Source organism: Psychrobacter sp. H7-1 (assembly GCF_904846585.1).
Classification (GTDB): domain Bacteria; phylum Pseudomonadota; class Gammaproteobacteria; order Pseudomonadales; family Moraxellaceae; genus Psychrobacter; species Psychrobacter raelei.
In genome coordinates this window covers 1-57,671 of record NZ_CAJHBH010000010.1, presented here as the reverse complement: position 1 = coordinate 57,671, position 57,671 = coordinate 1, and the positions used below count along the sequence as shown (strand labels likewise).

The 57,671-nt window shown below is 45.7% G+C and carries 45 protein-coding genes (1 of these 45 running past the window's edge); 28 read left to right on the top strand and 17 right to left on the bottom strand.

Translation table 11 applies throughout. The features are described 5' to 3' along the window. The 4 genes from hemL to JMX92_RS05125 all read right to left on the bottom strand — a co-directional run. Window positions 1-48: the start of a glutamate-1-semialdehyde 2,1-aminomutase gene (gene hemL / locus JMX92_RS05140; RefSeq protein ID WP_110817268.1), read on the bottom strand. The gene continues 1,257 nt to the left of window position 1, outside the view; only the first 48 of its 1,305 coding nucleotides appear in the window; the start codon lies at window positions 46-48; the stop codon falls past the left edge of the window. 214 nt (window positions 49-262) lie between these two features. Then, window positions 263-418: a cytochrome bd-I oxidase subunit CydX gene (cydX, locus tag JMX92_RS05135; protein WP_011959618.1), complete on the bottom strand. Its 156-nt coding sequence runs from the start codon at window positions 416-418 to the stop codon at window positions 263-265. A gap of 26 nt (window positions 419-444) precedes the next feature. Next, a complete protein-coding gene (gene cydB / locus JMX92_RS05130) occupies window positions 445-1,584 on the bottom strand; it encodes a cytochrome d ubiquinol oxidase subunit II (protein ID WP_011959617.1) in 1,140 nt (379 codons plus the stop codon). Then, complete coding sequence (locus JMX92_RS05125) at window positions 1,574-3,172, bottom strand: cytochrome ubiquinol oxidase subunit I (protein ID WP_201544327.1); 1,599 nt, start codon at window positions 3,170-3,172, stop codon at window positions 1,574-1,576. The genes cydB and JMX92_RS05125 overlap by 11 nt, the downstream gene beginning before the upstream one ends. 657 nt (window positions 3,173-3,829) lie before the next feature. On the opposite strand from JMX92_RS05125, the gene cydD reads away from it, so the two are divergent. Together cydD and JMX92_RS05115 are read left to right on the top strand one after the other, a co-directional pair. Next, window positions 3,830-5,668: a thiol reductant ABC exporter subunit CydD gene (gene cydD, locus JMX92_RS05120; protein ID WP_201544326.1), complete on the top strand. Its 1,839-nt coding sequence runs from the start codon at window positions 3,830-3,832 to the stop codon at window positions 5,666-5,668. Beyond that, window positions 5,661-7,484 carry an amino acid ABC transporter ATP-binding/permease protein gene (locus tag JMX92_RS05115; protein ID WP_201544322.1) on the top strand — a complete coding sequence of 608 codons (1,824 nt, stop codon included), beginning with the start codon at window positions 5,661-5,663 and terminating at the stop codon, window positions 7,482-7,484. The genes cydD and JMX92_RS05115 overlap by 8 nt, the downstream gene beginning before the upstream one ends. A 145-nt stretch (window positions 7,485-7,629) precedes the next feature. Here the strand turns inward: JMX92_RS05115 and ppk2 are convergent, their stop codons facing one another. After that, window positions 7,630-8,739, bottom strand: coding sequence for a polyphosphate kinase 2 (ppk2, locus tag JMX92_RS05110; RefSeq protein WP_011959613.1), 1,110 nt, complete (start codon window positions 8,737-8,739; stop codon window positions 7,630-7,632). 324 nt (window positions 8,740-9,063) lie between these two features. Between ppk2 and JMX92_RS05105 the strand changes: the two genes are divergently transcribed. Beyond that, window positions 9,064-9,948 (top strand): DegV family protein, encoded by an 885-nt coding sequence (locus JMX92_RS05105; RefSeq protein ID WP_201544314.1) that lies wholly within the window; start codon window positions 9,064-9,066, stop codon window positions 9,946-9,948. A 150-nt stretch (window positions 9,949-10,098) separates the two neighbouring features. Here JMX92_RS05105 and JMX92_RS05100 read toward each other — a convergent pair whose 3' ends face one another. Then, complete coding sequence (locus JMX92_RS05100) at window positions 10,099-10,449, bottom strand: zinc ribbon domain-containing protein YjdM (RefSeq protein ID WP_011959611.1); 351 nt, start codon at window positions 10,447-10,449, stop codon at window positions 10,099-10,101. A gap of 245 nt (window positions 10,450-10,694) precedes the next feature. Here JMX92_RS05100 and JMX92_RS05095 point away from each other — a divergent pair, with 245 nt between their 5' ends. Then, window positions 10,695-11,438: a YgfZ/GcvT domain-containing protein gene (locus JMX92_RS05095; RefSeq protein ID WP_155586660.1), complete on the top strand. Its 744-nt coding sequence runs from the start codon at window positions 10,695-10,697 to the stop codon at window positions 11,436-11,438. 152 nt (window positions 11,439-11,590) lie between these two features. Here JMX92_RS05095 and JMX92_RS05090 read toward each other — a convergent pair whose 3' ends face one another. Continuing rightward, window positions 11,591-12,148 (bottom strand): Spy/CpxP family protein refolding chaperone, encoded by a 558-nt coding sequence (locus JMX92_RS05090; protein WP_110816038.1) that lies wholly within the window; start codon window positions 12,146-12,148, stop codon window positions 11,591-11,593. A gap of 346 nt (window positions 12,149-12,494) precedes the next feature. Here JMX92_RS05090 and JMX92_RS05085 point away from each other — a divergent pair, with 346 nt between their 5' ends. From JMX92_RS05085 to JMX92_RS05075, 3 genes are all read left to right on the top strand, one after another. Continuing rightward, entirely contained in the window at window positions 12,495-13,166 is a 672-nt protein-coding gene (locus tag JMX92_RS05085; protein WP_011959608.1) for a response regulator transcription factor, read from the top strand. Window positions 13,167-13,279: 113 nt separating this feature from the next. Beyond that, window positions 13,280-14,944, top strand: coding sequence for a sensor histidine kinase (locus JMX92_RS05080; RefSeq protein WP_201544313.1), 1,665 nt, complete (start codon window positions 13,280-13,282; stop codon window positions 14,942-14,944). A gap of 1,357 nt (window positions 14,945-16,301) precedes the next feature. Continuing rightward, the gene (locus JMX92_RS05075) at window positions 16,302-16,505 is read left to right on the top strand and encodes a CsbD family protein (protein ID WP_201544312.1); all 204 of its coding nucleotides are present in this window, start codon (window positions 16,302-16,304) and stop codon (window positions 16,503-16,505) included. 869 nt (window positions 16,506-17,374) lie between these two features. Here JMX92_RS05075 and JMX92_RS05070 read toward each other — a convergent pair. Further along, window positions 17,375-19,582, bottom strand: coding sequence for a carboxy terminal-processing peptidase (locus JMX92_RS05070; protein WP_201544308.1), 2,208 nt, complete (start codon window positions 19,580-19,582; stop codon window positions 17,375-17,377). 230 nt (window positions 19,583-19,812) lie between these two features. Between JMX92_RS05070 and nagZ the strand changes: the two genes are divergently transcribed. Beyond that, window positions 19,813-20,883 carry a beta-N-acetylhexosaminidase gene (gene nagZ / locus JMX92_RS05065; RefSeq protein WP_201544306.1) on the top strand — a complete coding sequence of 357 codons (1,071 nt, stop codon included), beginning with the start codon at window positions 19,813-19,815 and terminating at the stop codon, window positions 20,881-20,883. A 163-nt stretch (window positions 20,884-21,046) separates the two neighbouring features. Here nagZ and JMX92_RS05060 read toward each other — a convergent pair whose 3' ends face one another. After that, window positions 21,047-22,660, bottom strand: a complete 1,614-nt coding sequence (locus tag JMX92_RS05060) for an OmpA family protein (RefSeq protein ID WP_201544304.1) — start codon at window positions 22,658-22,660, stop codon at window positions 21,047-21,049. Between the two features lie 445 nt (window positions 22,661-23,105). Between JMX92_RS05060 and JMX92_RS05055 the strand changes: the two genes are divergently transcribed. After that, a complete protein-coding gene (locus JMX92_RS05055) occupies window positions 23,106-23,726 on the top strand; it encodes a rhomboid family intramembrane serine protease (RefSeq protein ID WP_011959601.1) in 621 nt (206 codons plus the stop codon). A gap of 173 nt (window positions 23,727-23,899) precedes the next feature. Here the strand turns inward: JMX92_RS05055 and hemA are convergent, their stop codons facing one another. Then, window positions 23,900-25,255 (bottom strand): glutamyl-tRNA reductase, encoded by a 1,356-nt coding sequence (gene hemA / locus JMX92_RS05050; protein ID WP_155586666.1) that lies wholly within the window; start codon window positions 25,253-25,255, stop codon window positions 23,900-23,902. 356 nt (window positions 25,256-25,611) lie between these two features. Between hemA and JMX92_RS05045 the strand changes: the two genes are divergently transcribed. Beyond that, window positions 25,612-26,451, top strand: a complete 840-nt coding sequence (locus tag JMX92_RS05045) for a DUF72 domain-containing protein (protein ID WP_201544302.1) — start codon at window positions 25,612-25,614, stop codon at window positions 26,449-26,451. A 98-nt stretch (window positions 26,452-26,549) separates the two neighbouring features. On the opposite strand, the gene JMX92_RS05040 is transcribed toward JMX92_RS05045, so the two are convergent. Next, window positions 26,550-27,179, bottom strand: a complete 630-nt coding sequence (locus tag JMX92_RS05040; protein WP_011959598.1) for a superoxide dismutase — start codon at window positions 27,177-27,179, stop codon at window positions 26,550-26,552. Window positions 27,180-27,755: 576 nt separating this feature from the next. On the opposite strand from JMX92_RS05040, the gene rdgB reads away from it, so the two are divergent. The 13 genes from rdgB to mmsB all read left to right on the top strand — a co-directional run bounded on the left by rdgB (window position 27,756) and on the right by mmsB (window position 45,622). After that, window positions 27,756-28,409 (top strand): RdgB/HAM1 family non-canonical purine NTP pyrophosphatase, encoded by a 654-nt coding sequence (gene rdgB, locus JMX92_RS05035; RefSeq protein WP_201544300.1) that lies wholly within the window; start codon window positions 27,756-27,758, stop codon window positions 28,407-28,409. A 399-nt stretch (window positions 28,410-28,808) separates the two neighbouring features. Then, window positions 28,809-30,146, top strand: coding sequence for a trigger factor (tig, locus tag JMX92_RS05030; RefSeq protein WP_201544293.1), 1,338 nt, complete (start codon window positions 28,809-28,811; stop codon window positions 30,144-30,146). A 462-nt stretch (window positions 30,147-30,608) separates the two neighbouring features. Beyond that, window positions 30,609-31,331, top strand: a complete 723-nt coding sequence (gene clpP, locus JMX92_RS05025) for an ATP-dependent Clp endopeptidase proteolytic subunit ClpP (protein WP_413786858.1) — start codon at window positions 30,609-30,611, stop codon at window positions 31,329-31,331. A 204-nt stretch (window positions 31,332-31,535) separates the two neighbouring features. After that, window positions 31,536-32,813 (top strand): ATP-dependent protease ATP-binding subunit ClpX, encoded by a 1,278-nt coding sequence (clpX, locus tag JMX92_RS05020; RefSeq protein WP_011959594.1) that lies wholly within the window; start codon window positions 31,536-31,538, stop codon window positions 32,811-32,813. Between the two features lie 331 nt (window positions 32,814-33,144). After that, on the top strand, window positions 33,145-34,074 hold the full coding sequence (locus JMX92_RS05015) for an SDR family NAD(P)-dependent oxidoreductase (protein WP_011959593.1): 930 nt from the start codon (window positions 33,145-33,147) through the stop codon (window positions 34,072-34,074). A 198-nt stretch (window positions 34,075-34,272) separates the two neighbouring features. Continuing rightward, on the top strand, window positions 34,273-35,481 hold the full coding sequence (locus JMX92_RS05010) for an MFS transporter (protein ID WP_227675270.1): 1,209 nt from the start codon (window positions 34,273-34,275) through the stop codon (window positions 35,479-35,481). A gap of 225 nt (window positions 35,482-35,706) precedes the next feature. Then, window positions 35,707-37,719, top strand: coding sequence for a propionate--CoA ligase (locus tag JMX92_RS05005; protein WP_201544291.1), 2,013 nt, complete (start codon window positions 35,707-35,709; stop codon window positions 37,717-37,719). A gap of 127 nt (window positions 37,720-37,846) precedes the next feature. After that, a complete protein-coding gene (locus JMX92_RS05000) occupies window positions 37,847-39,235 on the top strand; it encodes a GntP family permease (protein ID WP_201544283.1) in 1,389 nt (462 codons plus the stop codon). A gap of 150 nt (window positions 39,236-39,385) precedes the next feature. Continuing rightward, complete coding sequence (locus JMX92_RS04995) at window positions 39,386-40,873, top strand: CoA-acylating methylmalonate-semialdehyde dehydrogenase (protein ID WP_201544281.1); 1,488 nt, start codon at window positions 39,386-39,388, stop codon at window positions 40,871-40,873. A 220-nt stretch (window positions 40,874-41,093) separates the two neighbouring features. After that, the gene (locus JMX92_RS04990; protein ID WP_201544279.1) at window positions 41,094-42,260 is read left to right on the top strand and encodes an acyl-CoA dehydrogenase family protein; all 1,167 of its coding nucleotides are present in this window, start codon (window positions 41,094-41,096) and stop codon (window positions 42,258-42,260) included. A gap of 191 nt (window positions 42,261-42,451) precedes the next feature. Beyond that, window positions 42,452-43,234, top strand: a complete 783-nt coding sequence (locus tag JMX92_RS04985) for an enoyl-CoA hydratase (protein ID WP_110816022.1) — start codon at window positions 42,452-42,454, stop codon at window positions 43,232-43,234. Between the two features lie 49 nt (window positions 43,235-43,283). Further along, window positions 43,284-44,567, top strand: coding sequence for an enoyl-CoA hydratase/isomerase family protein (locus JMX92_RS04980; protein WP_201544276.1), 1,284 nt, complete (start codon window positions 43,284-43,286; stop codon window positions 44,565-44,567). 113 nt (window positions 44,568-44,680) lie between these two features. Beyond that, on the top strand, window positions 44,681-45,622 hold the full coding sequence (mmsB, locus tag JMX92_RS04975; RefSeq protein ID WP_155586672.1) for a 3-hydroxyisobutyrate dehydrogenase: 942 nt from the start codon (window positions 44,681-44,683) through the stop codon (window positions 45,620-45,622). Between the two features lie 93 nt (window positions 45,623-45,715). Here mmsB and JMX92_RS04970 read toward each other — a convergent pair whose 3' ends face one another. The 3 genes from JMX92_RS04970 to argS all read right to left on the bottom strand — a co-directional run bounded on the left by JMX92_RS04970 (window position 45,716) and on the right by argS (window position 49,366). Beyond that, complete coding sequence (locus JMX92_RS04970) at window positions 45,716-46,474, bottom strand: IclR family transcriptional regulator (RefSeq protein ID WP_011959585.1); 759 nt, start codon at window positions 46,472-46,474, stop codon at window positions 45,716-45,718. Window positions 46,475-46,561: 87 nt separating this feature from the next. Continuing rightward, the gene (locus JMX92_RS04965) at window positions 46,562-47,389 is read right to left on the bottom strand and encodes an SPOR domain-containing protein (protein ID WP_155586673.1); all 828 of its coding nucleotides are present in this window, start codon (window positions 47,387-47,389) and stop codon (window positions 46,562-46,564) included. A 147-nt stretch (window positions 47,390-47,536) separates the two neighbouring features. After that, entirely contained in the window at window positions 47,537-49,366 is a 1,830-nt protein-coding gene (gene argS, locus JMX92_RS04960; RefSeq protein ID WP_201544274.1) for an arginine--tRNA ligase, read from the bottom strand. 284 nt (window positions 49,367-49,650) lie between these two features. Between argS and JMX92_RS04955 the strand changes: the two genes are divergently transcribed. Then, window positions 49,651-49,881 (top strand): DUF2788 domain-containing protein, encoded by a 231-nt coding sequence (locus JMX92_RS04955; protein WP_011959582.1) that lies wholly within the window; start codon window positions 49,651-49,653, stop codon window positions 49,879-49,881. 34 nt (window positions 49,882-49,915) lie between these two features. Here the strand turns inward: JMX92_RS04955 and JMX92_RS04950 are convergent, their stop codons facing one another. The 3 genes from JMX92_RS04950 to cmoA all read right to left on the bottom strand — a co-directional run bounded on the left by JMX92_RS04950 (window position 49,916) and on the right by cmoA (window position 53,190). Further along, a complete protein-coding gene (locus JMX92_RS04950; protein WP_201544272.1) occupies window positions 49,916-51,088 on the bottom strand; it encodes a DUF1176 domain-containing protein in 1,173 nt (390 codons plus the stop codon). A gap of 127 nt (window positions 51,089-51,215) precedes the next feature. Further along, window positions 51,216-52,277 carry a tRNA 5-methoxyuridine(34)/uridine 5-oxyacetic acid(34) synthase CmoB gene (gene cmoB / locus JMX92_RS04945; protein ID WP_201544270.1) on the bottom strand — a complete coding sequence of 354 codons (1,062 nt, stop codon included), beginning with the start codon at window positions 52,275-52,277 and terminating at the stop codon, window positions 51,216-51,218. Between the two features lie 88 nt (window positions 52,278-52,365). Then, complete coding sequence (cmoA, locus tag JMX92_RS04940) at window positions 52,366-53,190, bottom strand: carboxy-S-adenosyl-L-methionine synthase CmoA (RefSeq protein ID WP_201544268.1); 825 nt, start codon at window positions 53,188-53,190, stop codon at window positions 52,366-52,368. 138 nt (window positions 53,191-53,328) lie between these two features. Between cmoA and msrA the strand changes: the two genes are divergently transcribed. The 4 genes from msrA to JMX92_RS04920 all read left to right on the top strand — a co-directional run bounded on the left by msrA (window position 53,329) and on the right by JMX92_RS04920 (window position 57,471). Further along, window positions 53,329-53,856 (top strand): peptide-methionine (S)-S-oxide reductase MsrA, encoded by a 528-nt coding sequence (gene msrA, locus JMX92_RS04935; RefSeq protein ID WP_011959578.1) that lies wholly within the window; start codon window positions 53,329-53,331, stop codon window positions 53,854-53,856. Window positions 53,857-54,032: 176 nt separating this feature from the next. Further along, window positions 54,033-54,725, top strand: coding sequence for a thiopurine S-methyltransferase (locus tag JMX92_RS04930; protein ID WP_201544260.1), 693 nt, complete (start codon window positions 54,033-54,035; stop codon window positions 54,723-54,725). A 47-nt stretch (window positions 54,726-54,772) separates the two neighbouring features. Beyond that, window positions 54,773-55,738: a D-hexose-6-phosphate mutarotase gene (locus tag JMX92_RS04925; protein ID WP_201544258.1), complete on the top strand. Its 966-nt coding sequence runs from the start codon at window positions 54,773-54,775 to the stop codon at window positions 55,736-55,738. 308 nt (window positions 55,739-56,046) lie between these two features. Next, complete coding sequence (locus JMX92_RS04920) at window positions 56,047-57,471, top strand: lytic murein transglycosylase (RefSeq protein ID WP_155586679.1); 1,425 nt, start codon at window positions 56,047-56,049, stop codon at window positions 57,469-57,471. The last annotated feature ends 200 nt before the right edge of the window (window positions 57,472-57,671 follow it).

The window sequence follows — 57,671 nt, the reverse complement described above, 5'->3', positions numbered from 1 at the left end:
AATGTGTTTTTTGGCTTGCAAAAAAAGTTGTTCGTTCTTTGTACTCATTTTTATATTCATAGTCTCACTCATCACAGTCACTCTTAATTTTATGGATAAAAAAACCTTATTATCTTTTTTGATTTTAAAGGTTACGGGTTCTAAAAACAGGGGTGAAAAAAAGGGCATCAATACTTATGTCGACTATCTTAACAAAAAAAAGTGAGCTCTGATGAGCCCACTTTGTATCTTTGTCGATTTAACCTTTATTTGAGCTTAGCGCCTATTTAAGCGTTTTGTTCAAATTTGGGTTTTCACTCGGTTTAGGCTTGGGTTTATAAGAGTCAAGGCGGCCTTGCTCATGCTCAAGCCAAACGGCATTGACAATCGCCAATAACACAGCGAATCCAAGCCCTAATATCCATGCAAAATACCACATAATTTTCTCCTAGATAAGTAGATAGCTTAGTACGAAGTGTGATCGTTTTCGCGAATATAGGCCACAGTTACTTTACCGCGCATCACGCTATACGCCCAGCTGGTATAGAACACCACTATGGGCAGTAGCAGCACCACGACATACAACATCACCATTAACGTTAAGTGACTTGAGACACTGTCCCAGATGGTTAAGCTGGCATTGGGGGCAGTCGATGATGGCATGATAAACGGAAATAGTGAGACGCCTGCGGTCATGATAACCCCAACAATGGCCAAGCTTGAGGTAACAAAAGCGGTCAATGTCTTACGCGCTTTTAAGAGCACAGCGGTCAATAGTGGCATAATGATACCCAGTGCTGGGAAAGCCCAAGCCATTGGGTATTTTGCATAGTTTGCCATCCATGCACCCGGCTGTACCACCACCTCTTTGGTCAAAGGATTGGCCAAAGCAGCTGGATCAATCTGAGAGGTAATCGCGTAGCCATCAATAGATTGGATCCACACGCCTGCACCCACGAACAACACCACCATGACTATCGCTGAAATCATCGCGTATTTGACCGTGCGATCTTGGATAACGCCTTCGGTACGGTGTGCCAAATATGCGCCGCCTTGCATGATTAATAGGGTCACACTGACCAGACCACACAATAAAGCAAAGGGGTTTAATAGCTGGAAGAAGCTACCTGTGTAGGTAGAGCGCATCATTTGATCGAAGCTAAAAGGCACGCCTAAGAATAAGTTACCAAAGGCCACACCAAAGACCACTGCTGGCACAAACGAGCCGACAAACAGACCCCAGTCCCAAGCATTACGCCATCTTTGATCCTTGACCAAGTTGCGGTATTTAAAGCCCACAGGACGGAAGAACAGCGCCCAAAGTACCGCCATCATCGCCCAATAAAACCCACTAAAGGCTAAAGCATAAACCATAGGCCAAGCGGCAAACAGCGCACCACCGGCGGTAATAAACCACACTTGGTTGCCTTCCCAGTGAGCACCGATACTGTTAATTACCACACGGCGCTCGTCATCGTTTTTACCAACGAAAGGCAGTAAGGAGCCTACGCCCATGTCGTGACCATCCATAATGGCAAAGCCGATAAGCAATACGCCAACCAATAGCCACCAGATTAATTTTAAAGTTGCATAATCAAATAACATCGTTGACCTCCTTATTGCTATGCACTGGGGTCACATTACGTGGGGTTTCCCCATCATAACGGCCGGTGCCTAAACTGGCTGGGCCTAATTTGACATACTTCACCATCAGATAGACTTCGATAATTAGCAAGATGGTATAAAAACCAACAAAGCCTGCCAATGAGCCATAAACGTTGGCCACACTGAAGTTAGTTACTGATAAATAGGTCGGAAGTACCCCATAAATAGTCCAAGGCTGACGGCCATACTCGGCCACGAACCAACCAAGCTCAATGGCAATCCAAGGTGCAGGCAACATAATTACCGCCCACCTTAATAGCCAAGTTTTTTCTGCAAAGTTGCCTTTAATGGTATGCCACATACTCACTGCAAATAACGCCAGCATCAAGAAGCCTAGCCCCACCATACCACGGAATGACCAGAACATAGGCTTCACCGCTGGAATGGTGTCATCCACCGCTTTTTGGATCATATCAGGGGTAGCTTGAGTGACATCTTCGGTGTATTTTTTAAGCAATAAGCCAAAGCCTAGGTCTTCTTTTACCGCTTCAAACTGGGTCTTTAAGGCGGCATCTTGTGGATTTTCACGTAGCTGCTCAAGTAAGTCCACTGCCTGCATCCCATTCATAATGCGGCCTCGGTTGACCTCTTTAATCTCATGAATACCTGGGATTTCTTTATCTAAAGATCGCGTACCGATAATGCCCATGGCATAAGGAATTTGGATTTGCCAATCGTTTTTTTGCTCTTTTTCATTAATACCTGCAATCAGGTTAAAGGACGCAGGGGCAGGCTCGGTGTGCCACATGGCTTCAATGGTCGCCATCTTAGTTTGCTGAGCGGCGCCAATAGAGTAGCCTGATTCATCACCCAACACGATAACACTTAAGATTGAAGCCATACCAAAGGCTGAGGCTACCTGAAAGCTACGCTTGGCAAAAGGCACGTCACGTTTGCGTAGTAGGTATAAAGCTGAGATGGATAAAACGAACATAGAGGCGGTGACATAACCGGCTGATACCGTATGTACGAATTTGTTTTGGGCATCAGGGTTAAATAAGATGGTTGCGAAGCTGTCCATCTCCATACGCATGGTTTCGTAGCTAAATGATGCGCCTACAGGGCTTTGCATCCAGCCGTTGGCAATCAAGATCCACAGCGCAGACAAGTTGGTACCAAGTGCCATTAGCATAGTGACAATCAAATGCTGAGCGCGCGAGAGTCTATCCCAACCGAAGAAAAATAGGCCCACCATGGTAGATTCTAAGAAGAAGGCCATAAGACCCTCAATGGCCAGTGGCGCACCGAAGATGTCCCCAACGTAATGAGAATAATAGGCCCAGTTGGTCCCGAACTGGAACTCCATGGTAATCCCTGTGGTCACCCCTAAAGCGAAGTTAATACCAAAGAGCTTTCCCCAGTATTTAGTCATGTCCTTCCAGATTGGATTACCGGTTGTGACATAGACGGACTCCATAATCACCAGAATCCAAACCATACCCAAGGTTAACGGAACAAATAAAAAGTGGTAAAGCGCTGTTACCGCAAATTGCAAGCGGGATATATCAACGAGATGTTCAGTAATCATACCAAACCTCCTAAAAAGAAGGACTAATTCACACCATCATTTGAGCTGCACAACATAGGGCCCACTGTCCACTCACATCCTTGCTCATCCGCCCTAATTACTCATCCTACTATGCACTAAAAACCAACTGAGTGATCAATCCTGCGTTACCCATAATTTTTAACATCTTTCAGAATCGTTAGATGTCAGGAAAATACTAAAACATTACCCACTCACCTTACTAAACTCAAATGGTAAACAGGCAAACCTTTTACTACACTATACGCCTATACAGCTTGGGTACTGATAAAATATATTTATCAATACTATTTAAGAAACTTAACTTGATTGTTGGCCAGACAATGAGCTGAACGGCTCATTCTTTGAAAACCATATTTTAATTATGGAATTAATCTGGGGATATAATACATAATTATATAATGTTTCGCTAGGGCTGGTTTGGCCTTTTATGTATCTGCGAATTCGGCTAATAATTATTAAATTTTCTACACTCTTATATTATCAATAACTTAGATACATTAGCACACAGTGGCTACATTTGCTTTTGATTGCAGTAAGCTTACAATAATTGGTAAATGTTATACCTAATTTACGCCCTTCTCTTTTATGTTTTGTATTTAGTAACTTTCTGTTTTCTTACCTAAGATTGATGACACTATGGCAACACTTTCTACTGCCGAAAAAGACTTTTTAAAAAAGCTGGTAAATACAGTGCGTCGCCCGTTAACGATGGCGTGGCTGCTGACGGTTATTAGCAGCTTATTATTTGTGTGGCAAGCGTGGTTATTGGCCAGTTTATTTAGCCATTGGTTGAGCAACTATTTTAATCAAGTGCCGTTATCAAGCGGGGTGTCGGGCAGCTGGTTTGTGGGGCTGATCATCTGCTTTGCCCTGCGCCCACTGCTCAATACTGGCCGTGAGCTGCTCAGCACTCAGGCAAGCTTACAAGTGCGCAGTGATTTACGCAGCTCGCTACTTATCACTATGGCCAAACTTGGACCCAATCTGCGCCACTTCGGCAGTGATGGCAGCCTCTCTAGCCAAATCATTGATCAAACCGATGCCTTAGATGGATTTATCAGCCGCTTTAGTGTCCAAAAACAAGTCACGGTCAGCACCCCACTTATCTTGCTTGTCGCTGTGGCTTGGCAAAGCAAATTTGCCGCAGCCTTATTATTGATGACCGCGCCTTTAGTGCCTATATTTATGATTTTAATTGGCCATTTAACTGCCCGCAAAAGCGCCGCTCAGTTTGGCGCCCTGTCGCAATTAAGCGGCCGGTTTTTGGACTGGATCCGCGGTATGCCCACCCTTAAGCGGCTACAAGCGACACCTATCGCTGAGCATGATTTGGCTGTAAGCAGCGAAGACTATCGCCGCCGCACCATGGATGTGTTAAAGATTGCCTTTTTAAATGGGGCGGTGCTTGAGCTTTTGGCAGCGCTCAGCATTGCCTTGGTCGCGGTCTATTTAGGCTTTGGGCTAATGGGCATTTTGCCGTGGGATAAAGGTGATGTGCCAGTACCTTACTTCGGTGCCTTATTCATCTTGCTGCTGGCACCTGAGTTTTATGTACCGCTGCGTCAATTGGGCGCAGACTATCACGCCAAAGCTGAAGCAGAAGGCGCTGTCCAAAGCTTGCTGCCTATTATTAACGCGGCCGAATCTGCCAATGCTGTCGTTATCCCTCAACAGCCAAACACACACCCTACTTCTACCACGACATTACCGCAAAGCTTTGGCCTACAGTTAAGTAAGGTTAGTATTCAGACAGCGGTGGTGGATATCCAAGCGCCACAGGAGGATTCAGCGCCCTTAGCTGATAATGACTGTACGGCTGCTGTATATCGCAGCCGTCTGGCGCCGTTAACGGTAGAGATAGAGCCGGGAGCGCGCGTGGCCTTAGTGGGTGAAAGCGGCAGCGGTAAGTCAAGCCTGTTACAGGCTTTGATGGGCTTTGTCAGCTACCAAGGTAATATCACCCTTTATAATGCTGCTGAGAATTTTAGTCAAAACTTACAGCACATCCCGCCGGAGCAGTTACGCCAGAAGCTTGGGTATTTGGCTCAGCAAGTGGCGCTGATGCCGCTAAGCATTGCTCAGAATCTACGTCTTGCCAATCCTGATGCCAGCGATGCTCAGTTGATTGAAGTACTCAAACAAGTTGAGCTGTGGTCATTAATTGAACGACTACCACAAGGCATGGACACCTTGTTAGGCGAGCGAGGACAGGGATTATCTGGGGGACAACAGCAGCGGCTGGGCATCGCTCAGTTGTTATTAAGAAACGACAGCTTGTGGCTGCTTGATGAGCCTACCGAACATCTAGATCCTGATACGGCGCAGCGTATTCATCAGCTTTTGCAGCAGGTGAGCCTCGGTAAAACGGTGATTTGGGTCACCCACGCCAAAGAACAGCTGCCTTGGCTGGATAAGGTGATTGCCATCAGCGCTCCGGTTACAGCAAGTGTGGCACAAGGAGCAGACCATGAGTAAACATCCGATGCGCTCACACAGCGAGCTTGATAGCGCAGCCCGCCACACCCCTGCTTTTCGTCTTCGAGATATGTTCAAGCCCTCGTTTGACTTATGGCTCATCTCTTGGGGCTTAGGGCTGATCACTGCATTATCTATGATAGCGCTGCTGATGATCTCTGGGTGGTTTATTACGGGTGCGGCGCTGGCCGGAATGATTGCAGTCGGCTCGCACAGCTTTAATTATATGCTACCGGCCGGCATTATCCGAATGCTGGCCATGGCACGTACCGCTGGGCGCTATGGCGAGCTGATGGTGTCACACCATGCGGTGTTTGATTTATTAAAAACGCTGCGCCTTCGCTTTTTTAACCGCTTAGCTGCACTACCGCTTACTCAGCAGCGCAGTGCCCTACAAGCCTCACAATATATGCACCGATTGGTCAGCGACATCGATAAGTTGGACGAATTTATCTTACGCGTTATCTCGCCTTGGCTGATTGGCGGCTTAAGCGTATTGCTATTGGGAGTTTTTATAGGCTGGGCACTTCCGATTGCGTCAAGCTTTAAGCTCATTATTTATGTGCTGCTGGCTTTAAGCCTAGTGATTGCCTTACTGGCCAGTTATAACGGCATCGCTCAGGCCAAGCAGTTATCTCAAGTCTCTGAAGCACGTCGCCAGCAGCTGCTATCGCCGCTGGCCATTATCACCCAGCTGCTACTTTGGCAGCAGTGGCAGACGCAAACTCAAGGCTATGTGGCACAAGACAATCAGCTTCAAAAACTACAATGGCAAGCCCAAAAGCGCCGCTCTGTTTATATGCTACTGATTCAGTGGCTGTTTTATTTGGCAGTGCTGACCGTATTGTTCGCCATCTATAGCGTCACTCAAGGCGGCTCTGAGACAACCTTGCTGCCTAAGCTGCAATCGGTGATTGAAGTGCCATTGGTATTGGCAGTGACCTTGGGGCTGCTCGGTATTCAAGAGATTGTCGTGCCGCTGGGTCAGCATTATTTGGCTTTAGGCAATAGTATCGCTGCCAAAGACCGGCTAAATGATTTGTTATCAAGCTCAAGGCCGATCCCTACCCCCAATCAAGCTGGCCAAGCTGGCGCTAACACTGACACTGACACTGGCACTGACGCTGACACGGTATCTACCTCTGCACCCAAGCCGCTGCACCGCTTACCGCAAGCACCGTTACAAGCTGAGCTGATTTATGTCTCAGCAAAGATTGAAGGGGCGTTAGTCGGGGCAAAAGAGGTGAGTGTGACGGTCAACTCAGGTACGCCGTTGATTATCAAAGGCCCTTCTGGCTGTGGTAAATCGACCCTGCTGCAGGCCTTAGCTGGTGAGCTGCCGCTGCAGTCAGGTGAGATTCAGTTAAATGGTAAAAACTGGTTTGAGTATGACTGGCAAGACCAACTAGGCTACTTAGGACAGCAGCTTGATATCTTTGATCAAAGCTTGGCGGCCAACCTGCGCCTAGGCAAACCTGAAGCCAGTGATGAAGAGCTAATCGCCGCCTTAGATAAGGTGGGGCTACTGGGCTGGCTACAAGCGCAGCCACAAGGGCTGGACACTGCTTTGGGCGAATATGGTGCCGCCATCTCAGGCGGGCAAGCACGCCGCATTGCTTTAGCGCGTCTGCTGTTAAAGTCGCGCCGCGTACTATTATTAGATGAGCCTTTTGCAGGTCTTGATGCGCCTACCAGAGCACAGCTGTGGCAAAACGTGCGTGAGCATCAACAGCAAAACCTACTTATTGTGGTCAGCCATCATCAGTGGGATATGGGGCTCTGTGACAGCATCAGCCTACCTGAGACCCAACTTTAAGCCAGCTGCTGGGCTTGGCCAATTGCTATGTTGACTCAGATACGGGGCGAATTTAATCTTTTATCGTATCTATCGTATTTATCATATTTATCTTATGGCCTTCATCCCACCACCTGTAAGGTGGTGGGACTTCTACCAATTTGTGTTAAATCTCTAGGTCCGATTTTTCTCCCAATTCATATAATGCACCTGCACGACCGACAATAAGCGGATCAACATTCCCCACCTGACTCTTGTCTCTGCCATCGTAGGGAAGTCTATTTAACACATAGCGCATGGCATTAAGACGGGCACGTTTTTTACAATCTGACTTGATGACAATCCAAGGGGATTCTGCGGTGTCAGTATTATAGAACATGGCTTCTTTAGCCAAAGTGTATTCATCCCATTTATCTAGGGAAGCCAAATCAATGGGAGATAACTTCCACTGCTTTAAGGGATGCGCTTCACGCTGAGCAAAGCGGCGACGCTGCTCATCACGGCTCACTGAGAACCAAAACTTGATTAAATGAATGCCCGAGTCAATTAAGTGTTTCTCAAACTCAGGAGTTTGGCGCATAAAAGTAGCGTACTCTTCTTCCGTACAAAAGCCCATTACCCGCTCAACGCCAGCGCGGTTGTACCATGAGCGGTCGAAGAACACCATCTCTCCAGCTGAGGGCAAATGCTGCACATAGCGCTGGAAGTACCACTGCCCCATCTCACGCTCGGTGGGTTTTTCTAGCGCCACAACTCGTGAGCTACGAGGGTTTAAATGCTCCATAAAGCGCTTGATAGAGCCGCCTTTACCGGCCGCATCACGCCCCTCAAAGATAATGACCACTTTTTTGTCATTTTCACGCACCCATTTTTGTAGCTTTAAGAGCTCAACTTGCAGGTGATACTTTTGTTTTTCGTAGTTTTTACGCGATAAGCGGTTTTTATAAGGATAGCCGCCTTCACGCCAGTTATCAGATAACTCATCGTCTCTTTTGGTGCCTGTTTTGACAGCATTGGCCAACGCATGATTGGCAAATAGATTTTTTAGCTTTTCTAGGTCATCTGGAGAAGCATCATGAATGAGCGATTGAATGCGATCTGATATCGCCTCGATATTGCCCTCTGCTAGTTGTTTTAGCAGTACCTGATCAATGACTTCTTTGGTCTTTATACGTGAGCTGTCTTTTTTCTTTTGGGTTTCATACTTTTCAATCTTTTTGGGATTGGTCACATAAGCGTCGCTAATTTTCTCAGACTTATTACTTTTTTTTGACATAGTCGCCCCTTGCTGTTAGCTTTAAAAAAAACATTACATAGTTTTATTTAATTATTATAGCAAGTATTTATAGTAGCTATTATCAAATCCTACTACTCATTACATGTTTTATGCTTACCTCAACTAAACCCTTAAAAATTTTATGGTTTAAACTATTAAGCTAAATTTTAACCGCTAACATAGCGTCGTTAAGCAGCTAGAAGCCAATGAAATGCTGATAATGAGTATGGCTGCTTGGTGTTGCCTCTATGCGAACTGAATTTAACCCTCTATAATCCAAAGCAATGAGCGCTTTATCTCGATTATGGAAATACTAGGTGCCCTATGAGTCGCATTGTTTTAAGCACATCCTCCTCTGGGCTTGATGATATGGATATCAAACATAACATTGAGCTTATTCGGTTACGCATACACGTCAATAATGTTGAATTTATTGATGGAAAAAATATCAGTAGCGAGCGCTTGCAGCATCTTATGAATGAGGTGAGCCATTCCCCAGTACACACCTCTCCAGCGCCTGCGCATGAAGTGGCTATGATGCTAAGCGGCTTACAGAATAAAGGCGTAAAGGAGGTGTTTATCACCACCTTATCATCACAGGTTAGTGACAGCTATCAGATTATCAGTGAGGTCGCCCAAAGCTTTAAAGACAGCATGGACATCTACGTCTATGACACTAAGGATTTGAATGCGTGTGAAGCGCTACTTGCCTTAGAAGCAGATTATTTGATGCAGCAAAACTATGCTATGCAAGACATCGCCTCACGCTTAGATGCCCTACGCCGCAGCCATCATATGCTATTTGCTGCCGATGATTTATCCTACTTAATAAAAAACAAAAAGGTGTCTACCACAGCAGGATTTTTTGCCAATTTATTTAGCATCAAGCCGGTGTTGCAAGTCTCTGATGCAGGTGATGTGGTGCCGATTAGCAAAATCCGCAAAATAGACAAAGCCTTTGAATATATGGTCAACCAGTTTGAAAACGTGATACCGCGCGCCGATTCTTTCGCTTATGTCATAAGCGCCGGACGACCCGATTTAGATAGCCGTTTTATTGCGATGCTCAAGCAAAAAACAGGCGTGACAGACATTGCGGTATTGCCAGTATCCGCCATATCCTTAGCCAATCATGGCCCTAGCGGCTTAGGCCTGTGTGTCTTTGAAGGCGATGTGCCCTCTGCTGCCAAGTTGTTTGCTAAATTTTAAGCTTGTAACGCTAGACAATCAGATACGACAACTAAAAAACCTCGCCAAGATCAACTAAACCGTCCAAGATTTGGGGGTCAGTTCATCGTAACGAGGTTTTTTGAGGGTATAAGTATCGGTGCCTGTCATGACACGATAAGGCAGTTAAGACTAGGCTTTTTTCACCACAGATGACTTAAGCTTCATTTGACCAAAGCCCTCTACTTTGCAGTCGATGTCATGATCATCAGGCGCGTCATGGATGAGACGAATACTTTTTACTTTGGTTCCCACTTTAAGCGGTGTCGATGACCCTTTTACCTTTAAGTCCTTGATAACAGTTACAGCGTCGCCATCTTGTAGCTCATTACCTACGGCATCACGGATAACGTTTTCAGTCTCTGCACTGGTACCGTCTGCTTCGGCAGCTGTCCATTCATGGGCACACATAGGACACACCAATAAAGCGCCATCTTCATACGTTAAATCAGAATCACAATTAGGGCAATTAGGTAAGCTCATTTTATCCTCATTTGAATCATTGAATTAATTTCGCTTAGTATTGTAGCGCAAACCACAAAATTTTGCTCAAACAGCTGTTGAAATATCTCAGCGTTGCCAAAATTAATCTCTCAATACCCTAAACTGTCATTACCCATTAAACCGCTTATAATAAAAGATGCCAGTACACAGCTGAATAAACCTCAAACAAAATATCTATTAAATCCAGTTCACTAAATAAGACATCTACTAAAAAGGATAGAGTTATGAGTAACTTAAGCTTTAAGCAAATCACGCTACAAGGTGATGATGCTGCAAAATTTCTTCAAGGCCAGATCACGGTAAACGTTAATAGGCTCACTGCAAGCTATCAGCCGGCGGCCATCGCCAATCTCAAAGGCCGCATTGAATTTGGACTTTGGATAAAAAAACAAGATGACAAACAATTTGATATCGTCATCAGCAGTGATTGCTTAGCACCGCTTCAGGCGCACCTAAAAAAATTTGGTGCCTTCTCTAAATTTACTATATCAGAGCCCATCGACATCTATCCCTATGTGGTGGATGAAGCAGGACAAGCACAGCCCACCTTTAGCGAAAACGCTGATGAGCAGAACATGACCGATTGGATGTCTGCCAGTATCGCTACTGGTAACTACTGGATTACTGAGGCAACTCAGACGTTATTTCAGCCGCAAGAGCTACGCTTGCATCAGCGTGGCGGCGTAGACTATGACAAAGGCTGTTATTTGGGCCAAGAGGTCATCGCCCGTATTTACTTTAAAGCGGCGCCAAAAGCCTTCTTGCACCGAGTAAAAGGCACAGGAGCTGCCCCCAAAGCAGGCGAGAGCTTGGACAAAATTCAAGTGGTTAATGCCATTGATTTGGCCGATGGTTCAGGCTATGAGGCCTTAGTAGTGGCGCGTCCAGAACAGCTTGAGCAGGCGCAGCAGTTACACGTATTGGACTTACCACCAGCGCTACAAGCCAGCGTGGCACGTGACGCTTAAGCTAAGCGCTGCTTAGACCACTGTCCAAGCTATCAGATCTAAGCTGACTCAGGTTAGATACCAAAAAAAGCGATCCGAGGATCGCTTTTTGTTAGCTAGATTGTATCAAAATTAACCCAATGAGCTCAGTTAATCCCATTGTCTAACCTTAATTATTGAGCGGTTTGGCCTTTGTGCTCGCCTTTGGCTTTGTTTTTGAACTTAGCTTGACGCTCTTCACGCATCTGTTTTAGCGTCGCTTTTTGTTCAGGGGTTAAGATTTGTGCCATTGCGTGCTGAGCTTGAATGCGCTCAACGAACTGCTGCTTAGCGATGGCCGCCTGCCGATCGGCTAGCGTGTTTAAGGCAGTGGCATTGATAGTAGGACTGTTAATCAAAGCTTCGGTTTGAGCACGGGTCTGCTGCATCTGTGCTTGACGCTGTGCACGCTCACCTTGACGTTTTTCCATTTGTGCTTTTCTTAAAGCCTGCATCTGTGCTTTTTGCTGCTCAGTTAGGTTTAGCTTCTCAAAACCTGCACCTTTTTTGCCCATACGGCCCATTTCGTGGCCACCTTTATGGCCTTTATACTGACCATGGCCACCTTGTTTATGCTGCATTTGAGTGGCTGGATTGGCTTGTGACTCTGAAACAGCGCTGGCTTGCGTGCAGCCTACCATTGCCAAACTACCTGATAGGGCCAATACTGAACCTAGTACGAATTTTTTCATATAAATCTCCATAATTTACTATTTGTTGGTGGGCCAAGCTTAATATCGAGCACTTGGCTCATCGTTAGCTACACATTAAATAACTGGCGTAATAAGTGATTAAATAGGCCGGTTACACAGGTCGCTCAGAGCAGGCCTGCTGTCTATGTGTGCCATAATAAGTCAATCCAACGTAACGTAGGTTGATGAAACTTTAAGAAAGGTAACAATTGCAACAATACTTCTCATCGCACTTGCTTGTGCTAAGAGCCATGTTTAGTATTCTAGGCACAGGCTGATTTTGCGGTTTTGCTCAGACAAGCCTCTTTTTGTAGACGCTTATTGACTCACTTTTTAGGAATTTTGTATGACACATATTTTATTAGGCGATGACGATAAAGAGCTGACCGATTTGTTACAGGAGTACTTGACCAATCACGGTATCCGCTGTGACTGCGCTTATGACGGGGAGCAGGTGCTCAATAAGATAAAATCTCAGCCTTATGATTTAATCGTGTTAGACATCATGATGCCCAAGATTGATGGGTTAAATGTGCTGCGTCAATTACCGACCCTGACCCAGACGCCCGTTATTATGCTCACGGCTAAAGGTGATGAAATTGACCGTATCATTGGCCTTGAGCTGGGTGCAGATGATTATATTGCCAAGCCTTGTAATCCACGTGAGTTGTTGGCTCGCATCAATGCTGTTATCAAACGCACCACTATGCAGCAAAGCGATATTGTACCGCTGGAGCATGAGCGCCTGCAGTTGGATCAAGTGCACCGTATCTGCACGGTAGATGGCGAGACGCTGCAAGTAACCGGAACTGAGTTTGACCTGTTGGTGGCCTTATTACAGCAGCAAGGCAATGTGGCAAGTAAGGAGTGGCTGTCGCAAACTGTGCTACAGCGCGAGCTACAGCCTTTAGATAGAAGTCTAGATGTGCATGTCTCACGGCTTAGAAAAAAACTACAACCTTATCATGAAGACCCAATAAAAGCGGTGCGCGGTAAAGGCTACCAACTGGTTTTATAATCTTATGCTACCGGTTACGGCTTTATGTTGGCGTCCATTCACCCTACATCTAAAGTCACTGCTTTTATTTTTTGATGTTTTTAGCTCTCTAGTCTCTTAATCCGTAGGTTTTCATGAGTAACTCTACTACCAAACCGCCTTTGCATCATAAGCTTAACCAGCCCCTAACCTTATTTTGGCGGCTTTTTTTGAGCATGCTCACCATCTTGCTGCTGACCTCAGCCCTGTCTGTGGGTATTGAACGCTGGATGAATGCCAAAGAGCTCAATAACCGGATGCAATTACAGATAGCGCGCTTACTTGTTGCTCGTCAAAATACTATGGCGGCGTTAAGCGAGGATGATTTAGACACAGTACGCCAACTGTATCGTGACGAGCGCTGGCTCATGGCGCAAATGCGTATTATCGATCAACAAGGACAAATTTTATTTCCAAAGTTTGGCCGCTTTCGCTCTGAGCATGAGCCTTTAGGCTCTCCTTCCCCGCCAGATAGGGACTCTCATAGCAGACCACCTCCAGAATTACCACCCCCCTTATCTGAGCCATCTTGGCAGCAGGTCAGCGCAGACGTGCTAAATTACCCAGAGCTTCAAGACACTACCGTGACCTCTGCCAGTGGTCAAACTTACACCGTGCAGCTGCAGCCTCGATTGTCGCTGCGTGATTTGGCTTCACTGCGTAAGGACCATACTTTAATCCGAGTGGTGCTTATTTTGGTGTTTAGTATTTTAGTGTGTTATTGGCTCAGTCAGGCACTCACCCGCCGTATTCATAGATTACAAAAGGCGGTGCACTTAATGAGTGAAGGCCGATTTAAGGCTGGTGAGGAGCTGACCGACTTGGGCAATGATGAGCTTGGCGCGCTGGCTAAGGATGTCTCTAAGCTATCGACTCGCCTAGCTGACAGTGAGCTTGCGCGTAAGCAGATGCTCAGTGACATATCTCATGAGCTGCGCTCGCCGCTGGCTCGATTAGAGGTGGCCACAGAACTCACGCGCGACTTTGCGCCTGAGGCCAGTCATTATTTGGATCGAATCGAAAAAGAGTCAGCACGGATGAATGAGCTTATCGAGCACATCATTCGTATCCAGTCACTACAGATGCGTCAGTATGCTTTGGATATTGAAGCCTATCAGCCGGTGAACTTGTATGCACTGCTCGATGAAATAAGAGAAGATGTTTGCTTTGAGTTTCAAGATAAAGGGGTCACCTGGCAGTGGCAAACTTCACCCACTATCTTAGGCCTCAGTACGTCCTCACACCCTAAGCCCTCGGCTGTCAGCTCAAATTATCGATCAGACTCAAGTCATGAATCACGATCAGCTGCAATCAGCCGTCAAGCTACAGCTTATACCCTACTAGGTGATCAAGAGCAGCTACACAGCGCATTTGAGAACATTATCCGTAATGCCTATACTCACACAGCGCCAAATTCAGTTGTGACCGTGGTGCTGCAGTCAATCATCGATGAAAAGACAAAAAACCCAGCCATAAAACTGCAAGTGATGGATGCTGGTGATGGGGTTGCAGACACCGATTTACAACGCATTTTTCAGCCGTTTGTGCGCCTTAGTGCGTCACGAGAGCGCTTAAGTCAAACGCCCACAGCGTCTGTCAATTCGCCGCAAAAATACAGTGGATATGGATTGGGTCTGGCAATAGCTCATGCCATTGTCATCGCGCATCAAGGCAGACTGGTCGCTTACAATCGCCAAGATGGACACTCCGGTCTGGTGATTGAGGCCATTTTACCCATTCACAGCACGCTTGAATCGTAGCCCTTGAATCGTAGGCTAAAGCTACAAATAAAAGCAGTAGACACAACAAAGCCGCATAACTTTCGCTATGCGGCTTTTGCTGTTAGTCCTCCTGACAGTCTATATTAGCTACCCCATCCTAGAATAGTTAATCATAGCGAGCATCCTGCTCTGGTAATGCGCCCTATCCCTGCAAGCCTGCGCAGTATAGGTCATGTTGTGTCCTTACCCCTTCATGACGCTGCACCAACCTAGATGCTTTGTTCATGACTGTTATCTTAAATGGCTAAAACCAATTAACCCTTGAAGAAAATTATTTATCCTTAGTACGGAAGATTTCATTGCAAACAATGTCACCACTCTATCCTTGAGTCACCATCCTTGATGCCGTACAGCTATAGTCTCAAATTAACCTTAGTAGCATAAGACGCAAAAAGCGCTTTGTGGTGTAAGCTTATGCTTACAAAATTAACAACCTTATCCTGTTATCTCCCCCTCTTGTGTGCTTTATTGTTGCTAAGCGCGCCTCATACCCAGAGTTAATAAGAGGTAAGCGCCAATAAGATATGTAAGCTATCTGGACTTTTCTACGGCTCATCTTTATGCTTTGTTTTTTTGGGCGCAAACAATAGCTGGGGTTATCTATTATATTTATCCATCAAAATAACAAAGCCGCAAAAACAACAAAGCCGCACAACTTTCGTTATGCGGCTTTCGCTGGTTGTCATCCTGACAGTCTGTTATTGACTACCCCATCCTAGAATAGTTAATAATAGCGAGCTTCCTGCTCTATTTACGTCATTTACTCTTAACTTAATATCACATCCTGTGATTATCTCGTCTCAAGTTGGGTTTCCCTACTTAACTTATAAAGCTTGAAATAAATTTCTCGTCTTTACTTGTTAACCTTCATCCTTAATACGGTAGCGGTTAAGCACTCAATCCTTTGAGTCATCATCCTTGATGCCGTGAAGCTATAGTCTCAAATTACGTAGGTAAGTGTAAGTCGCCAAAGCGTCATGTGTTGTAAGCATATGCTTACATCGGTATTTAAAGGTCTGCGTCAACATAATTGTCAGCTAAAGTCACAATAGAAACCAAAACCTCATAAGAAGCCACTGATGATAGACACAGTTGATACACAGCATAGCTCACTAAAGCGCATAATGATTGAGCAGGTTAAGACAAGACTTACCTTAACCTAGTGACTTTTAGGACTTTTGAATAGTGGCTTTTAAATAATAGTGGCTTTTGAATAATAGTGGCTTTTGAATAATAGTGGCTTTTGAATATAGCCAAAATATGAAGTAAAAGTCATCGCATATTTTTTACCCATAATAACTCATTAATAACTTATTAATAAAAACAAGGAACGATCATGAATAAAGATACCTTTAAAGGCGAATGGAAGCAGCTAAAAGGCAATATCAAACAACAGTGGGCCGAACTGACTGACGATGATTTGACCCATGCTGAAGGCAGCTTTGACAAATTAGTAGGTAGAATCCAGGAGCGTTATAGTGACACTAAAGAAAAAGTTGAGCAGCAAGTACATGACTGGCGTACTAAGCACGACGTCTAAGTCATGGTTATTGACTCATTAATTTTACCAGTTAGCATTTTATTAATTAATCATTTCATCAATTAATAATCATCAATTAATAAAGGGGGCTATCTGCCTCCCAGCAAGCTGTATGATCGCCATGAATGAGAAAAAATGATCTATTTTAGGTCGTTTTTTCTGTTGAAAGTGGACTGCTTACGGCACTCAATGAGCTTTAAGCTGAGCATACATATAGGTCAAAAACAACAAAGCCGCATAACTTTCGCTATGCGGCTTTTCTTGTTGTCATCCTGACAGTCTATTGTTACCTGCTCCATCCTAGATTAGGTCACGCCAGTGAGCATCCTGCTCTGATCATTCCTTTCCTTTTTATCCTTAATTCTTACATCCTATGAGAATAAAGTAAAAAGTATGTATCCTTACCAAACCCATGACACAGTATCAATCTAGACACTCTGTTCATAGATGCTAATTAGAAAATTTAACCGAAGTCAAATTTTGTTCTTAGCGATTTATCCATAATACGGTAGCGGTTAAGCACTCAATCCTTTGAGTCATCATCCTTGATGCCGTGAAGCTATAATCTCAAATAAGCGCTGTGCGCGTAAGTCGCCAAAGCGTCATGTGATGTAAGCATATGCTTACAAAGCCTTATTTTTTGAGTAAGACACGATTAAAAAAAATTGGTTAGCCCTTTTATTTAGGGCGTTAAGCACCCTAACTTGTGGTTAGCGGCACAAAAACTTGATGACTCATTTTTTAAAAATATAAGTCGAATAAATTAAATCTTCCTTAATACAGTGCTAAAAATACAGTGCCAAACCGAAAAAAGGCCCTAGTATTTTTAAATACTAGGGCCTTGAGACGTCATTATTCTTGATTAGTGACTACTTGGCGCTGCGTAGCTCATCGAACTTTTGCAGCTTACGGGCATCAAGCATCAGCTTGGCCGCTTCAATCACGTATGCCTCTTCTTCTGGTAGCTTAGGACGCTCATCATTTTTTAGACGACTGCGCTCTTCGAACATGGCTTCGACAGCAGCTTGATACTCAGTCCAGCTGGCATAAGGCTTTTGACCGGTGGCCTTACGACGTGCGTTTTCTGCATCTAAAGTTTTTTGCTCAATCTGTTTTTGATGCGCGCGGCGCTCAGTGATATTTAGCTTAACCGCATTTTTGTCATCTTCCATATTGCGTAATTTATTTAGCGTATCTAGATAAACAAACTGCGGATTGGTGGTTTGACGAATCTTCGACTGCTGATTTAAGGTCGCTAACGTCTTACTGCTAAATTTGCCTTCAGGCTTATAAGGCGAGGTCTTGATGGTATCCCAAGCCATGGCATTTTTTTGGTCGCGCTCACTAAATTCAGCACCTTCATAGATATTGACTAAAGACACATCAGGCACTACCCCTTTATTCTGGGTACTACCGCCTGTAATGCGATAAAACTTACGCTGAGTCAACGTGGCTGAGCCTAAGGCCAGACTATCTAACTGAATCTGAGCTGAGCCCTTACCGGTGGTGGTACTACCCACTACTAAGCCGCGGCCATAGTCTTGAATGGCAGCGGCGAAAATCTCAGAGGCAGAGGCTGATGCCATATTGGTAATGACCACCATATCGCCTGAATACAGCTGCTTACCACCATCTTCGTCTTGATAGACTTGCACGTTACCCTGGTTGTCACGAATCTGAACCAGCGGCCCTTCTTTAATAAATAATCCCAGCATTTTAGCCACTTCATCTAAGGAGCCGCCAGGGTTATTGCGTAGATCGACCACCAGGCCGTCAATGTTTTCTTTATTAAGCTTCTCAAGCTCTTTTTGAGTGTCGATACTCACGCTGCGGTAGTTTTGACCACTGCGGCGGGCTTGATAGTTTAGATAGAAGCTTGGTATTTCAAGCACACCGATGCGTTTTTCTTCCGTGCTGCCTTCAGGTTTTACCGTAATCACCCGATGAGTCACGCCCGCATCTTCTTGCTCAATCACATCACGGGTGATGACAATGGTACGTGCTGAGGCGTCAGGACTATTGGGCTGCTTAACTTTGATGGTCACATCTGTGCCACGTTTGCCGCGGATTAAGGCCACCACTTCACGAGTTGACCAACCCACCACATCTTGCATATTCTCGCCATCTTTGGCCACAGCCATGATCAAATCATTGGGCTGCACTTTGCCTGATTTGGCAGCGGGTCCACCATCAACCAGGGTCACAATCTGGGTATAATCTGGGTTTTTACGATAAGGGCGAATAGACACGCCAATACCTTCTAATTGAAAGTTGGACTGCACTTGCATCTCGACCGATTGCACAGGGGCATAATAGTTGCTGTGCGGATCATAAGTTAAGGTGGCTGTATTTAGCACCGACTCCATGATCTCATCGCTCTTAATGCGCTGTAGCTGCTCTTGCTGACGATGCAAACGATTTAACAAAATCTCTTGTGGGCTTCTGTCCTCTCCTAAGATTAAGTCGTTACCTTTGGTCAGCTCAGGGTTTTTGGTATACAGCTCATCACGAGCCTTGTCTTCTTCTTGACCCAAAGTTAGATTGATAATCTGCAAAGTTAATTGACGGCCCCAATAGCCTTGTTGCTCTGAAGCACTCTTAAAGCGGGGTTCTTTTTCACGGTCAAGCACCACAGAATCATTGCGATTAAGATTGACAGGCTTACTTAAGAACTTATCGGCGAAGTTATAGTACTCATTTGATCGCTGGGTATAACGATTAAAAATTGCCTGTACTGCGCTGAGATCGCCCTGCTTTAATCTATCGGCAAAAGTTGCACCGTATTTGGTGGTTAATTCATTAATATCTGATTGCAAAAATAGAGTATGATTGGGATCCAAACGGTCAAAATACATATCCAACACTTTACGGCCCATCGCCTCATCAAAGCGCTTATTGGAATAATGCGCTCTGTCTAATAAAGCGGCTACTTGGCGTGTGGTAAGCTTTTGCTCAGGTGTGGCAACAAAGGCGCTTTTATCCGCAGCCACAGCAGAGCTATAGCTGTGTGATAACACCACACCGGCCATACCAATGGCGGCGGCACTTAACACCAGCTGGGTTGGTTGAAATCTCATCAATTACTCTCTCTTATTCTTGTTACATTATGGATATAATGCCTTGATATTAGCATAACAAACTGCCCTTGAGTGTCTAAAACTGTATAAGCATTCTTACCTAATTTTATTACTGACGGTTTTGAAGCTCAAATGACGCCGGCAGTTGTTGGATATTGCTGTAATAATATGCCTAGGGTAATAATAACCAATTCATTTTTTATTTGAAATAAATTCTAAGGGGAGGCTTTATGTATGGGCCATTAATGATAGATGTGGCAGGCACCGAACTGACTGCCGAAGATCGCGACGTCCTAAGCTGTGAGCAGGTGGGGGGTGTTATTTTATTTGCCCGTAATGTCGAGACCCCCGAGCAAGTACGGCGGTTGTGTGATGAGATTCATCAACAGCAGCCCGATATCATCATCGGTGTCGATCAAGAAGGCGGACGGGTGGCAAGACTGCGTCAAGGCTTTACCCCGCTACCAGCAATGGGGAAACTGGGTGATTTATTTGATTCAGACCCTTGTGGGGCGCTTAGCTTGGCTTACGACTGCGGCTATCTTATGGCCGCAGAGGTCATGGCGGTGGGCATTGACATAAGCTTTGCGCCCGTGCTTGATATCAATGGGGTCAGTCAAGTTATCGGCGATCGCAGCTTTCATGCGCGCACCGAAGCCATCGTGGCGCTTTCTTCTCAGTTTATGCGAGGTATGAAAGCTGCAGGCATGGCAACCACAGGCAAGCACTTTCCAGGTCATGGTTCTATTGCCCCTGATTCACATGTGGCAGATGTCATTGACCATCGCAGCTTTGAGCAGATTAAAGCGGTAGACCTGCAGCCCTTTATTCAGTGTCAGCCTTGGCTTGATGCCCTTATGCCCGCCCATGTTATCTTCTCTCAAGTAGATGATAAGCCGGCAGGATTCTCCAAAGTATGGCTACAAGACATTGCCCGAGAGCAATTGGGCTTCAATGGGGTGTTATTCTCAGATGACTTATCTATGAAAGCGGCACACGTGGCCGGTGATGTCAGTGCTCGAGTTACCGCAGCTTTAGAAGCTGGCTGCGACATGGCCTTAGTGTGTAATGATAGAGAGGCGGCGCTGCAAGCCATACAGACCGCAGCCCAGTTGCCCAAGCCCAATCAAACCCGGCTTGAAGCGATGCGTAGTCAGCTGCCTACTTGGCAAGGCTCACTAGAGGCCACTTGTGCTCAATTTGATTATTGGGCAGTGGCGAAACAAAATATTACGCAGGCTTTTTTTAACGAACCATTAGTGGCTGCGAAAGCAACCGATCCCACTGATTATAAGCGCTAAAGCCTTTAAAACTGATAACTGTATAACAGACAACCCATAAAAAAGACCGCCTCTAAAGGCGGTCTTTTTGTGTCAGCTGCTTGACCAACCACAGCAAGCAATACTGACGATACATTATTTATGGCTACTTATTTTATAGCGCTTAAAGCTAACCACTTACTGATTACTGAGCAGTGTCAGCTTGTGGCTCAGTTGTGGCCTCAGCAGTAGGTGCTTTGATATCTGCACTGTCTGATGGTGTTACAGTAATCGGTGTATCCATACCCGCTACACTTTCATCATATACCGTAAACTCGATACGACGGTTGCGGAATTTACCGTTTTCTGTTTCGTTAGTGGCCATAGGATCTGTTTCACCCATACCTTTGGTCATTAGCTTAGCAGCATCGGCACCTTTAGATACCAAGTAGGCTTTTACCGCTTCTGCACGGCGCTGAGATAGATCTTTGTTATAAGCATCATCACCATCGCTGTCAGTATGACCTAAGATTAGCAGCTGCATATCAGGTACTTGCTTCATAACTTCTACCGCACGATCTAGTACCGCTTGGTTTTCAGCTGGGATGTCTGTTTTATCTACTGCAAAGTTAATAACTTGTAAGCTTAGTGCACGAGCCACATCTTTTGGATCTGGATTTTCACCTAGGTTATCCATAGCTGTCGTGGCATCTGCGATACTTTGTTTCACTTCAGCATCAAAGTCTACAGGACCGGTTGCAACGACATTAAGCTCCGGAGCAGCGGCTTTAATATCAGCCACTAGCTTGTCTAGCTGAGCTTGATCTGGCGCATCAATACGCACATCATTGCCTTCGATAATCACGTTAGCATTAGGTGTATTTTTGATGAGAGGTAAAATAGCAGCTAAGTGCGGTGCCGCTGGCATGTCAGTGGCAAAGCCATCATCGATGTCTGCGCGGCAGTTATCACCACCTGTGCCAAACACATCTTTTACAGCCGTCATTACTGTGTTGCTTAACTCTTCATTACCTGCATTGATACGACAAGCGAATAACTCATTGCCTTCGCCAGTAGCAAGACTTAACACTGCAGGTGCTAGCGCGGTATTACCGGTAACTGCAGGTTCAGCAGGCTGCTGTACCGTTTGCTCTGGTGTAGCCACAGGTGCAGGATCTTTTTGGCAACCTTTTAATAGTGCCCACGCTAGCGCCGCTAGGATAATTAAACCAATAATAGGCAATAATGCTTTTAAGAAGCCGCCACTTTCTTTTTCTTCACGTACCAAAGGCTCAGTACTGGTGGTATCAGAAATACGATGGCCAGCAGGTGTCGCTGTGGTATTGGTTGTGGTGGCATGAGCGGCATGAGCACCGGCTGCACTAGCGCCTAGGCCTAGTAGACCGGCAGGCAGAACGCTGGTTGCCCAAGTAGGGATATGATTACGATATGACTCTAGGTTATCACGTAAAAACTGAGGAATAGGTACACTACCGGCTAAGCTTTTGATTTCATTAAAAGCCAAAGGCGCTGCTGAAGCTATCAGGCCCTTTACTGAAATGGTATCTACGTTATTATGAGCCGCTAATTCTTCAGCAATGTGATTTTTTTGGCCTTCATCAGTCCATAGACGATCGAACAGACCTAAGTCATCACGATGAATCTCTTGTGAGCCTACACGAGTAAAGCTCTCCTGATCGGCTAGTTTAGCGATGAATAAAGCGTAAAACTGCTTTAATAAGCTTTCGTTTTGTGGGTTATGATTGTCAGCCAGAACAGCTGGGGTAACGGTACGAGCCAAGTGACCAATAATATCCATGAGTAACTTTCCTAAAAAATTAAAAAATATTGGGTAAACAGCAGTTAAAGGGAGCAGATTAATTGTTATTAACTTAACGTCTAATGAACGCCTAAAGCCGAGGTTGTTTATAGTTATTACGACCAATTAAACCCTATTGATGTATTTAACTAAAGCGCTGTTTACCAAACTTGCATACTACAATACGCTATCTTTTTTCAAATTCCGTTATAGTAAAGTAAAGTCTAAGTTAAGGCTTGTTACAGAAACGTGAAATGGTGACAAACTGATAATAAATGAACCTAGAATCTCACACTAAAACTGGTGTAAATAACAACTACCCTCTTAGATAAAAAATATCCTAGCCCAATGATGAGTTGATATAACCCTATAGCACCATCAATTTGGCTTATATCGCTGCATATATCATATATCATAGGACATCTCATTTTAGTAAGGACATCTTTTGAACAGTTTACTTAGTAGCCATACCACCTTGATTATTATCATCACCGTTATTGTCAGCTTATTGGCCTGGCAAAACAAAGAGATGATGAGCAAGCTTATTTTTTATCCACCTGCGGTGAATAAAGGCGAATGGTATCGCTTTATTACCCACGGCTTCGTTCATGCTGACAGTACTCACCTACTGTTTAACATGTTTACCTTATATTTCTTTGGCCGCGCAGTAGAACGCTTTTTTAATCAATTTTTAGGCGGTTTTGGGTTTGTTGCTGTGTATTTAGGCGCCATTATCGTGGCCATGATACCCAGCTATTTGCAGCACAAAAATGATCCACGCTATCGCAGTCTTGGCGCTTCGGGCGGGGTATCGGCCATTTTATTCTCCTTCATATTAATGGCACCTTGGAGCATGCTGTATTTGTTTGCTATTGTGCCCATCCCAGCCATCGTATTTGCCATCGCTTATGTTGGCTATAGCATTTATGCCAACAACAAGGGCAACTCAAACATCAATCATCTGGCTCATTTATGGGGCGGTGCCTTTGGTGTGGTGGCCACCATTTTATTATCGCCCAGTGTTTTGGGTCACTTCTTTAATGCCTTGATGCATCCAAGTTTTTAGCAGTGCCTAATGACACCGTGACTCACAATCAAGTATCTAAGTTAGTGACGTCCAAAAAAAAGTTAGTGACGTCCAAAAAAAAAGGAGCGCTTAGCGCTCCTTTTTTGTGGACAATGGGTGTGTTTATTAATTTAGCGTTTGACTCGGCGACTTAAAAGCGTGATGTGACCAGCTTACTTTTTGCGATAAGCATCTTTCAGACCCAGAATGATCAAATCAATCGCTTCGTTATTGCCGTCACGAGCAGCTCGGCGCATTAAAGAAGATGGCGCATGCACTAACGTCTGAGTAAGACGGCGGGTCAACTCTGTCATGACCTCCTCTGCAGTCGCCTCTGAGGTTCTCAGCTCATGCAATGCTTCATTTAATACAGCTTCGGCCTTTTGTGCAGCAAGGGCACGGTAATCATGGATATCTTGACCTACTTTGCGTACTTGGAAACGGCGCTCAATCTCAACCACCAAGTGACTAACCAAAAGCTCTGCCTCTACCGCCGCCTGACGACGCTTCTCTAGGTTTCCGGCAATCACATGTTGCAAGTCATCAATAGAATACAAGTACACATCATCAAGCTTACCTACGCTTGAATCGATGTCTCTAGGCACTGCTAAATCTACCATGAGCATGGGTTTATAGCGGCGTTTTTTTAATGCGCGGCGAGTCATGGCCTTGTCAATGAGCATGTCCATACTGCCGCTACAGCTGCTCACGATATCGGCTTGATACAACAAAGAGTCCAGCTCTGTGAGCGGGTGCACTTCAATCTGTATACCCAAATGCGCAAGCTCTTGCGCCAGAAGATTGGCACGCTCCGGCGTACGGTTACAGATTAAGATACGTTTAACCCCAAGCCCAGCGATATTCTGTGCCACCAAGCGGTTCATTTCACCTGCGGCAATCAATAAAAAGGTGGTTTCTTCCGGACGATCAAAAATTTGGGTGACAAGCTTAGAGGCCGCGTAGCCCAAGGAGATGGCCTGAGTACCCACATCCGTCTCATTTCGCACTCTTTTTGCCGCAGCGAATATTTGCTCCACGACCCAGTTTAGCTGATTGGTCAAAAAACCTTGTTCTTTGGCCTGGTTGACCGATCGTTTGATCTGACCGAAGATTTGTGGCTCCCCTAAAATCATAGAGTCCAGACCGGCTGCTACGCGCAGCATATGGGTGAGCGCTTGACCATCGACGTAGTCATATAAATAAGGGCGGGTCTCTTCAAGAGGTACTTGCTTAAAGTCTGCCAGCCACGTGATCAGTTGCTCCGTTAAATCAACGGTGCTCACAGGCTCATCAGCCAGCGACAAATCGCTTTGCTTACTCAAGGCAGCATCAGCATTGGCAAGTAATTGGGTGCTGGGCGCTAAAGCATAAATCTCAGTACGGTTACACGTTGAGATGATCAAACTGCCTGCGGTGATTTGTTGCAATTGTGCTTGCGCCACCTGGATGTCGCCGCCCACAAATGCTAACCGTTCACGCAAGGCGACGGGGGCAGTTTTATGGTTCACACCGATGACAACAAGATTCATGTAAAATCTACCCATTAGTTAGAGATTAAGCCGTCAACATTCCGTGCAATTAGCCTTTGCTAACTGCATACCATGAATGGGCATTCACTGTGATACCTGTACGGACAGACACGCACCCATTTATCACCGCTTAATAAATGCGGTAGTATAACAGATGCTCTAAACCGGTAATTATAGCATTGAATGCCTATTCAATCACGGTCTGTACAGTTTATCCTATACAGCCGGCTGATTAATAATGACCCCTAGCGGAATAAACGTAAAATAAACGTTAAATATCAACACGCTTCAATAAAAGCGTGAGCAATATATCCCCTCATCACCGTCAGCTTCGACTGGCTTAGGTTGCTTTCATTATGAGCGCACAAAATACTTTTCACCCCACTGTCTATCTTGGCACAGGGGGTTATAGCGATACAGATATGCTGGGTACGCTCTATCCACTTGGTACCAAAAAAACCGACTTTTTAAGCGAATATGCCAAGCACTACGGCGCGGTTGAGATTAACAGCAGCTTTTATGCTCCGCTCGGACAAAAGGCGTATGAGGGCATGCTGAGAAAATCGGAAGCTAAGATAAAATTTGCCATAAAACTGCATCAAGACTTTAGTCATACCCTAAAAGCCACGCCCGAGCATGCCGAGGCCTTTATTGAGGCAGTTCAGCCCTTAATTGAGGCCGACTGTTTAGCGCCTTTATTAATTCAGTTTCCACACGGCTTTGATCGTACCCGTGAGCACCGCCTGTATTTGGCCAAGCTTGCCGATTGGTTTCATGGCTATCCACTGGCTGTTGAGTTTCGTCATGCCAGCTGGCACATCGCTCAAGTAGAGCACAGCTTTCAAAAATTTGGGCTGATATGGTGCAGTGTCGACTACCCTCAAGTTAAGGGTCTGCCCAACTCTCGGCTGCTATTCACCCAAAGCACTGTGCAACACAACACAGCTAAGCGTATCGGCTATTTGAGGATGCATGGCAACAATCTCAACTGGTGGGATGCTATGTCAGCCAGTGAGCGTCATGATTATCGCTATACGCCTCAAGAGATGCAAAACTGGGCTCAAGCCATTGCCAATCAGCGCCAGCACTTCGATGAGTTGTACGTGTTTTTTCAAAACTCCACCAATGCCCATGCTTATTATAATATCGCCATGTTACGTGAAGCATTACAAGCCTTGCAGTTTCAAGTGCTATAAGCGCTATCAGTGCTGAAAGTGCTGCTGTTATAAAAAAAGGATACCCGAGGGCATCCTTTTTTATTGAGTCTAACACTGAAACATTGAGAGTAAATAACTTATTCTTCAACGCCTGCGTCTTGACCTTTGTACTTAGCGTTTGCGTAATCCCAGTTAACCAACTTCTCTAGGAAAGTGTCAACATAGTCAGGACGACGGTTACGGTAATCGATGTAGTAAGCATGTTCCCATACGTCACAAGTTAGAACCGCTACTTTACCGTGTGCTAGTGGTGTATCAGCGTTGGCAGTTTTCATGATAGACAGTTTACCGCCTACAGAATCTGCTACCAACCACGCCCAACCTGAACCGAACTGTGAAGTGGCTGCGTTTTTGAATTCTTCACGGAACTTGTCGTATGAACCGAAATCTTCTTCGATTTTTGCTTTTAGATCACCAGTAGGTTCGCCGCCACCATTATCTGGAGTCATGCAGTTCCAGTAAAAAGTATGGTTCCAAACTTGAGCAGCTTGGTTGAACATGCCTTGCTTGCTGTCATCTTTAGCAGTGGCAGTGATGATTTCGTCAAGCGCTTTGCCTTCAAGACCAGAACCTGGTAGCAATTCATTTAGCTTGTTGACATAAGCAGCATGGTGCTTGTCATGGTGAAATTCTAAAGTTTCAGCACTGATGTGTGGCTCAAGTGCGTCTTTTGCATAAGGAAGATCTGGTAGAGTAATGTTTGACATATTATATTATCCTTTGGCTGTGTTAACCCGGCTCTCACCTATCTTAAATAGGTAGGATGTTCATGCTAAAGCGCATATCCCATCAGCTCAGGCTAAGTGGCTTGTTGTTATTAAATTAAAAATTCTAAACCCGTAAGGCGTATGCATCTGCCTACTTTCGCGCTTACATTCACGCTCACAATAGTCACTTATAAAATAGTCACTTATAATAAGCAAATATATCAGCACTGCTAATAATACCGCCATTACGCATGCAAACTCAATTAGCAAAATTTAACTTGAGAACTAAACTTGCATGACTTCAATCATCGTCTTTGCTTTAAGTGGCTTTGCTGTGAGTTTGATCACTTACAGTGTAGTCACTTACCGTCACAGTTAACATAAGCTTTGTTAAGCTAATATTAAATACGACAGAAAGATTAGGATTGTTAAGTCTTGTCAGATAGTATAGCAAAGCTCAGCGTTTAACTCAGTTACTGATTGTTATGCCTCGTCGTTAAATTATTAATCACTATGATTAAAAAAATTAATCATTAATCTTATTATTGCCAGTTTTTTAATAAAAGGATAGACCTTATGACCGCGTCCCTCTCGTCTAGCTTGGCTCATGATAGCGCTACTCAGCACTGGGTTTTGGCCAGTAATAACCAAGGCAAGTTAAGTGAGTTTAAACGCCTGTTTGGGGCAGCCAAGCTCAATATAGATATTGTGCCTCAAGGCGAGCTTAATATCGAAGATGCGGTGGAAGATGGGTTAAGCTTTATAGAAAATGCGATTATTAAAGCGCGCCATGCCAGCCGTATTAGCGGCCTGCCTGCCATAGCGGATGATTCAGGTCTTTGTGTCCCTGTGCTTGGCAATGCGCCAGGCATTTATTCAGCACGCTACGCCGGCGAGCACGGCAACGATGCCAATAACAATGCCAAGTTGTTAGCAGATTTACTGCCGCTGCGTCATAAAAACCCAAATGCCCCTATCACAGCATATTTCGTCTGCGTGTTGGCCTTAGTGCGTCACGCCGATGACCCGTTACCTATTATTGCCCAAGGCCTGTGGCAAGGCGAGATACTTGAGGCGCCTCAAGGTGAGCATGGCTTTGGCTATGACCCGCTATTTTGGGTACCTGAGCTGAAATTGACTGCAGCACAAATGCCGGCCGAGCAAAAAAATGCCATCAGTCACCGAGGACGCGCCATGCAAAGCTTGCTACAACAGCTGTCCGCACAGTAGCGTTACACAGCTTATAATCGGCTTTAAAACTGAGTAATTTTTACTTTATTTTTACTTTGATAGGCTGATAGACTATACTGTTCTACTTTTATAATTTTATAGCGGTACCAGTTGTACCACGGCTACACCATAAGCTGTGCGTGCTTTGCTGCTATTGAGCCTTAAGTGTGTGCCCCTTGAGTCACCAAGGCCACCTCCTTCTAGATCAGATGGCTAGTGGGATGCGTGGTATTTACTCACAGATGAGTCACCACTTTTTGGCTATCTATTTATTAAAACCAGTTTTAGCGTTATATTCTTGGCAATTCTCATGCTCTATATATCAAATTGATTGATCTGATATAAAATGGGTATTGCTTATCATTAAAATCAAACGATTAACATACAGGGTTAATAACCATGGCAAAAGATCTACAAGTAACGACCAGCAAGGTCAATGACAACCAAACACAACTTACTGTAAAAGTGCCTGTTGAACAAATCCAAAACAAAGTGGAAGGCCGTATCCGCAATGTGGCAAAAACTGCCAAAATTGATGGTTTCCGTAAAGGTAAAGTGCCTGTGTCACACATCCGTGCCCAATATGGTGCTGGTATTCAGCAAGAAGTGATCAACGATGTGATCCGTGACACCGTATTTGAAGCTATTAAAGCTGAAGACGTGCGCGCTGTTGGCATGCCAAACATTGATGATGTAAAACTAGAAGATGAATTCTTAGTGTATCAAGCCACAGTTGAAATCTTCCCAGAAATCAAAGTTGAAGGCATGAGCGACATCGAAGTTGAGCGTCACACAGCGACCATCACTGATGAAGACGTTGACACCATGATTGAAAACCTTCGCAAACAGCGTCAAGAATTCGCTGAAAAAGAAGGCGCTGCTGATGAAGGCGATCAAGTTACTTTTGATTTCGAAGGTTCTATCGACGGCGAAAAATTTGAAGGCGGCTCAGCTGAAGACTTCAAACTTGTGTTAGGTAGCGGCCAAATGATTCCAGGCTTCGAAGACGGTATCAAAGGTCTTGCTGCTGGTGAAGAAAAAACCATCGACGTGACCTTCCCAGAAGACTACCAAGCTGAAAACTTAGCAGGTAAAGAAGCTCAGTTCAAAATCAACGTGAAAAAAGTTGAAGAAGCCAAACTGCCAGAAATCAACGACGAATTCTTAGAATTATTCGGCGTAAAAGAAGGCGGCGTAGAACAGCTTAAAACTGATGTTCGCAAAAACATGACGCGCGAAATCAAAAACGCTGCCCGTAACCAAGTCAAACAAGCGGCCTTTGATGCGCTACTTGAAAAGAACGAATTTGACGTACCAAGCGCTATGGTTGACCAAGAAGTTGACCGTCAACGTAACCTAATGATGCAGCGCTTTGCTCAGCAGTTCGGCGGCAATGCTAACAGCATCGACAAAGACATGTTGCCACGTGAGCTATTTGAAGAGCAAGCCGTCCGTGCGGCCCGTCTTGGCGTTCTAGTATCACGCGTTATCGAAGAAAATGATCTGAAAGTTGACCAAGAGCGTGTTGAGACTTTCATCAAAGAAACGGCTGAAAACTACGAAGATCCTCAAGAGGTTATCGAGTACTACACCAATGATGCACAGCAGCGCGCTAACATCGAGTCTGTAGTACTAGAAGACCAAGTGGTTGACTTCTTACTTGAGCAAGGCAAAGTCACTGACAAAGAAGTCGGTTACCAAGAGCTTCTAGCCTCTCAGCAACAAGGCATGATGTAATCATTCAAAAGTTGTTTTGGCGTTAGGCCTTAACTTTTGAAACCAAAAATGCCCCAGCTAAATTAGTTGGGGCATTTTTTATGGCCTGTCACATTAGTTATGGTCTATCACACTAGTTATGGCATGCCGCAATAACGGACGGTCAGTGCAGGCAACTCCCTTTCATCAGCCTCAGGCTTGCATGAGCTGACAAGATGAGCTTTATGATGCTTTATGACGCTATGTGATAAAGTGGGGGAACCCATTAGCCCATTAAAATTATGTATTAATCGGTCATCATCAAGTAAGATAACCAGGTTAATATAAGCTTGGTGCTTGATTTATCGCCAACCACCCCAAAATATAACTATATCAGACAGGCTCAAGCCGACATTCGGCGCTATAAAAGCCTGATTAACACAGCCGCTTACTTAGAATGATCATCAAAAAATTGTAAAATTGACCAATCCACAGGGAATATATATGACTCACCAAAACACCCAACAAGATATCGAACGTATTATCAACAACCCTCACTTTGATACATTAGTTGCTGCCCATGATGCGGTATTAAGAAACATGCGTGATGCGACGGTTAGCGTTCCGCAAGCAGCATTAGTGCCTATGGTTGTGGAGCAATCTGCCCGTGGTGAGCGCTCATTTGATATCTACTCGCGCCTACTTCGCGAACGGGTTATCTTTTTGACCGGTCAAGTTGAAGACAATATGGCTAACCTAATTGTGGCGCAGATGCTGTTTTTGGAAGCAGAAAATCCAGAAAAAGACATCCATTTATACATCAACTCACCCGGTGGTTCAGTGAGTGCGGGTCTGGCCATGTTCGATACCATGAACTTCATCAAGCCTGACGTATCAACCATTTGCATGGGCGGCGCTTACAGCATGGGCTCATTCTTATTGGCCGCTGGTCAAAAAGGCAAACGCTATGCCCTAGCCAACTCACGTGTGATGATTCACCAGCCCTCAGGTGGCGCACAAGGTCAGGCAACTGATATCGAGATTAATGCTCGTGAAATCCTAAAAATCCGTGACCGCCTAAACCGCATCTTAGCTGAGCGCACCGGCCAGCCACTAGAAAAAATCGAAAGAGATGTTGAGCGTGATTACTGGCTAGATGCTCAAGAAGCCAAAGCATACGGCTTAGTTGACGAAGTATTAGAGCGTCGCCCAGAAGAAGCCAAATAACCCCGTACCCCGTGTAAGCTCTGCTAATGATCAATATGGATGATTCGCAGAGCCGGAAGCAGCCAGATAAATGGCTGCCTAAACGGTTAAAATCGTATTAAATTTACCCCTCCTGCACCCACGTTGAGTGATGGTCCTATTATTAGGCTTATGGCATCCAAAGCTGGGTTTTGAGGGCGAAGCACTTATTAAGGAGCGCCAAGCATGGCAAAGGACAAAACACCACAGTGTTCATTTTGTGGTAAAAAGAAAGACGAAGTTGCCCAGCTAATTGCAGCGGATGACGCCAATATCTGTAATGAATGTGTGGCGCTATGCACAGACTTAATTGAAGAGGGCGACTTAAATACTGTCGACTCAGAAGACGGTGAAGTGAACACGTGGCTGACCAAAAAGCTGCCTACGCCAAAAGAGATTCGTGAACATCTAGATGGTTATGTGATCGGTCAAGAGACCGCCAAAAAGGCGTTATCAGTGGCCGTTTATAACCATTACAAACGCTTAAAAGTAGCCGCTAAATTGGCCGAAGATAAAAAGCAGGCCAAACTGGGCGCTGATGATGCCATGGTTGAGCTGTCAAAAAGTAACATCTTGTTGATTGGTCCTACCGGCTCAGGTAAAACCTTATTGGCGCAAACCCTAGCACGTATGCTGGATGTGCCGTTTGCGATGGCCGATGCCACCACCTTAACTGAAGCCGGTTATGTGGGTGAAGACGTTGAAAACATCGTACAAAAGCTGTTGCAAGCTGCTGATTATGATGTCGAAAAAGCGGAGCAAGGTATTATCTACGTCGATGAGATTGATAAAATCAGTAAAAAAGGCGAGAACATGTCTATCACCCGTGACGTATCGGGCGAAGGCGTGCAGCAAGCGCTACTCAAATTAATTGAGGGCACGGTTGCTGCCATTCCACCCCATGGTGGCCGCAAACATCCCAATCAAGAGCTTATCCAAGTTGATACCAGTAATATCTTAATTATTGTTGGCGGTGCTTTCTCAGGTCTTGATAAAGTCATTCAGCAGCGTACCGAGAAAACTGGCATTGGCTTTAATGCTGAAGTTAAGTCAAAAGATGATGGTAAGCAATTGTCTGAGCTGTTTAAGCAAGTAGAGCCTGAAGATCTGATTAAATTTGGTCTTATTCCAGAATTAATCGGCCGTCTACCAGTCATTGCAACGCTTGAAGAGCTCGATGAAGAAGCATTAATGCAGATTTTAACTGAGCCGAAAAACGCCATTGTTAAACAGTACCAGTACTTGTTTGAAATGGAAGATGCTGAGTTAAGCTTCACTGAAGCGGGACTAAAAGCCATTGCTCACAAAGCAATGGAGCGTAAAACAGGTGCCCGTGGTCTGCGCTCAATCGTAGAGAACGCACTGCTAGATACCATGTATGAGCTGCCTTCTATGAGCGATGCGAAGCAGGTTGTGGTCGATGAAGATGTTATCAATGAGGGCGCAGCCCCTAAGATTGCTTAATCAGCCCTTAAGCTGTAATAAGCCTTTATGACCGCTGTTATCTTAGCGTCCCTAGCTTTATCCAAAAAACGCTTGCCTTAATCGGTGAGCGTTTTTTTATTGCTATTTTCTTATGCCACTTGTTAATTGCCACTTTTTTATTGTCACTGGCTATCAACTGGCCTATGATGACAGGCACAATTGCAATAATTTTAAGCAGCTTTACATACACTGCCCAATGAACGCTCAAGGATGATACCGCATGTCAATTCGCTTGACCCTCCCCCAATCTTCGTTAGTCAATCAAGTCACTCAGCCCTTAAAACAGCGCTTATCCCCCATTGCCCCCTTCATGGCACCATATATAGACCAAGAGGTAATTACTCATTTCTACCAAGGCCATGTGGCAGCCATTACCGGTGCAGGCTCAGGCATTGGTCGAGCACTGGCTTTAAACTTGGCTCAGGCCGGCTGCAATCTGGCCTTATCTGATATTAACGCCAAAAACTTGGCTGAGACTGAGCAGTTATTAAAGCCGTTTGAGATTAAGATCACTACCCAAGCTTTAGATGTCTCTGATAAACAGGCTGTATTTGGCTGGGCCGATCACGTCATGCAAGATCACACTCAGGTAAACTTTATTTTTAACAATGCTGGCGTGGCATTGTCGTCCACAGTTGAGGGTGAGAGCATTGAGGATATTGAGTGGGTAATGGGCATTAATTTTTGGGGTATGGTATACGGCACCAAAGCCTTTTTACCGCTGATTAAACAAAGCATGCAGCAGGCGGGCAACGCCAAGCACGGTCACATTATTAACATCTCAAGTCTATTTGGTATTATTGCTCAGCCAGCACAGTCTGCCTATAACGCCAGCAAATTTGCCATCCGCGGCTTTAACGAAAGTCTACGACAAGAGCTTGATATCGAGCGCAGCGGTGTGTCTATTACCTCAGTGCATCCTGGCGGCATCAAGACCAATATTGCCAACAACGCCCGTGGTAACGAAAGCGTCAGCGCCTTGGGGATGGCAACCGGTGTTAAGGGCCTTAAAAGCTTTAACAAATTACTTAAATTTGACCCCGATATGGCGGCAAAGATTATTCTAATGGCCGCTGCCAAAAATCAGCCCCGCTGCCTGATCGGTGATGACGCCAAGTTAATTGATTTGCTGCAGCGCCTTTGCCCCTCGCATTATGGCAAAATCATGAACAAAGCCAATAAACTTGCTGCCAAAGCCAAAAAATCGCGCCGCAAGCGCACAACTACGCAAAAACAATAGTTCAAATGCACCAAGCCCTATACAATGATGAGCTATCTTAGTTAGGTCTGTCTTGCACTTGCAATAAGAGCCAGTGCCTGCCAGTTTATGTGCTGCTGCCAATAAACCCTAACTGACGACTCACCTTGATAAATCAGCTTGTACTGGGCATGGCTTTGATGCTTGGTGTAGCCTTGTTACAGACAAATTGGTTATTTTATGCAGACTGACTCTTCCACCGCCTTTAACTCTCTTCAAGCACCTTCTTTTGTACTAAAAATGACCGCCATGCTTATTGGCGTCTTTGCGTTTTTGCAGGTGTACTCTATTCAGTCGATTTTGCCGGTGCTGATGCTTGATTTTAAGGCCAGCGAAGTGCAAGTCGGTATGGCGGTAGGCGCCACAGTGATGGCCGTGGCAATCATGTCGCCCTTTTTGGGCATGCTCTCTGACGCGGTGGGACGCAAATCTATTATTGTCGGTGCGTTGTTATTTTTGGCGGTACCAACAGCGCTGATTGCGCACAGTCAGAGTATAGAGAGTCTGACCATTTGGCGCTTTTTGCAAGGCTTATCGGTGCCGGGCATTACAGTGGTGACCATCGCCTATTTGGGCGAGGAATTTAAAGGTCATGCGGTTGCAGAATTAATGTCTTATTATGTCTCAGGATCGGTACTGGGCGGATTTTTAGGGCGTTTTATTTTGGGCCATCTGCATGAGTGGGTTGGCTGGCGTATTGCTTATTATTTTATGGCTGTATTAACTGTGGCCGGAGCGCTTTGGGTGGCTAAGACCTTACCTGCCTCACAGCATTTCGTTGCCAGCCCCAAGTTTCGCACCTCGCTGACCACTTTGGGCAATCACTTGACCAACCGCTATGTGGTCTCCGCCTCACTGCTTGGGTTTTGTGTGTTATTCTCATTGGTAGGCTGTTTTACCTTTATTAATCTGCATTTGGCACAGCAGCCCTACCATTTAACTACCGGACAGCTGGCCAACATCTTTGCGGTATATTTAATTGGTGTCATCATTACCCCTTTATCTACCAAGCTGTTGCAGCGCTTTGGCTCAGTGCGCACCATCATTACCGCGGTATTGATGTCTATGTTGGGCGTGCTCATTACGCTTAGCGGACCGCTGTGGCTGATTTTAATTGGTATTAGCATTATGTCATCGGGGGTGTTCATTACCCAGTCAGCGACCATAGGCTATATCGCCACCAATGTGCACCATGGCCGTTCATTGGCCTCAGGTATCTACTATATGGGCTATTACGCTGGCGGCACCGCAGGGGCCTGGTTATGTGGTCTGGCTTATGCTTATGGCCAATGGCACTTTACGGTCTGGGTGTTATTGACGGTACAAGTAATCGCCTTATTAATTGCCTCTATTGGCATGGTAAAAACCTTGAATAACCCGGCAGATTAATGACCATTTAAGCGGCACTTAGCCATGAAAACAATAATTTTAATTGACCGACGACAACCAATTTTGTTAAATTGAATATCACTAAAACGATAAAATATGTATCGTTTATAACAATGACCGCTAACTGTCATTTCTTTTGTGTATTAGCAAGGACTGCTAACAGAGCCAGTGGCCTATCTACGTGGGCCAACTTGCGCCTATTTTTAATCAGCTAAGGACAGCACCATGAATCACTCCCACTCTCCCTACGTCACCTCCGCCACCGAATCTTTTGCTGAACTGCATCAAAACTCGCTTAGCGACCCCAATGCTTTTTGGGGCAAACAGGCCGAGCGCATTTATTGGCATAAGCCGCCACAGCAAGTCTTAGATGACAGCAATCTGCCCTTTGCCAAATGGTTCGTCGGCGGTGAGACCAATCTTTGTTATAACTGCGTTGATCGTCATTTAGAGGCACGTGCTGAGCAAGATGCCTTCGTCTGGGTGTCCTCTGAAATTAACCAAGAGCTGCTTGATAACCACCCTGGCGTCGCCGAAGCCTTTAAAGCGCTTGATAATCATGTCGAATTTTATACCGATTATGCCAAGCGACGCTTGACTTATAACCGCTTGTATAAAGAGGTCAACTACTTCGCCGATGTCTTACAGCGTTTAGGGGTGGGCAAAGGTGACCGCGTCGTGATCTATATGCCGATGATTTTAGAGGCCGCTTACGCCATGCTGGCGTGTACCCGTATTGGTGCCATTCACTCGGTCGTCTTCGGCGGGTTTGCAGCGCATAACTTAGCGGTGCGTATGAGCGATGCCGAGGCCAAACTGGTAATCACCGTAGATGCCGGTCTGCGTGGTGGTAAGGTCATTAACTATAAAAACTTGGTCAATCAAGGCATCGAGCAAGCTGAGCATAAGCCTGAGCATGTGCTGGTAGTCAACCGCGGGATTATGCCTTATGAGCGCCAAGCCATTGATGTAGATTATGCCACTGAGCGCCGTATCAGCTGTGACAATCGCGCGGTGGTAGAGCCGGTGTGGCTTGAATCTAATGAGCCCTCTTATTTGCTGTATACCTCAGGCACCACAGGTACCCCAAAAGGCGTTCAGCGTGACACTGGCGGCTATGCAGTGGCACTGACCACTACCATGGATTATATCTATGATGGCAATCCAGGCGAGACCTTTTGGGCCATCTCAGATATCGGCTGGGCAGTCGGACACTCCTACACCATCTATGCACCCCTGCTTGCCGGCCTAACCAGTATTATGTATGAAGGCCTACCGCACAACCCAAACCCAGGGATCTGGTGGCGTATCGTTGAGGCCAATAAGGTCAATATCCTATTCACTGCACCTACTGGGGTGCGCATGCTCAAAAAACAAGATGAATCTTGGCTGACCCGCTATGACACCAGCAGCGTTAAATCCTTTTTCTTAGCCGGTGAGCCTCTCGATGAGCCCACAGGCGAATGGCTATCGGGTCATTTGGGCGTTCCCATTATCGATCACTATTGGCAGACCGAGACCGGTTGGCCCATCTTAAGCCATGTACCCAAATTTGACTATAAAGCGCACAGACCCGGCACCCCAGGCTACCCCATGTATGGCTATGATGCCAAAGTGCTCAATGAAGAAACCGGTGAACCTTGCCAGCCTGGTGAAAAAGGTCTGCTTGCCATCTCAGCACCACTACCGCCTGGCTGCTTAACCACAGTGTGGCGCAATGATGAACGCTTTATGAAAAGCTATTACAGCCTATTTAATGGCAAACAGTACTCAAGCTCAGACTATGCCATGATTGATGAAGATGGCTACTATCATATTTTAGGTCGTACCGATGACGTCATTAACGTCGCCGGCCACCGCTTAGGCACCCAAGAAATAGAAGCGGCTATCAGCGAGCACCCTGAAGTTGCCGAAGTGGGTGTGGTGGGCATCAAAGATGAGCTAAAAGGCGAGCTGCCCATCGCATTTTGTATCCTGCGCGACCCATCAATTATTGAAGAGACCGAAAACCGCTTCCGTGTCGAGCAGCAAATCATGGGTGTGGTAGCCAAGTCTTTAGGTGCACTGGCTCGACCTGCCGCCATCTATTTCCCCAAAGCCCTACCTAAGACGCGCTCCGGCAAGATTTTGCGCCGTGCCATCCGCGCCCTTGCTGAAGGACAGGACACAGGTGACATGTCCACCTTAGATGATCCGACAGCCATTGATGCGGTGAAAGCGGCTATTGAGAATTATTAAGCACTCGCTTAGCTACCAAGTATTCACCCAATATTTATTATCAGTCACTAAACTTTATCGTTTGGAGGGAGTGCTGTCTGAGCACTCTGCTTTATGGACTCGCAATACCATTTAGAAGGAACTAAATATGAGTATTTTTGCGATTTTATTATCTTTAGCCTTACTTATGTATTTTGCTTATAGAGGCGTAAGCGTATTGGTTCTTGCACCTATATTAGCAATACTCGCCGTAGTGTTAAGCGGTCAAGGCAGCGAATCAATGGGTATATACACTCAGGTCTTTATGGAAGGTATGGGTGGTTTCGCAGTTAAGTATTTTCCATTATTTATATTAGGGGCTATTTTCGGAAAATTAATGGAAGACTCTGGCTATGCCTACAGTATTGCTCAATATATCGTCAACAAGTTAGGCGATAAACATGCATTACTTGCTGTCGTCATTGCTTGTGGCATATTAACCTATGGGGGTATATCAGTTTTCGTAGTGGCTTTTGCTGTTTACCCTATTGCCGCTGAACTATTTAAACAAGTCAATATTCCTAAACGCTTTATTCCAGGTGCTATAAGTATCGGTGCATTCACCTTTACGATGACTGCACTTCCTGGATCACCTGCCATTCATAATGCTATTCCTATGCCTTACTTCCAAACCGATGCCTTTGCAGCACCAGGACTAGGTCTCATTTCTGCAGTTCTAATGTTAGGTGGTGGGATGCTTTGGATGAATCATCAGTTACGTTTAGCTCATCAAAATAGTGAAGGATATGGAACTCATACCTTAAATGAAAAAGAATTAGATTTGGGTGGGAAAATTCCTAATTTTTGGATTGCCTTACTACCTATCGCTATAGTCGTAGGAGGAAACTACTTATTTTCTAAGATAATTATTCCTTTGTGGGATAACAGTTATCTTGCAGATGAAAAATTTGGTGGGGTTACCTTAAGCTCAGTTTTAGGACTTTGGTCTATTATTATATCTTTAGCCATTGCTTGCTTATTTGTTATAGCATTTAATTTTAAGCGCATTAAAAACATAGCAGATAGTCTAAACAAAGGCGCAACAGGATCGCTTTTACCTATCTTTAATACCGCCTCTGAAGTAGGTTATGGCTCTGTCATTGCTAGCTTAGCAGGTTTTGCAATTATCCAACACTTTTTGATGGGTATTGCCCCAAACAATCCAATTATTTCAGAAGCAATTATTGTTAACGTCTTAGCGGGTATTACTGGATCAGCATCTGGAGGTCTCGGTATTGCTTTAGAGGTTATGGGCGCCAACTATATGCAGCTTGCCCAACAGTACAACATAGACCCTCAGTTAATGCATCGTATAGCAGCTTTGGCTTCTGGTGGTTTAGATGCTTTACCGCATAATGGCGCAGTAATCACTATGTTGACTATTTGTGGCCTGACACATAGAGAATCTTATAAAGATATCTTTGTCACTGCTGTAGTGGTTCCAATTATCGCTTTAATCGTAGTAATTATATTAGGAACTGTATTTGGCTCTTTCTAACCATTTTTACCTGAAATAAATTATTTCAAAACAACATATATATTGCTTCACTCTATAGCACATAAAATAGGGTATATTTTAAGAAATTTTTCTTGTAAAGTGATATGCTTTGTATCATTATATAGAAACCATTAAAGATAAGGACATCTCATGCATCACGTTAAACAACTCATCAATGGCGAATTCGTCGACTCTAACACTCAAGAATGGATTGATTTAACCGATCCTGCCACCCAAGAAGTCATTGCCAAAGTACCACAAACCACCAATGACGAGATTAATGAAGCCGTCGCGGCTGCCAAAGAAGCGTTTAAAACTTGGCGCAAAACACCAATCACTACACGTGCCCGCATCTTCTTAACCTATCAAGCGCTTATCCGTGAGCACATGGATGAGTTGGCTGAGCTATTAACCTCAGAGCAAGGCAAGACCATTGCCGATGCGCGCGGTGATGTGTTCCGTGGCCTAGAGGTGGTTGAACATGCTGCTGGTATCGCTAATTTGCAAATGGGCGATTTCGTTGAAAACGTCGCAACCGGTGTGGATACCTATAGCATCTGGCAGCCGCTTGGTGTGTGTGCCGGTATCACACCATTTAACTTCCCTGCTATGATTCCGCTGTGGATGTTCCCAATGGCGATTGCCACTGGTAACACCTTTATTCTTAAGCCGTCTGAGCAAGACCCTATGGTGACCTTGCGTTTGGTCGAGCTGGCACTTGAAGCGGGCGTTCCAAAAGGCGTCCTAAACGTGGTGCATGGCGGTAAACCAACGGTAGATGCCATCTGTGATCATCCAGATATCAAAGCGGTATCTTTTGTGGGCTCAACCAATGTCGGTCACCATGTGTATGACCGTGCCAGCAAAGCCGGCAAACGTGTCCAGTGTATGATGGGCGCCAAAAACCATGCGGTAATCCTACCTGATGCCAACAAAGAGCAAACCCTAAACCAATTAGCCGGTGCCGCCTTTGGTGCCGCTGGTCAGCGCTGTATGGCACTGTCTGTTGTGGTGTTGGTCGGTGATGCTAAAGACTGGGTTGATGAGATTAAAGCCAAAGCAGAAAGCTTGGTGGTATCCGCCGGTAAGCATGACAAGGATTTAGGCCCACTAATTAGCCCTCAAGCCAAAGAGCGGGTTGAACGTCTGATTCAAACCGGTGTCGATGAAGGCGCTAAACTGCTATTAGACGGTCGCGGCATTACTGTAGAAGGCTATGAGAACGGTAACTTTGTGGGTCCAACCATCTTTGATAATGTCACCACCGACATGCAGATTTATAGCCAAGAAATCTTTGGCCCTGTACTGTGCATCATGCGTGCTGACTCTCTTGATGAGGCCATTGAAATCATCAATGCCAACCCGAACGGCAATGGTACCGCTATCTTCACCCAATCTGGTGCAGCGGCGCATAAATTCCAGCAAGACATCGATGTGGGTCAAGTGGGTATTAACTTGCCGATTCCTGTGCCACTACCCATGTTCTCATTCTCAGGCTCACGTGCCAGTAAGCTTGGCGACTTAGGCCCTTATGGTAAGCAAGCGGTACAATTCTATACTCAGACCAAAACCGTGACTGCACGTTGGTTTGATGATGAAGCCAGTAAAGGCAAGGTCAACACCACGATTTCGATGTAATTTTTATACAAGAACAAAAACTTGGATGGTGATTGAGTCGGTAATATATACTCTCTAATAGTTATATAAATATGCCGATCAATCACTATCTGATTTATTGCTCATTATTATTTGCGGCTATCCATAGATGAGCGACCCCACTATATTTTACTTGTTATACTTATGCTATAAACACAATACTAAAAGCACGACCTCATTAAATTGTTAAACAGGATGCATCATGGACTTTGCATTGACCGACGACCAATTGGCATATCAGCAAACGGCACGTCAATTCGCCCAAAAGGAATTAAAACCCAACGCTGCCGAGTGGGATAGAAACAGCCACTTCCCTGTGGACGTGATCAAAAAAACCGGCGAGCTTGGCTTTTTAGGACTCTACACCAACCCCGATTATGATGGCTTAGGCCTACCCCGCTTAGACTCTGCCATTGTCTTTGAAGAGCTGGCATGGGGTGATACCGCGGTTGCCGCCTATATCAGCATCCACAACATGGTCACTTGGATGATTGGCGAATATGCCAGAGATGACGTCCGTGCCGACCTCGTTCCTAGACTGGTCAGCGGCGAACTGCTCTCAAGCTACTGTCTCACCGAGCCCAATGCTGGCTCTGATGCAGGCTCTTTGACTACCAAAGCGGTCAAACAAGACGGCGAAGATTATTATCTACTCAGCGGTGAAAAAACCTTTATCTCAGGAGCAGGCTCAACCGACACTTTAGTGGTTATGGCACGCACTGGCGATGCCGGCCCTAAAGGCGTGTCTGCGTTTGTGGTCGATGCACACAGTGACGGCATCAGCTACGGCAAGAATGAGCACAAAATGGGCTGGAAAGCTCAGCCTACCCGCACCATCCATTTCAAAGACGTCAAAGTCCCTGCCAAAAACTTGCTTGGCAGTGAGGGCGAAGGCTTTAAATTTGCCATGAAAGGCCTTGATGGCGGCCGTATTAATATCGGTATCTGCGCCGTCGGTACCGCTCAAGCGGCATTAGAGACAGCACTGAACTATGTGCAAGAACGCAAACAGTTTGGTAGCGCCATCGCAGAGCTGCAATCGGTGCAATTTAAACTGGCTGATATGCTGACCCAAACCATTGCCGCTCGTCAGATGCTATATTTGGCCGCCAATAAAGTCGATAAAAAACATTCAGACGCCACCACTTACTGTGCTATGGCCAAACGCCTAGCAACAGACTTAAGCTTTGCGGTAGCTAATGAAGCCCTGCAACTGCATGGCGGTTATGGTTATCTCAATGAATATCCACTTGAGCGTCATGTACGAGATTTACGTGTGCATCAAATTTTAGAAGGCACTAACGAGATTATGCGTGTCATCGTGTCACGTAAAATGTTGAGTGACGGCGCGTTGGACAGCTTACGTTAGTGATAAAAGCAGACTGTCGACAGCAGCTTATTGGCTACAATAATCGTAACAGAAGATACGTAAACTAAAGCGGTAGGACGACTGGAACTCATTTATTTGCACTGTCTGAGAGATAAAGCCAGAAGCTTAAAAAATGATGCCCAGTCGCTTAGTAAGCATACAAAATAGTGAATATAAAAAATAGGGATATTATGAGCAATTACACCAACCTAGATCTTAAGATTGACGGCCATGTGGCCACCCTTACCTTAAACAACCCACCGGCTCACACTTGGACGGCAGAGAGTCTGGCCGCTCTAAAACAGCTGGTCACTGATTTAAATAACAATGATTCGGTCTATGCCCTAGTCATCCATGGTGATGGCGAAAAATTCTTCTCAGCCGGTGCCGATTTAAATACCTTTGCGGATGGCGATAAAGGCAACGCGATTTCAATGGCAATTGCCTTTGGCGAAGCGTTTGAAGCGCTATCGAACTATCGCGGCGTGAGCATTGCCGCCATTAATGGCTATGCGATGGGCGGTGGCCTAGAGGCTGCGCTAGCCTGTGATATCCGTATTGCCGAGGCACATGCGGTTATGGCGCTACCTGAAGCTGGGGTTGGCTTATTGCCTTGCGCCGGTGGTACGCAAAACCTACCTTGGCTGGTCGGTGAAGGCTGGGCAAAACGTATGATTTTGTGCGGTGAGCGTGTCGATGCAGACACTGCGCTGCGTATCGGTCTAGTCGAAGAGGTGGTCGAAAAAGGTGAAGGCTTAAGCACAGCACTAAAACTTGCTCAAAAAGTTGCCAATCAATCACCAGTTGCAGTCACCTTATCCAAACAACTGGTGCAGTCAGCTCGCCACACACCGCCGGCCTACAACCTGATTAATGAGCGTGAAGCGTTTGTCAAATTGTTTGATACTGCCGATCAAACCGAAGGGGTCAATGCATTTTTACAAAAGCGCAAACCCACTTGGCAAAACAAATAGCTTGCACACATAGCCCTTCTTGCTCATGGTTTATAACAAGGTGACCGATATGTCCGATAACATCGCATCAACTGCTGCTTCTACTGAAGCCTCTGTCCTATTTGCCACACACACCACTCAGTCAGGTCATGTGATTGGTGAGATGACGCTTAATTCGCCCAAATCGCTGAACGCCTTGAGCATCGATATGTGTCAGCTAATGAGCGCGAAGCTCACACAGTGGCAAAATGATAGCAAAGTTGTGGCTGTGCTACTGCGCGGTTCAGGAGATAAAGCATTTTGCGCCGGTGGTGATATCCGTAAGCTGTATGACAGCATGCTAGATAATCCGCCGATCCCTAACCCTTATGCCACTGATTTTTTTGGTAGTGAATATGCGCTATACCGCCAAATGCATTTTTATGGCAAGCCCATTATCTTATGGGGCAATGGCATCATCATGGGCGGCGGCATGGGTCTAATGGCCGCTTGTAGTCACCGTATTGTGACTGAGACCACCAAGTTTGCCATGCCAGAGATTAGCATTGGTCTATTCCCTGATGCCTCAGGCAGTTGGTTCTTACAGCGCATGCCAGCCAAAACTGGACTGTTCTTAGGCTTAACCGGCGCCTTGTGCAACGGCAGTGATGCCAAGTTTACAAGCCTTGCTGAATATGCCCTGCCCAGTAGCCAATATCAACAAGTCATTGACACCTTAGCAGCGGCCGCATGGGAAGATGCCCCAGCCTCCAGCGCGCTTTACAGCCAAGCGCATCGTGTCGCTCACCACAGCTTAGCGGAGCTTGAGCGGTCGGCTAATGCTGCAGATAATGCAGATGTTGTATTCAAACCGAGCAAATTGGCTGAGCACTGGGCCAGCATTCAGACGCTGATGGTCAGCGGCGGGCTCAAAGAGATTGATGCACGCCTACAAGACGATGCTGCCTTGGCAAAAATCGATCCAAACTTCGCCGAAGACAGCTGGACTCAGCGGGCATTGGCCACTTATCGTGCTGGCTGCCCAGTGACTGCCGCGTTAACTTATGAGCTGTTTCACCGCGTCAAAGACTTATCGCTTGAGCAGATTTTGTATGTAGAGGCCAATGTGGCAGTGCACTGTGCCAATAATCCAGACTTTAAAGAAGGGGTACGCGCGCTGCTTATCGATAAGGATAAAAACCCTAATTGGTCACGCACCCTGCAACACTGTTTAAGCCAAGAAGGTCGCGCTTATATCAATAGCCACTTTGACAACCCTTACCCAAAAGGTGAGCATATTTTCCAAGAGTGGCTCAGCTCTGAGTGCAAAGGCTCATTGATGGCACAGAACCTAACCCATGAGGCGCAAAGCTAACACCACGCTTACTTTGGGCTATAAAAACTGCTTAAACCCAAATTTATAACTTAAATGATTGCTTTGTTTTTTCACTTTTTCATTTCTTTATTTTTTCATCAAGGAGCGATGATATGACCCAAAACACCCCCAAAGATACCCCCAAAATTGCGTTTATTGGTCTGGGCAATATGGGCGGCCCTATGGCAAAAAACTTGCTAAAAAACGGCTATCAGGTCACCGTCTATGACCTATCAGAGGCCGCGCAGCAGCAATTATCTGACGCTGGCGCGTCAACCTCAAGCTCACCAAAACAAGCAGTGCAAGGTGCAGATGTGGTGATTACCATGCTGCCGGCCAGCAAACATGTGAATACGGTCTATCTGGGTGATGCTGAAGCAACACAGCTGACCGCCGACGGGCTACTGTCAGAATTACCCAGTGGCACCTTAGTCATTGACAGCTCTACCATTGATGCTGCCGCCGCCAGAAACGTGGCTCGTATCGCCACCACCAAAGGCATCGATATGGTAGATGCTCCGGTGTCAGGGGGAACTGCAGGTGCAGAAGCCGGCACGCTCACCTTTATTGTAGGCGGTGAAGACAGTGCCTTTAACCGCGCTGAACCTATCTTAAAGGCCATGGGCAAAAACATATTTCATGCCGGCAGTAATGGCGCCGGACAAGTGGCCAAAATCTGTAACAACATGCTGTTGGGCATCCTAATGAGCGGTACAGCAGAAGCTTTAAACTTGGGCGTCAAAAACGGATTAGATGCCAAAGTGTTGTCAGATATTATGCTACAAAGCTCAGGACGCAACTGGACACTAGAGGTGTACAACCCTTATCCTGGTGTTTTAGAGAACGTACCATCTAGCCGAGGCTATAGCGGCGGATTTATGAGTCAGCACATGCACAAAGATTTGCACTTGGCCTTACAAGCCGCTGAAGACATCAATGCCGAAGTGCCTATGGGTGCCCAAGCTGCAGCCTTATATGATGAGCATATCAAAGAGCACAATACAAAAGACTTCTCGAGTATCATGGCTCATTTTGACAGCAGTGTACTTCGTTAACTTTAACATTTAACAGTCCCTCTGCTAAAACAATAAGCCCAAGTCACTGACTTGGGCTTATTGATGTGTATGATACTTGTGGTGAGAGCGGTGTTAGCTTTGTAGCTCATATACCAAAGCCTGGATATCCAGCGCCGCTTCCTGCAAGCGAGGCACCGACTGCATCATGTCCTCAAGTGACACCCGAACGGTCGGTGCGTGCATATATAACGAGGCCAAATAGCGATCTTTTTTATCCAAAATAGGCACAGAGACTGCGACCATCTCTGAGATAAACTCTTCATTGTCGATACCGATACCGGTCTTGGCAATCGCATCAAGTTCAATATTAAGCTTATCAACATCGGTGATGGTGTTTTTGGTGAATTTATCCAAGCTTAAGTTTTGTAGCATTTTATCGCGCCGCTCAGGCGATAATTGACTCAGATACAGCTTACCGGTTGCGGTACACCACATCGGCGACTTAGCGCCCACCGGCAAGTAGATTTGTAGCGGCAAATCCGTTTTCGCCCGGTTGGTATAAATCATATGCATATTGTGCGGCACACTAATCCCGCACGTCTCTTTCACATCACGCACCAAACGCTGCAAGATGACATGACGCTCACTATAGAACTGACGCTGTTGCCACAGCTCAACGCTTAAATTGCGCACTCGGCGTCCCGCAATGATGCCGCCGGTAATGTCTATGGTGACAAACCCCTCATCTACCAGCTGCTGTAGCAGCCGATGGATGGTGGGTTTGGGGATATCGAGCTCTTGTGATAACTCTAAAGGTGTGATGGGCTTTGCCGCATAAGAGACCGCCTCAATGATTTGCAGCACTCGAGTAATAGAGGAGACTTTGGGCATGATCCATATACCTTTAAATGTAAAAAATACCTTTGAATATAAAAACTAACGGGCTTACTTAATGTCTCTCATTGGCTTAGAGACGACTCAGCGGCGCTGCTCAACAATTAACGAGTCAATGCCATTATTTTGTAGTTTTTGCTGCGCGGCCACGACATTTTGACGGCTGGTCATGGTGGGTGACACCACTTGGTAAAACACCTGACCATTGTTCATTTTGCTTTTAACCACTTTGGCATCTACGCCTGCCATCAGCACTTGGGCGCGGCGTTTATCTGCTTCATCAGCACTACTAAAGCTGTTAATTTGCAGAATATAACTCGGTGGTCTGCTAGCAGCAGCAGGCTTAACTCCAGCTTGAGTCACTCGGTTGGCTTGGCCTGTGCTCTGACTGGTTTGGTTGCCACTACTGGTAGACGGCGTGGGGTCATCATAAGTCCCCTCCTCCTCCACAATCACAATGTCATTATCCCCACTGGCTGCCGGCGCATTTGGTTTTACCGGTGTCTGAGTAGAGTTGTCTTGTACCCCGGCCAAATCATCAATAGATTGAATGCTATTATCACGAGTTTGGGTACTTGGCGTGGTTACCACCACATCAGGTTGTAACACATCTGGGGCAGTCGTGGTCTGCGTATCTTCATCAAACACCGCTTCATCTGGCACGCTGATCATCTCTTGATCGGGCAGCAAATCATAAAACTCAAAGTCATTGGTCTCAGACTTAGGCTGATTGATCGGCTCAACGGTTTTTTGCTCCGCTTTGGTCTCGCTACCTAAGTCAAACGGGTTCCAAAGATACAGCACACCCAAACACATAACAGTCAATATGGCGCCAACGAACATCCACAGTAAGCTTGCAACCCCACCGCCTTGTCGCTTTTGTACTGCGCCTTTAGGTTTTTTTGCTAACATAAATTTTCTCCATTTATGAATCAGTCAGGCCATGCTCGTTGGCAAATTATAAGTTAACCATTAAGTCACTAACATGAGCGAGTATATCAAATAACTTATAATGCTAAATTAATCACTTTAGCAGCTTTTTATTCTGCCAAAAGCCTGCTACATGCTAGTAGGTGCAGACAAGCCCAGCAAGCTTAAGCCGTTGGCTAATACCTGACGCACCGCCTTTGATAGGCGCAAGCGAGCCTGCATCATATCCAGCTCCTCTTGGCTTGGTGTCTCATCAGCAATAATGCTCACCGGCAAGATACGATTGTCGTTATACCAAGCGTGGAATAAGGAGGCCAAGTCTTTTAGGTAGTTGGTCAATACGTGTGGATCGTAACCAGTGGCTGCACGCTTTAAGGTCGCAGGATAAGCGGCCAGCAGTTTAATCAGCTCACTTTCGGCGTCTGCGGTTAATAAGTGTTGTTGCGCACTGCCTTGAGCGTCGTCCACATCGAAACCCTTGGCTGCTAATTTTTCAAGTACGCTGCACACGCGGGCATGAGCATATTGAATGTAATACACGGCATTGTCTTTGCTCTGTGATTTTGCCAATTCTAAGTCAAAGTCAATGTGCACTTCAGGCTTACGCGCCACATAATAAAAACGGGCGGCATCATTACCCACTTCTTCACGCAGTTCACGCAGCGTCACAAACTTACCTGAGCGTGATGACATTTGGATTTTTTCTTCACCGCGCCATAATGCCACGAACTGAACTAAAATAACTTCCAAACGTTTTTCATCGATACCCAGTGCAGTCAAAGCGGCACGAACACGGGCGATATAACCATGGTGGTCAGCACCCCATACGTTAATTACCGTGTCAAACCCGCGCTCAAATTTGTTTTTGTGATAAGCGATGTCCGAAGCAAAATAAGTGGTTAGGCCATTAGCACGGCGCACCACACGATCTTTTTCATCACCAAAGTCGGTAGAACGGAACCAAATGTTGCCGTCTTTTTCATACAAATGGCCTTTGCTGTCAAGCTCAGCCAAAACCGGCTCAATTTCATCTGCTATGGATTTTTCGCTAAACCAGCGCTCAAAACGCACCCCAAACTCATTAAGATCGTCTTTGATATCTCCCAAGATTTCACTCAAAGCTGCATTTAAGAAGACAGCATAGTTATCGCCAAGTGCTTGCTTGCTATTGGCAATTATCACATCAATGTGTGCATTTTTATCCCCTGAGACCACCTCTTTTTCACCGGCGTCATTCACCTCAGAGACTTCATCTTCTGGTGCATTTGCGCTGATATCAGCATAGCTGTGCACATAGGCGTCGTTTTGCTGGGTCTTAATGGTTTGTGCTATGTCGGTCACATAATCGCCTTGATAACCGCCCACTGGAAAGTGAATTTGCTCGCCATTTAACTGTAAATAACGCAAATAAGTACTGGTGGCCAAAATATCCATCTGACGACCGGCATCATTGACATAATATTCACGAGTCACCTCATAGCCCACAGCTTCAAGCAGGTTTGCCACACTCATACCAAAGGCGGCACCGCGGCCATGCCCCACATGCAAGCTAGAAGTTGGGTTGGCAGATACGAACTCAACCTGAATTTTTTTATTCGCAAATTCATCGGTTAAGCCATACTTCTGATTTTTATCAAAAATGGCATCCAATACCGCAAATTTTGCATCAGTATTTAAAAAGATGTTGATAAAGCCAGGCCCTGCAATCTCTAGCTTAGCAATACTGTCATTGGCTGGTAAGGCCGCTGTCAACTGCTCAGCTAAGGCGCGTGGGTTGGATTTGGCGGCTTTAGCAGCGGTTAGGGCGATATTACTGGCATAGTCGCCGTGCTCAGGGCTTTTGCTGCGCGTGATCTGGCTGTTATTCTGCCAATCGGCCGGCAATACGCCTTGATCAATCAATACTTTGGCGGCGCTATCTAGTAATGCAAAGATTTCATCAATTTGAGCTTGCGACATAATTTATTAAACTCTGAAGTTAAGTGAATTTGGGATTGAGATACGGTTTTGATACAAAATTTGAAAGGGTACTCATATATTTGGAGCAACCCTTTAATATATCAAGGTTAGCTTACTTTTTCCATCAACTTTCATTTTTGTTGTTTTGTTATCAGTCACCCACCAAAATGGCATTATGGGGTCACTCTCCTCTATAATGGGGCACTCTAGACTGACTTATCACACTCAGAGCACTGTTTTAGACAGTACCCTTTTATTTTTATCATTATTTTTGGAATGCATTTATGCTTGCTGCCGTGTTTGCTATTGCCGCTGAAACCGTAACCAAGTGGGGCCTGTACGTCTTACTGCCTATTTTTATCGCCTTTTTGTTCTTTATTATGTGGGACATTTCCAAAAAATCTGATGCAGGTCGTGCCGGCACTTTTTGGATTTTTTTGGCCCTAGGCGCAGGCTTCGTCGGCTTTTTATTAAAGCTGGTGTTAGAAGTTGTGTTCGAAAAGTGGGTGCTTTAGAGTCCCTACTTCAAGTCAGCCCAAGCTTCACCGGCTAGTTGGCTATCGACGCTTGGGTACTGTTATGCTCGATAATCTTAGCGACATGAGTGGGTAATTGCCATGCACCGCCTGCAAAGCCGCGGCACATACCTGTGGTTGCTTCTGTGGCAAGTACAAAAGATTGACCATTCCATACCCACTGTTTTTGTCCCCAACAGTCTCCTATCCCGCGCGCTTTATGAATTGCCCAAATCTCACCCTCAGAATACTCTGAGCCAGAGGTGGTGATAAGCTGAGGCGAACTCGGTTTGGCATTGTCTATTAGCCAATACCCATATCCCATATTATAAGCACCACGCCAGCACAAATGACTGGCCAGCGTATGCGTGGCATCTACCCGCTCAAAGCTCCAGTCAAGACCCTCTGTGGCATACTCCCTAAAAGATTGAGACTGCTCAGACTTAGGATTTGCCAGTTCACACGCCCCCATATCATCTGAGCTGCCCATTAATGGTTTAGAGCCTACCCTTACCCATTTTTCAATATTAGCGTTAAAATAGTTACGCGCTGAGGACGACAGTGTCGTTTGTTTTGCATCAGCATAGGCGAACGCTTTGTGAATAATGGGTTTTGCTACTGCCGATTTGGGCACTTGTTTATTCAGATGGCTATGACTGACTAAAGCCAATGCGTTACCGACTCGCCCTTGCGCCTCATCTAATTTAAGCAGTACCGCACTCATACCTTTATCGCTAACTTGCCAACGTTTATTACCCACATTAGAGACGGCGACTATGTCTATTTTAGTATTTTGACGCGCTCGCCTAAGTAGCGCTTGGGCCTGCTTTTGGTTTAATTGATAAACACCACCATCTGCCCCATCTGAACCAGCACTGAGCTGCCCATAAAACTTATCGTTTAACCACAGCTCAATCTCGTTGTTGCCGTTATCATCTTCTTCGCTTGCAAACTGCACCTCAACTTTTGGGATGCTCTGCTTGGGTATCGCCGTGATTAAAATTGAAGCCGGTCTGTCCAGATTATCCTCACTTGAATAACCCGCCGCTCGGCAAGTTAACGTATTATCACAGACCAATTGCCAGTCGTCTTTGCTGTAGCCCCCATCCTCAAATGGCTTGCCATAGCCCTCTGCCGCTACAGCAGGTAACGTGATCAGCGTCGACAATCCAAATAAAGCAGTGCTTAGTAAATGCAATTTATTCATAGGGCATGCTCCTGTTGTGTCGCCTAGACAAGAGATGTCGACGAGCATTGATTTATATGTTAACTGTAGCACGGTACATGCAGTTGCAATAAGCCCTTTAAATGAATTGCCAAATAAGTGGGGCGGGCTACTTAGTGGTGATTAATGTTGCTCGCATGGGCGCCGGATACCCTTCAACCGTTTTGGTGGGGTCATTGGGATCCAAAAAGTCTTTGAGCGATTGATAGCTCATCCAGTCTGTGGCGCGCTGCTCCTTGGTCGAGGTAATATCAATATCCACGCATTTGACCTCGCTAAAGCCCACTTTCTCCAGCCAGCCCGTCAATGCCGCCACCGAGGGAATAAAGTAGACATTATTCATTTTGGCATAGCGGTTGTGCGGCACCAGTACGGTATTGGCATCGCCTTCGATAACTAGGGTTTCTAACACCAATTGCCCACCATTTATCAGCTGGTTTTTGAGTTGAATCAAATGCTCAAACGGTGATTGACGGTGATATAGCACCCCCATACAAAATACGGTATCAAACAATTGATTGCCTTGATCTGAGCTTGAGGGTAACTGCTCTAAGCCAACAGGAATATAGTGAGTGCGGTAGCCGACGCCTGTTCTATCACTGTCCATATCAGTATCGAAGCCTGCCACAAAGTGACGAATGGCCATAAACTGATGATAAAAAAGGCAAGAGGGGTCAATGATAACCACTTGCTTAGCCCCTGCCCCTGCCATGCGCCAGCCGTGATAGCCTGAGCCACCACCGACATCAAGCACATAACGGCCTTGTAAAGTACCTAAATGAGGCTTTATGCGATTCCATTTCCAATCACTATGCCATTCAGTGTCGATAAACACCTTATTGTCGCCAGATCCAATCTGAAACGGGCCTTTGCGCCACGGCATTAACTGTTTCATAAGCGCGGTTATTTGCTTGCTTTGACCGTCAGTCAAATCGGCATCAATGGTTAGAATATCGCTGTTCAAATCGACGTTTTTGACCTTGATTTGTGGCAAGTTTTCTACCGCAGATAGGTAAGCTGGCGCGTGAGCATAGCGGCGTTTGTCTTTAACGTCACTGAGCCATTGGGGTAAGTTTGCCAACCACTGGGTAGCAATAGGGCGATACTGAGCACGTTGAATAAGGGCTAAGTACAGTTCTCGTTCAGCGGTAGTGATTGTGTGGTTTGTCATAGAGGATTCGTTATGTGAATACAATTTATTGAGAGGATCAGAGAACACCCATCATCCTGTTTACAAGCGGCCTTATTTAAAATTTGGGCTATTTAAATGCCACCATAGAGGCAAAGTTTAAAAACTGGAACCAGGTCAAACTACGATTAAAGCCTACTTCTGCTAGACGCTGATGATGCTGATCTAAAGTGTCGGTAATTAGCACATTTTCTAACGCATTACGTTTGCCGCTAATCTCAAGCTCGCTATACCCATTGGCACGCTTGAAGTCATAATAGCGCTCAACCAACCACGCATCATCTTGCTCATCACCGGTGTGGGTCTTTTCAGTCAATACCAAGATACCACCGTAATTAAGCGCATCATATATGTTTTGTAATACCTGAGTGCGGTCAGCAGGCGGTAAGAACTGCAAGGTTAGGTTTAATATAACCATATCGCAAGGCTCAAGCTCAAATCCGCGAATATCAGCCGTAATGACTTCGATATCGTGCTCTGGATAGTTCTGTTGCAGCAATACCTCAGCTTTTTGAGTCATTGCCGGCGAGATGTCTACCGCTTTAATTTGTAGCTCTTCTTTGCTAAAGCCACCTTTTTCATTCAGCAGCGCCATGGTGGCCCCGCCCAGCGAGCACCCAAGGTCATAGACTCGGCTGACCCGTTTGCCCTCAGCATTTACTTGGCCAGCCTGGCAATGACGCTTGGCAAAAATCGGCAACATTGCCAACATCTGACCATAGCCTGGTACACTGCGGCGAATCATATCAGGAAAACAGGCCACCACTTGCTCATCAAATGAAAAGCGCGCGGCCTTGTCTAACGGTGTGGTAAACACATTGTCATACACCACAGTTTCTTCGACAAGGATATTGGACTGAGGGTGCTTAGCATCGGCATCTGTTGTATTAGACATATCAAGTCTCTTATTCAATTTTGAACACACTGTATTATAACATTACTGTTTTTAACTTATCGGCTGATTGTATTTTGTTAGAATTAACACCGAGCTCGTTAATAAGTGAATAAAATAAGCGAATAATAAGGACAAACCATGCAAACAATTATTTTAGGCGGCGGCTGCTTTTGGTGCACCGAGTCTGTTTTTCAGTCGGTAAAAGGGGTGCAAAAAGTCACCTCAGGCTATATGGGCGGCGAAGATGCCAACTTGGCCAATTATAAAGACGTCTGCTCTGGCACTACCGGACATATCGAAGTGGTGCGCGTTGATTTTGATGACACTATTGTGCCTTTAGAGGTGGTGTTAGATATCTTCTTTGCCACGCATGATCCTACCACTCGTGACCGTCAGGGCAATGACATCGGTAGTCAATATCGTTCAGTGGTTTTCTATACCGATGAAGAAACTCAAAAACCAACCATCGACCGTACCATCAATAAACTGCGTGACATGGGACTTGATATCGTCACTGAAGTGCACCCTGTTCATGAGTTTCATGTGGCAGAAGACTATCATCAAGATTACTTTAATAAAAACCCAACCCAAGGCTATTGCCAAGCGGTTATTCCGCCTAAGTTAGGCAAACTACGTAAAGAATTTAAGCAATATATGGCCAAATAGGGCTGCGTGTTAACGCCTTTATGTTGAACACTGTTGCTGGCATCATGAATAATGGCGCCAGCATTTTTTTGTGAGTCAATATATAGATAATGGGTTATCATTAATCTCACTGTATTGTCTCACCACAAAAATACCTTTCTCACCACAAAAATACCTTTGTTACCAAGCGAGTCATTATGAATCCTGAATTTTGGCAAGAAAAATGGCAAAACCCGCAGCCAGGCTTTCATCAAGCAAAGCCAAACCAGCTTTTGGTCAGCTACTTTAAGTCTCTTAGCCTAGCCCCTGCCAGCCGTGTTTTTGTGCCTTTGTGTGGCAAGAGCATAGACATGCTTTGGCTGGCTGAGCAGGGCTATGATGTGATTGGCTCAGAGCTGATAGATAGCGCAGTGCAGCAGTTTTTCTCAGAAAACAATATCGAGATGAGTATCACTAAGCATCCTAAAAATGAGTCTATGAATATCTATCAAGGCCAATATGCCGGACGACTGATCCAAATCTTTGCAGGCGATATCTTTGAGCTGAGCCCTACTGATGTGGGCACTATCGATGCCGTTTATGATAGAGCCGCTTTGGTGGCCATGCCCGATAAAGCGCCCACTCATTTGCGCCGTCAATACGTACAGCAAGTCATAAAGCTGACCCAAACTGCGCCGCAATTGCTGCTTAATTTTGCGCTGAATGCGCCAGCGATGGATGAGGCCACGCGTCTGAGCCGCCAGCAAGGTGGGCCGCCTTTTGTGGTATCAGATGACGCCATTTATGGTTACTATCAAGAGGCGTATCAGGTTGAGTTTTTAGGTCAAGATGCGTTTGAACCGACTGACCGCTTGATTAACCAAGCTTGGCGATTAATTAACCAATCGTAACCGGACTATCTCCCTGCATTTACCACAGACTTGATGACTATTTACCTATGCCGCATACTGTTTTGTCCAGCCCAGCCGCCACAGTTAAACGTATTAAAATTGGCGCACTAGATGCCCTAGATATCCGTGCTCCGGCGTATCAAGCGGTTGTATTACTGCAAGGTGCTCAGCTGATTTATTTTTCTAGCGGCAAGCTGCCCACAAAAGACTTTGAGCAATTAGCGCCGCAGCATGTTAGCGATAACTGGCTGTGGGTCAGCGCGCAGGCCCAATACGACACTCAAGATTCAGTGCGAGGCGGCGTGCCTCTATGTTGGCCGGTATTTGGGTTGTTTAATGCCAATCCTGAAGCGGTTAAAACAAGCTTTAAAGATAGCCTGTATGATGTAACTCAGCATGGCTATGCCCGCACACAGATTTTTGATTTTGAGCGCTTTAGCAGTGAGATTGGTGATAATAAGACCTCAGAGCTGGTGTTAACGCTGACAGTATCCAGCTCGCCCAAGCTAGATTTGACAGTGACATTTAGCTTTAATGATCAGGGTGTTAACATTAAGCTGACTACCCAAAATCAAGAGGCGCATACTGTGCATTTCTCGCAGGCGCTGCATACCTATTTGCCCACTGCAGATATTACGCAAACGGTGATTGGTGGCTTTGATGGTGTCAATTATAGTGATACGCTACAGACAGATGCGACAAATGGTGGCTGGCAAACCAAGACCCAGCAAGGTGATATCAGCTTTGAGGGTGAGGTTGACCGTATCTATCACGGCGCACCAGACATCACCCTCACCACCCCTACCCAGCGCTATCAGCTTATCGCTACAGGCAGCAATAGTACGGTTATTTGGAATCCGTGGATCAAAAAGGCCAAGCAGGTCAGCCAATTTGCCGAGGATGACTACCTACGTATGCTGTGTATCGAGACCGCCAATGCCCATTTGGATGCTGTCACCTTGCAATCAGGCCAAACCCACAGCTTAAGCTTAAGCCTATCCCAAGCTCATTAGCCTGCCTACCTTAACCTCACCTTGTCCCGTCGTTTTGTTATGGTAACCAAACTGCTGTATACCTTTTATTTACGCTGTATTTTGGTTACCCTAACCTGGCGCTGTTTATAATCTTATAAACCCTTTAAAAAGCCCATGCCTTAAGTTGGCTGGATTTGCTTACTCGTTTTTTAGCAATGTGTTAATAAAACGGTTAATAACATAGCCCCCAATACTTAGGGTGCCTAACCTTACCGGATAGACTTTGGTCACTTAGGACACCCAACAAATACCTCATAACCCGTTACTTTATTTTAAGGAATTCCTTTATGCTGCGTACCCCTCTTGCTGCTACCTTGACCACGGCCCTTGGCATTTCTTTGGCAGCCACCTCTGCACACGCCGCCAAGCCGCCGGCCCCTAACTTATCAAATGCTGAATTTCAACAGTGCTTAAGTGGCCTAAAAAACTCAAGTACTTTTCGCGGCGTAAGCAGCTCAACTTTTGAAAACTATCGCCCCAGCGAGCCGGACCCAAGTGTGATTGCTTCGTTAAACTATCAACCTGAGTTTCAAAAAGATGTGTGGGATTATCTGTCATCACTGGTGGATAAAGAGCGCGTTGAAGATGGTATTCGTGCCAAGCATGAGATGGCAGATACCTTACGCCGCATTGAGGCGCGTTACGGGGTGAAGCCTGAGCACGTGCTGGGCGTGTGGGGTGTCGAGTCAAACTTCGGTCAAACCTTAGGCAAAAAAGATCTGTTCCAGTCACTGGCTACTTTATCCTGCTTTGACCGCCGTCAGTCTTATTTCCGCGGCGAATATGCCAATGCCCTAAAAATCGTACAGCAAGGCGACATTCGTCCACAAGATATGACAGGCTCTTGGGCAGGCGCTTTTGGTCAGACTCAGTTTATGCCCGGTACTTTCCTTGATTTGGCGGTAGACTTCGATGGTGATGGCCGCCGAGACTTGGTCAACAGTAAGGCTGATGCGCTGGCATCAACTGCCAACTTCTTAGCCAAACGTGGCTACCGCAGCGGAGAGCCATGGGGTTATGAAGTAAAAATTCCACAAGGATTCTGGGGCAGCAATAGCCGCAAAGACAAAAAGTCTATGAGCTACTGGCGTGACAAAGGCTTCACGTTAGCTGATGGTCGTCCTCTACCTTATGACTTAAGCAGCGCAGGATTACTGTTACCTGCCGGCCTAAATGGCCCTGCCTTCTTAGTGGGTAAGAACTTCGATACCTTCTACTCTTATAATGCTTCAGAGAACTATGCGTTAGCCATTGCCCACCTGTCTGATTTGATCACTAAAGAGGACAGCAGCAAGACCGACTTCATCACCGCTTGGCCGACCGATGACCCAGGCATCAGCCGTCAGCAAGCCAAAGACATTCAGCAAGCACTGCTTAATGCCGGTTATGACATTGGAGAGGTTGATGGCATCATCGGTGATAACACCCGTCTGGCCATTCAGCAATATCAGACCAGTAAAGGCGTATTCCCTGCCGATGGCCGTGCCGGTCAGAAGTTCTATCGCTTGATTATGGGCAATACTGGAGGTAGCGCCAATAACCCACGTCCGGCGTCAACCTACGCCTCATCCTCTTATCCGGCGCAGCCAAGCCAAGCGCCTAGTGCGACCAATGACAGCATCACCCGCTTAATTGAGCAGCAAGATGGCTATCGCCGTGAGATTCAAAGTGATGGCACCATCCGTTTAATTAGAGTCGATAAAGGTCAATAAGCCCAAGGCCATACGTGAGTATTTAACTAAATACTGCCAACAATACCGCCAACAAAAAGCCATGCAATTGCATTAATGCCAGTCAGTTAAGGCAAAAACTCAATAAAAGTAATAAAATAGCCCATCTAATAAGTAGATGGGCTATTTTACTATGAGACTACAAGACGCTATTAATGAGACGCATAAAAGGATTCCAGACA

Bases quoted from the DNA above. Each gene is read 5' to 3' on its own strand.
- nagZ (WP_201544306.1), top strand. From the start codon at position 19,813: ATGTATGGGCCATTAATGATAGATGTGGCAGGCACCGAACTGACTGCC.
- JMX92_RS05115 (WP_201544322.1), top strand. From the start codon at position 5,661: ATGAGTAAACATCCGATGCGCTCACACAGCGAGCTTGATAGCGCAGCC.
- JMX92_RS05010 (WP_227675270.1), top strand. From the start codon at position 34,273: ATGCAGACTGACTCTTCCACCGCCTTTAACTCTCTTCAAGCACCTTCT.
- cydX (WP_011959618.1), bottom strand. From the start codon at position 418: ATGTGGTATTTTGCATGGATATTAGGGCTTGGATTCGCTGTGTTATTG.
- JMX92_RS04985 (WP_110816022.1), top strand. From the start codon at position 42,452: ATGAGCAATTACACCAACCTAGATCTTAAGATTGACGGCCATGTGGCC.
- JMX92_RS04970 (WP_011959585.1), bottom strand. From the start codon at position 46,474: ATGCCCAAAGTCTCCTCTATTACTCGAGTGCTGCAAATCATTGAGGCG.
- argS (WP_201544274.1), bottom strand. From the start codon at position 49,366: ATGTCGCAAGCTCAAATTGATGAAATCTTTGCATTACTAGATAGCGCC.
- mmsB (WP_155586672.1), top strand. From the start codon at position 44,681: ATGACCCAAAACACCCCCAAAGATACCCCCAAAATTGCGTTTATTGGT.
- JMX92_RS05095 (WP_155586660.1), top strand. From the start codon at position 10,695: ATGAGTAACTTAAGCTTTAAGCAAATCACGCTACAAGGTGATGATGCT.
- JMX92_RS04930 (WP_201544260.1), top strand. From the start codon at position 54,033: ATGAATCCTGAATTTTGGCAAGAAAAATGGCAAAACCCGCAGCCAGGC.
- JMX92_RS04920 (WP_155586679.1), top strand. From the start codon at position 56,047: ATGCTGCGTACCCCTCTTGCTGCTACCTTGACCACGGCCCTTGGCATT.
- cydB (WP_011959617.1), bottom strand. From the start codon at position 1,584: ATGTTATTTGATTATGCAACTTTAAAATTAATCTGGTGGCTATTGGTT.
- JMX92_RS04980 (WP_201544276.1), top strand. From the start codon at position 43,284: ATGTCCGATAACATCGCATCAACTGCTGCTTCTACTGAAGCCTCTGTC.
- JMX92_RS05100 (WP_011959611.1), bottom strand. From the start codon at position 10,449: ATGAGCTTACCTAATTGCCCTAATTGTGATTCTGATTTAACGTATGAA.
- JMX92_RS05090 (WP_110816038.1), bottom strand. From the start codon at position 12,148: ATGAAAAAATTCGTACTAGGTTCAGTATTGGCCCTATCAGGTAGTTTG.
- JMX92_RS04965 (WP_155586673.1), bottom strand. From the start codon at position 47,389: ATGTTAGCAAAAAAACCTAAAGGCGCAGTACAAAAGCGACAAGGCGGT.
- JMX92_RS05015 (WP_011959593.1), top strand. From the start codon at position 33,145: ATGGCACCATATATAGACCAAGAGGTAATTACTCATTTCTACCAAGGC.
- hemA (WP_155586666.1), bottom strand. From the start codon at position 25,255: ATGAATCTTGTTGTCATCGGTGTGAACCATAAAACTGCCCCCGTCGCC.
- JMX92_RS04950 (WP_201544272.1), bottom strand. From the start codon at position 51,088: ATGAATAAATTGCATTTACTAAGCACTGCTTTATTTGGATTGTCGACG.
- cydD (WP_201544326.1), top strand. From the start codon at position 3,830: ATGGCAACACTTTCTACTGCCGAAAAAGACTTTTTAAAAAAGCTGGTA.
- JMX92_RS05040 (WP_011959598.1), bottom strand. From the start codon at position 27,179: ATGTCAAACATTACTCTACCAGATCTTCCTTATGCAAAAGACGCACTT.
- JMX92_RS05045 (WP_201544302.1), top strand. From the start codon at position 25,612: ATGAGCGCACAAAATACTTTTCACCCCACTGTCTATCTTGGCACAGGG.
- JMX92_RS05005 (WP_201544291.1), top strand. From the start codon at position 35,707: ATGAATCACTCCCACTCTCCCTACGTCACCTCCGCCACCGAATCTTTT.
- JMX92_RS05075 (WP_201544312.1), top strand. From the start codon at position 16,302: ATGAATAAAGATACCTTTAAAGGCGAATGGAAGCAGCTAAAAGGCAAT.
- clpX (WP_011959594.1), top strand. From the start codon at position 31,536: ATGGCAAAGGACAAAACACCACAGTGTTCATTTTGTGGTAAAAAGAAA.
- JMX92_RS05105 (WP_201544314.1), top strand. From the start codon at position 9,064: ATGAGTCGCATTGTTTTAAGCACATCCTCCTCTGGGCTTGATGATATG.
- JMX92_RS04995 (WP_201544281.1), top strand. From the start codon at position 39,386: ATGCATCACGTTAAACAACTCATCAATGGCGAATTCGTCGACTCTAAC.
- JMX92_RS05000 (WP_201544283.1), top strand. From the start codon at position 37,847: ATGAGTATTTTTGCGATTTTATTATCTTTAGCCTTACTTATGTATTTT.
- JMX92_RS05085 (WP_011959608.1), top strand. From the start codon at position 12,495: ATGACACATATTTTATTAGGCGATGACGATAAAGAGCTGACCGATTTG.
- ppk2 (WP_011959613.1), bottom strand. From the start codon at position 8,739: ATGTCAAAAAAAAGTAATAAGTCTGAGAAAATTAGCGACGCTTATGTG.
- JMX92_RS05070 (WP_201544308.1), bottom strand. From the start codon at position 19,582: ATGAGATTTCAACCAACCCAGCTGGTGTTAAGTGCCGCCGCCATTGGT.
- JMX92_RS05080 (WP_201544313.1), top strand. From the start codon at position 13,280: ATGAGTAACTCTACTACCAAACCGCCTTTGCATCATAAGCTTAACCAG.
- JMX92_RS04955 (WP_011959582.1), top strand. From the start codon at position 49,651: ATGCTTGCTGCCGTGTTTGCTATTGCCGCTGAAACCGTAACCAAGTGG.
- cmoA (WP_201544268.1), bottom strand. From the start codon at position 53,190: ATGTCTAATACAACAGATGCCGATGCTAAGCACCCTCAGTCCAATATC.
- JMX92_RS04925 (WP_201544258.1), top strand. From the start codon at position 54,773: ATGCCGCATACTGTTTTGTCCAGCCCAGCCGCCACAGTTAAACGTATT.
- cmoB (WP_201544270.1), bottom strand. From the start codon at position 52,277: ATGACAAACCACACAATCACTACCGCTGAACGAGAACTGTACTTAGCC.
- tig (WP_201544293.1), top strand. From the start codon at position 28,809: ATGGCAAAAGATCTACAAGTAACGACCAGCAAGGTCAATGACAACCAA.
- JMX92_RS05060 (WP_201544304.1), bottom strand. From the start codon at position 22,660: ATGGATATTATTGGTCACTTGGCTCGTACCGTTACCCCAGCTGTTCTG.
- clpP (WP_413786858.1), top strand. From the start codon at position 30,609: ATGACTCACCAAAACACCCAACAAGATATCGAACGTATTATCAACAAC.
- rdgB (WP_201544300.1), top strand. From the start codon at position 27,756: ATGACCGCGTCCCTCTCGTCTAGCTTGGCTCATGATAGCGCTACTCAG.
- JMX92_RS05125 (WP_201544327.1), bottom strand. From the start codon at position 3,172: ATGATTACTGAACATCTCGTTGATATATCCCGCTTGCAATTTGCGGTA.
- JMX92_RS04990 (WP_201544279.1), top strand. From the start codon at position 41,094: ATGGACTTTGCATTGACCGACGACCAATTGGCATATCAGCAAACGGCA.
- msrA (WP_011959578.1), top strand. From the start codon at position 53,329: ATGCAAACAATTATTTTAGGCGGCGGCTGCTTTTGGTGCACCGAGTCT.